Raw genomic sequence first — 57,124 nt, 5'->3', positions numbered from 1 at the left:
GACCGCATCCAGCACGCGGTGCGGTTCGGCGTGCCGCAGCTCCTCGTCGCCGTCGTGACGCTCGTGCTCACGGTCGTGGCGTCGGTCGTCGTCGCGCCGCTGGTCGCGATCGCGCTGTTCGTGGGGGTCCCGCTGCTCGTCGTCGTCTCGCGCTGGTACCTCAGGCGCGCGTCGGCGGGCTACCAGCGCGAGGCCGCCGCGTACGCGACGCTCAACGGCACCATCACGGAGAACGTGGAGGGCGCGCGCACGGTCGACGCGCTCTCCCTCACCGAGCGGCGCAAGGCCCGCGTCCGCGCCGACCTCACCGAGGCGTACGAGTCGGAGAAGTACACGCTCGGGCTGCGCACCGTGCTGTTCCCCGGCATCGACCTCGCGATCGCGATCGCGCCCGTCGCGGCGCTCGTGTGGGGCGCGTGGCTGCTGTCGCAGGGCCAGACGACGCTCGGCGCCGTCGCGACGGTGACGACGTACGCGTTCCAGCTCGCCGGCCCGGTGTGGAACCTCATCTTCTGGCTCGACGAGATCCAGGTCGCCGCGGCCTCCTACGCGCGCATCGTCGGCGTCACGCAGGTCCCCGGCGACCGCACCGCGACGGGCGACGTGCCCGACGGCGACCGGCTCGTCGCGCGCGACGTCGAGTACGCCTACCGCGAGGGCCACCCCGTGCTGCACGGCGTCTCGCTGGACCTGGAGCCGGGCGAGCGGCTCGCCGTCGTCGGTCCGTCCGGCGCGGGCAAGTCGACGCTCGGGCGCATGCTCGCGGGCATCCACCCGCCCACGGCCGGGTCGGTCCGCTCGGGCGGCGTCCGCCTCGTCGACCTGCCGCTGGAGGACCTGCGCCGCGAGGTCGCGCTCGTCACGCAGGAGCACCACGTGTTCGTCGGGACGCTCGCGGACAACCTGCGTCTCGCGAAGGTCGACGCGAGCGACGCCGAGCTGCGCGACGCGCTCGACGCCGTGGACGCGCGCGTCTGGGCGGAGACCCTGCCCGACGGCCTCGAGACGACCGTCGGCTCGGGCGGGCACGTTCTCACCCCCGCGCAGGCGCAGCAGGTCGCGCTCGCGCGGCTCGTGCTCCTCGACCCGCACACGCTCGTGCTGGACGAGGCGACGTCGCTCCTCGACCCCCGCGCGGCCCGCCACCTCGAGCGGTCGCTCGACGCCGTGCTCGCGGGCCGGACCGTCGTCGCGATCGCGCACCGCCTGCACACCGCGCACGACGCCGACCGCGTCGCCGTGGTCGACGGCGGCCGCATCAGCGAGATCGGCCCGCACGACGAGCTCGTCGCGGCGGGCGGCAACTACGCGCGCCTCTGGCACTCCTGGCAGCAGGAGTAGCCGCCCGCGAGATCGACCCCAGCGTCCCGAGATCGACCCCAGCGTCCCGAGATCGACCCTCTGAGGGTCGATCTCGGTCGCTGGGGTCGATCTCGCGGGTTCGGTTGTCCACAGACCACGGCGTGACGCCCCACGCCCCGCCCGCGTCGGCCACGCTCGGCACCATGCCGCACGACATCCCGCCGATCGACACCCTGCCCCGGGCCACCCCGGCGCGCGACGCCGCGCCCGTGGAGCCGTCCGCCCGCGACACTCCGGCGGGCCGCACGTCGTCGGACGGCCGTGCGGACGTCGCCTCCCCCGACGCCACGCCCCGGCGCCCCGGCGACGACCGACAGACCGAGCGTCCCGCCCCGCCGACGGCGACCCGCTTCTCCGAGGAGCGCCGCACGGAGCTCGCGCGCCGCACCCTGGCCGGGACCCTCGACCGCGTCCGGCGCGGCGTCTACCTCCCGCCGGTCCCGGACGACCTGAGCCCCGCGCAGCTCCGCCGCGAGCTGGTGCTGCGGCGCGTCAGCGCCGTCGCCGAGCGGCTGTCGAGCGCGTACTGGTTCAGCCACACGAGCGCCGCGCTGCTGCACGGCTGCTGGACCTGGCGGCTGGCCGACGTCGTCCACCTCACCCAGCTCCGCCCGCCCAAGGCGGCACAGACCCGCGAGCCGGCGCTCCGTCGGCACTGGACCCCGCTCCCCGTCCGGGACCGCACCCTCGTCTCCGGCCTCCCGGTCACGACGCTCGAGCGCACGGTCGTGGACTGCGCCCGCTCCCTGCCGGGAGCGCAGGCTCTGGTCGTCGCCGACTCGGCGCTGCGCGCGGGGGCCGACCCGGCGGTGCTGGCCGTCCTCCTCACGGAGGCCGCCGGGCGGCGCGGCGTCCGCAGGGCGCGCGACGTCGTCGGGCTCGCGGACGCCCGGTCGGAGTCCCCGGGCGAGTCCGTCGTGCGATGGGTCGTGCACGACGCCGGACTGCCCGCTCCCGTGCCCGGGCTCGAGGTCCCGACGTGGCGCGGGAGCCTGTGGGTCGACCTCGGGTGGCCGGAGCACCGGGTCGCGGTCGAGTTCGACGGCGCGGTCAAGTACTCCGGCGGCGACTTCGGGGACCCGCGGACACGCCTGCAGCGGGAGAAGGAGCGGCACGACGCGCTCGTCGAGGCGGGGTGGGTCGTGCTGCGCGTGGTGTGGGCGGACCTGGGCGACCCGGCGACGATCGTGCGCCGCGTCGAGCGGGCTCTTCGTCGGTGACGACTTCCGCAGGGGCGGGGTCAGCGGGTCGAGGCACGGCGCGAGGTCGACCCGTACGTCCGAGATCGGCCCTCAGGAGGTCGACGTCGGGCCGGGCGGGTCGATCTCGGCGGGGGCCGGGAGGCCGGCGATGCCACCGCCGTCGCCGCGGGTGCGGCGCTTGCCGCCCGCGGCCTCGTCGCGCACGAGGCGGATCCACAGCAGCACGGCGAAGCCGCCGAACACCCACCACTGCAGCGCGTAGAAGAGGTTCTGGAGGTTGAGACCCGTGCCGCCCTCGATCGTCGGGCGCGGGAGCTGCGCCGGGCCGCCCTCGGCCGCCGACGGCTGCTCGGGGTCGGAGGTGAGCAGCACGAGGTACCCGGAGTACATCGGCCCGCCCCACTCGTTGACGAGCGCCCCGGTCGAGATGGCGTCGGTCAGCCCGGGGGCGGAGCCGCCCTGGCCCGCGGCCTCCGAGGCCTGCAGGTAGCCCGTGAGCCGCACGACGCCGTCCGGCGGCTCGAGCGCCGCGCCCTGCTCGGGCGTCTCGACCCAGCCGCGGACCACGGGCAGCACGGGAGCGCCCGAGAGGTCGGACCACGACGCGCCCTGCGTCCCGTCGTCGGTCACGTGCAGCGGGGTGAGGACGAGGTAGCCGACGCGGCCGTCGAGCGCGCGGTCCTCCACGAGGAGCTGGCCGGCAGGGTCGTACTCCCCCTCGACCCACGCCTGGCGACCGACGAGCTCGCCCGGGAAGGAGGACTGCGGCGGGAGCAGCTCCCCGACGCCCTCCGGCCCGGCCGCCTCGAGCTCCGCGGCCTCCTGCTGCGCCGCGAGCTCGGCGCGCTGCTGGGCGCGGTCGAGCTGCCAGACGCCCAGGCGCGCGCACACCGCGGCGGCGAGGAGGAACAGCACGAGCAGGCCGACCACGCGGGGCTGGCGGGCGACCGCCCAGAACGAACGGCGGGCGGTGGGCTCGGGCACGACCCCACGGTAGCCGGGCCGCCCGCGAGAACCCGCATCGCGGGCGTCGTACCGGTCGAACCTCACACCGGCGCGGTCCGACGCGGTGCCGGGAGCGACCGGGTCCCGGGACCTAGGACCTTTTCTGCGGTCCCGGACGGACGTCACACCTCCCGGGGCCGTCACGGACCGTGCAGGGCCCCGGTCGATGCGGTTGTATGAAGCCGTAGTCGTTCACGAACCCTTCCCCCCCGCAGGAGCGTGAGATGAGCACGACCACCGCCACCGAGTCCACCGCCTGGCGACCCGCCGAGGTCGCGCCCCTCGACGACGACACCCTGCGTCGCGTCGACGCGTGGTGGCGCGCGGCGAACTACCTGTCGGTCGGGCAGATCTACCTGCTCGACAACCCGCTGCTGCGCACGCCGCTGGAGCGCGAGGACGTCAAGCCGCGCCTGCTGGGCCACTGGGGCACGACCCCCGGGCTGAACTTCCTCTACGCGCACCTCAACCGCGCGATCGCGCAGCGCCGCCAGTCGACGATCTACGTCGCGGGCCCCGGTCACGGCGGTCCCGGCCTCGTCGCGAACGCGTACCTCGAGGGCACGTACTCCGAGACGTACACGGACATCACGCAGGACACCGAGGGCCTGCGCCGCCTGTTCCGCCAGTTCTCGTTCCCGGGCGGCATCCCGAGCCACGTCGCGCCGGAGACCCCCGGGTCGATCCACGAGGGCGGTGAGCTGGGCTACGCGCTCTCCCACGCGTACGGCGCGGCGTTCGACAACCCGGACCTGCTGGTCGCGGCGGTCGTGGGCGACGGCGAGGCGGAGACCGGCCCGCTCGCGACGAGCTGGCACTCCAACAAGTTCGTCAACGCGCGCAACGACGGCGTCGTGCTGCCGATCCTGCACCTCAACGGGTACAAGATCGCCAACCCGACGGTGCTCGCGCGGATCAGCGACGACGAGCTGCGCGACCTCATGGTCGGCTACGGCCACACCCCGTACTTCTTCACGGGCGGGTTCGACGGCGAGGACCACTTCGAGGTCCACCAGCGTTTCGCGCGGCTCCTCGACGAGGTGCTCAACCACATCGCGCAGATCAAGGCGGACGCCGCGGCCGGGAACGACGAACGTCCCGCGTGGCCCATGATCGTCTTCCGCACGCCCAAGGGCTGGACCTGCCCGCCCGTCATCGACGGCAAGAAGACCGAGGACTCGTGGCGCGCGCACCAGGTGCCGCTCGCGAGCGCGCGCGACACCCCGGAGCACCTCGACGTGCTGCGCGGCTGGCTCGAGTCGTACCGCGCGGACGAGCTGTTCGACGAGGACGGCCGTCTGCAGGACGACATCGCCGCGCTCGCCCCCGAGGGGACGCTGCGCATGAGTGACAACCCGCACGCGAACGGCGGGCTGCTGCTCAAGGACCTGCGTCTCCCGGACTTCCGGGACTACGCCGTGGACGTGGCGGGACCGGGGAGCGCCGTCGCCGAGGCCACGCGCGTCCTCGGGCAGTGGCTCACGGACGTCGTGCGGCTGAACCCGGACAACTTCCGCATCTTCGGTCCGGACGAGACCGCGTCGAACCGCCTGCAGGCGGTCTACGAGGTCACGGACAAGCAGTGGAACGCCGACTTCTACGGGCCCGACGTCGACGAGCACCTCGCGCGCGCCGGCCGCGTCATGGAGATGCTCTCGGAGCACCAGTGCCAGGGCTGGCTCGAGGGCTACCTGCTCACCGGGCGCCACGGCCTGTTCACGAGCTACGAGGCCTTCATCCACATCGTCGACTCGATGTTCAACCAGCACGCGAAGTGGCTCAAGGTCACCAACCACATCCCGTGGCGGCGGCCGGTCGCGAGCCTCAACTACCTGCTGTCGAGCCACGTGTGGCGCCAGGACCACAACGGCTTCAGCCACCAGGACCCGGGCTTCATCGACCACGTCGTCAACAAGAAGGCCGAGATCGTCCGGGTGTACCTGCCGCCGGACGCCAACACCCTCCTGTCCACCTACGACCACTGCCTGCGCTCGCGCCAGTACGTGAACGTCGTGGTGGCGGGCAAGCAGCCGGCGCCGCAGTTCCTGTCCATGGAGCAGGCGGTCGCGCACTGCACGCGCGGGCTCGGCATCTGGGAGTGGGCCGGGACCGAGGTCGAGGGCGAGGACCCGGACGTCGTGCTCGGCGCCGCCGGCGACGTCCCGACGCTCGAGGTGCTCGCCGCGGCGGACATCCTGCGCCGCCGCATCCCGGACCTCAAGGTCCGGGTCGTCAACGTCGTGGACCTCATGCGGCTCCAGGACGAGAAGGAGCACCCGCACGGTCTGTCGGACAAGGACTTCGACACGCTCTTCACCGCGGACAGGCCCGTGATCTTCAACTACCACGGCTACCCGTGGCTGATCCACCGCCTCACCTACCGCCGCACCAACCACGCGAACATCCACGTGCGCGGCTACAAGGAGGAGGGCACCACCACCACCCCGTTCGACATGGCCATGCTCAACGACATCGACCGCTACCACCTGGTGATCGACGTCATCGACCGCGTGCCGTCCCTGCGCTCGACCTACGCGGGTCTGCGCCAGGAGATGGTCGACGCGCGGCTGACGGCCCGGCAGTACACCCGCGAGCACGGGGAGGACATCCCCGAGGTGCGCGACTGGGTGTGGCCGGACGTCGGCGAGACGGCGACCGAGGAGGGTGGCCCGCAGTACAACGGCGCGAGCGCCGCCGTGCAGGACACCGGAGGAGACAACGAGTGAGCGACACCGCTCGCAGCATCTACATCACCTCGCCCGAGGGCGAGACGGGCAAGTCCACGATCGCGCTGGGGGTCCTCGACCTGCTGGTCCGCAAGGTCCAGCGGGTCGGGGTCTTCCGGCCGGTCACCCGGGCCGCGGGCCCGGACGTGCAGGACTACGTGCTCGAGCTCCTGCTCGCGCACGACGGCGTGGACGTCACCGCCGAGCAGGCGATCGGCGTCACGTACGAGGACGTCCACGCCGACCCGGAGGCCGCGCTCTCGCAGATCGTGGCCCGGTACCACGAGGTCGCGAGCCAGTGCGACTTCGTAGTCGTCGTGGGCACGGACTACACCGACGTCGCCGGGCCGACCGAGCTGTCGTTCAACGCGCGCGTCGCGGCGAACCTCGGCGCGCCGGTCCTCCTCGTGGTGTCCGGCAAGGGCCGCACGCCCGACGCCGTGGGCAACCTCATCGAGGTGAGCGTCGCCGAGCTGCGCTCGCAGCACGCGCAGCCCATCGGCGTCGTCGCGAACCGCGTGCAGCCCGACGACCTCGACGCGGTGCGCGCGCTCCTCGGGTCGCTCGGACCGGACGGCGAGCCGCTCGCGGGCGGGACGTCGTCGGGCCCGACGGCGGAGCCCGCCCCGGGCGCGCGGCTGCCGGGCTGGGCGGTGCCCGAGGACCCGTTCCTCGACGCCCCGACCGTGCGGATCCTCATGGAGGCGGTGGGCGGGACGCTCGCGTTCGGCGAGGAGGAGCTCCTCGCGCGCGAGGCGACCGACCTGCTCGTCGGCGCGATGTCGTTCGAGCACCTGCTCGACCGGCTCACCGACGGCGCCGTCGTCATCACGCCCGGCGACCGGGTGGACATCCTCATCGGGCTGCTCGCCGCCCACTCGGCGTCGGGCTTCCCGTCGCTCGCGGGCGTCATCCTCAACGGCGGGTTCTTCCCGCCCGAGTCGACGGCGCGCCTCGTCGCCGACCTCGACCCGAGCCTGCCGGTCATCCGCACCGACCTCGGGACGTTCCGCACGGCGAGCGCCACCGCGAGCGCCCGCGGCCGCGTCACCAAGGAGTCGCAGCGCAAGGTCGACACGGCGCTCGCGCTGTTCGAGCAGAGCGTCGACGGCGCGGCGCTCCTCGCCGGCCTCGACGTGCCCCGCCCCGAGGTCGTCACGCCGCTGATGTTCGAGTACGAGCTGCTCTCGCGCGCCCGCGCGGACCGCAAGCACGTCGTGCTCCCCGAGGGCGACGACGACCGCATCCTGCGCGCCGCGTCGACCCTGCTGGGCCGGCAGGTCGCCGAGCTGACGATCCTCGGCGAGGAGCACAAGGTCCGCGCCCGCGCGGCCGAGCTCGGCCTCGACATCGACGCCGCCCACGTCGTCAGCCCGCACGACCCGGAGCTCGTCGACCGGTTCGCGGCGGAGTACGCCCGCCTGCGCGCCCACAAGGGCATCCGGCTCGAGGAGGCGCGCGAGCGCGTCCAGGACGTGTCGTACTTCGGCACGATGATGGTCCACCTCGGCCTCGCGGACGGCATGGTCTCGGGCGCCAAGCACACGACGGCGCACACCATCAAGCCGTCGTTCGAGATCATCAAGACCCAGCCGGGCGTGTCCGTCGTGTCCTCGGTGTTCCTCATGTGCCTGCAGGACCGCGTGCTCGTCTACGGGGACTGCGCGGTCATCCCGGACCCGACGGCGGAGCAGCTCGCGGACATCGCGATCTCCTCCGCGGCGACGGCGCAGCAGTTCGGCGTCGACCAGCGCGTCGCGATGCTGTCGTACTCCACCGGCGAGTCGGGGTCGGGCGCCGACGTCGACAAGGTCCGTCGGGGCACGGCCCTCGTCCGCGAGCGCCGCCCCGACCTGTTCGTCGAGGGCCCGATCCAGTACGACGCCGCCGTGGACGCGTCCGTCGCGGCGTCGAAGATGCCGGGCTCGGACGTCGCGGGGCGCGCGACGGTGTTCATCTTCCCGGACCTCAACACGGGCAACAACACCTACAAGGCGGTGCAGCGCTCGGCGGGCGCCGTCGCGGTGGGCCCGGTCCTCCAGGGCCTCAACAAGCCGGTGAACGACCTGTCGCGCGGCGCGCTCGTGCAGGACATCGTCAACACCGTCGCGATCACCGCGATCCAGGCGCAGGCCCCGGCCGACGCCGCCGATCCCACCTCTGACTCCCAGGGAGCCATGTCATGACGATCCTGCCCGAGGGCGAGCGCCCCAACCCCTACAGCGCGTACGGCGCGCACGGGTCCGTGCTCGTCATGAACTCGGGGTCGTCCTCGCTCAAGTACCAGCTCGTCAACCCCGTCGGCGGCGAGGCGATCGCCGCGGGCACGATCGAGCGCATCGGCGAGGAGTCCGGGATCATCAAGCACCGGTTCGCCGGGAACACGACGACGCGCGAGGAGCCCGTCGCGGACCACGGGCACGCGCTGCGCATCGCGCTGAGCATGTTCGACGAGGTCGGCCCGACGCTCTCGGACGCCGACGTGTACGCGGTGGGGCACCGCGTGGTGCAGGGCGGCTCGCTGTTCGCCGACCCGGTCCTCGTCGACGACGGCGTGCTCGAGCGGATCCGCTCGCTGTCCCCGCTCGCGCCGCTGCACAACCCGGCGAACGTCAAGGGCATCGAGGTCGCGCGGTCGCTGCTCGGCGACGTGCCGCACGTCGCGGTGTTCGACACCGCGTTCTTCCAGCGGCTGCCGCAGCACGTCGCGACGTACGCCCTGGACGCCGAGGTCGCCGAGAAGTACGCGATCCGCCGCTACGGCGCCCACGGCACGAGCCACCAGTACGTGTCCGGGAAGGTCGCGCGCGTCCTCGGGCGCCGGATCGAGGGTCTCAACACGATCGTCCTGCACCTCGGCAACGGCGCCTCGGCGTCGGCCGTCAAGGGCGGCGTGCCGGTCGAGACGTCGATGGGCCTCACCCCGCTCGAGGGCCTCGTCATGGGCACGCGCACGGGCGACATCGACCCCGCGGTCGTGTTCCACCTCGCGCGCAACGCGGGCATGAGCATCGACGAGATCGACGACCTGTTCAACAAGCGCTCGGGCGTCAAGGGGCTGTCCGGCGTGAACGACTTCCGCGAGCTGCACCGGCTCATGGAGGCCGGCCACGAGGGTGCCCGCCTCGCGTTCGACGTGTACATCCACCGGCTGCGCAAGTACGTCGGCGCGTACGCCGCCGTGCTGGGCCGCGTGGACGTCGTCGCCTTCACCGCGGGCGTCGGCGAGCACGACGCCGAGGTGCGCGCCGCCGTCGTCGAGGGGCTCGAGCCGCTCGGCCTCGCAGTCGACCCGGACCGCAACGCCGTCGACTCCGGCGAGCCGCGAGTCATCTCGCCGGACTGGACGAGCACGCTCGTCATGGTGGTCCCGACGATGGAGGAGCTCGCCATCGCGCGCCAGTCGGTCGAGGTCGTCGAGGCGGCCTCGCGCGCCGGCTGATCCCCGCACGCCCGGGCTCCTCCGGGTGACACCTACGCGGCTCAGGCCGCTCCCCGGCCGGTGAGCCGACGCCCGCGCGTCGGCTCACCGGCCGGTGGCATGCTCGGGTGGTGACCGTTCTCATCGACCCGCCCGCGTGGCCCGCGCACGGGACGCTGTTCAGCCATCTCGTGTCGGACGCCTCGCTGGCGGAGCTGCACGCGTTCGCGGCCTCGATCGGCGTGAGCCGCCGCGCGTTCGACCTCGACCACTACGACGTCGCCGCCGAGCGGTACGACGTCGCCGTGGCGGCGGGTGCCGTCCCCGTCGGCGGGCGCGAGCTCGCCAGGAGGCTCGGGTCGTCCGGGCTACGCGTGCCGGGCCGGGCGCGGCGCGCGGCGAAGGCCGACGCGCTGCTCGCCCGGTGGGACGCGCTCCTGCCCGGGTCCCGGGACGTCGGCGTCGATCTCGTCAAGCGCTGGCACGAGCCGCACCGCGTCTACCACGGGCCGGAGCACCTGGTGCACGCGCTCGACTCGCTCGCGCTCCTGGAGGGGCGGCCCCCCGGCGTGCCCGACGGCGTGAGCCCGCCCGGTCACGAGCCCGTCGGCACGACGTCGGTCGGCCGGGCGTCGTACGGCGCGGCGACGAGCGGCGCGGCGACGAGCGGACTGCCGGGCGGCGCGGCGAGCGACGCCGCGGTGACCCAGCTCGCGCTGTGGTTCCACGACGCCGTGCACGACGGCGAGGCGGGACGCGACGAGGAACGCTCCGCCGACCTGGCGCGTGCCCGGCTCGCGGGCCACCTCGGCCCTGCGGCCGTCGACGAGGTCGTGCGGCTCGTGCTCGTGACGACGGACCACTCCCCCGCGGCGGGCGACCGGTCGGGCGCGCTCGTGTCCGACGCCGACCTCGCGATCCTCGGCTCCGCGACGGACCGCTACGCGCGGTACGTCCGGCAGGTCCGCGCCGAGTACGCCCACGTGCCCGACGACGCCTTCCGCACGGGTCGCGCCGCCGTGCTGCGCGGGCTGCTCGGAGGCGGAGCGCTGTTCCGCACCCCGCAGGGTGCCGCGCGGTGGGAGGCCCGCGCCCAGAGCAACCTGCGCGACGAGCTCACCACCCTCGACACCCCCGCCTGACCCACCCCACCCCGGCCCCCACGACCCGCCGAGCAGGTGGTCCCGGTCCGTCCGGGACGACAGACGGGCCACGATCGCCTGCTCGACGCGCCACGATCGCCCGCTCGGCGCTCCGGCGGCGCTAGGGTCGGGGCGTGACCGACGAGCTGGCCTCGACCACCCCCGCCGCGCAGGCCCCGTCATCGTCACCGACGTCGTCCGGGTCGGTGTCCTCCCGCCGGTCCCCGCGGGACCGCTCCCGCCGGTCGCGGCGTCGGCGGGCGACGATCTGGGTCGCCGCCGGTCTGGCGGCGCTCGTGCTGGCGCCGTTCGTCGTCGTGCAGGGTGTCGGGCGCGCGCACGTCGCCGACCCGGCGGACGTGCCGCCGAGCGACGCGATCGTCGTGCCGGGCGCCGGGCTGCGTCCCGACGGGTCGCCGTCCACGTACCTGCGCCGCCGGCTCGACGCCGCGGCGGAGCTCTACGCCCGCGGAGTCGCACCCGTCGTGCTCGTGAGCGGCGACGCGCACGACGACTACGACGAGCCTGGGTCGATGCGCGCGTGGCTGCTCGACCGGGGCGTACCGGACGACGCGATCCTGCTGGACCGCGCGGGCTTCGACACGCACGCCACGTGCACGCGCGCCGTGTCGGAGTTCGGCGTCGGCACGGCGGTCGTGGTCACGCAGGGCTATCACCTGCCGCGCACGCTGTTCTCGTGCCGCGTCGCGGGCCTCGACGCCGTCGGGATCGGGGTCAGCGCGGCGAGCGTGGAGCCGTGGAAGGCCGTGCTCTACCGCGTCCGCGAGGTCCCGGCGGCGACGAAGGCCGTGCTCGACGCCGTGCGCCGCTGAGGACTCCCCGGCGCCCGCCCGGCTCCGTGGGCCGGCCGCCCGGTCAGGGCAGGCGCAGGCGACGCATGACGTCGAGCGCGGACGTGAGCACCTTGCTGGGGAGCTCGCCCCCGATCTCGTAGAGCGTGTCGAGCGTGAGGCCCTGGTTCGCGCCGCGCTGCACGGAGATCGTCTGCGCCTCCGTGAGCGCCTCGATCCCCTCGCGGCCGTGCCGACGCCCGAGGCCGGACGCCTTGAACCCGCCCATCGGGGCGCCGACCGAACCCCAGGCGGCGGAGTACCCGTCGTTGACGTTGACCGTGCCCGCCTCCACGCGCGCCGCGATCCGGCGGCCGCGCGCGACGTCGCGCGTCCACACGCTCGCGTTGAGCCCGAACTCGGAGTCGTTCATGACCCGCACGGCCTCGTCGTCGCTCGCGACCCGGCGCACGGACACGACCGGGCCGAACGTCTCCTCCCGGGCGCACGCGGCGTCGTCGGGCACGTCGTCCAGGACGGTGGGCGCGTAGAACCACGGGCCGATGTCCGCGCGGTGCACGCCGCCCGCGAGGACGCGCGCGCCGCGCGCGATGGCGTCCTCGACGTGCGCGACGACGCGGTCCAGCTGCGCCTGCGACGTGAGGGACCCCATGTCGGCGGAGTAGTCGAGGCCGGCCCCGAGGCGCATCTCCCGCACGAGCGGCACGAACTCGTCGAGGAACGCGTCGGCGACGTCCTCGTGCAGCACGATCCGCTCGATCGAGACGCAGAGCTGCCCCGAGTTGGAGAAGCACGCGCGGACGGCGCCGCGCGCGGCGGCGCGCACGTCGGCGTCGGCCGCGACATACAGCGGGTTCTTGCCGCCGAGCTCGAGGGTCGCGCCGATGAGCCGCTCCCCCGCACGCGCGGCGACCTTGCGGCCCGTCGCCGTCGAGCCGGTGAACGCGATGTGGTCCACGTGGTCCGTGACCGCCGCGCCGACGTCCCCGCCGCCCGCGACGACGAGGAACAGGTCGGCGGGCAGCCCCGCCTCCTCGAGCAGCTCGGCGCCCCACAGGGCGCTGAGCGTCGTCTGCGGGTCCGGCTTGAGCACGACGGCGTTGCCCGCCACGAGCGCGGGCACGGCCTCCGCGAACGCGAGCGTCAGCGGGTAGTTCCACGGCGCGATGACGCCGACGACGCCCACGGGACGGCGGTGCACGCGCGTGCCCGTCAGCACGGGCAGCATGCCCGGCGCCCGGCGGTCGGCGAGGTAGCGCGGCCCGCGCTGGGCGTAGTGGCGCGTGAGGATCGCGACGTCCGCGACCTCCTCGAACGCGCTGCGGCGCGACTTGCCGGACTCCATCTGGATGAGGTCGAGCCCGTCGGACTGCCGCGCGAGCACGAGCTCGCCGAACCGGCGCAGCACGGCCGCGCGCTCCCGGACGGGGAGCGCCGCCCACGCCGGCTGCGCGGCCCGCGCCCGCTCGACCACCCGCGCGACGTCCTCGACGGAGGACACCGGGAACGCGGCGAGCGGCGCGCCCGTGAAGGGCAGGACGGAGCGGTGCATGCCCGCCTCGTTGCTGGTGACGACGCGCTGCGCGAGCGGTGCGACGACGTCGGGCTCGAGCACGTACGTCGCCGCGGGGTTCTCGGGGTCGATCAGGCCGTCCAGCGCGGCGCCCTCGCCGGGTCCGCTGCCGGGGGTGCCGGATGAGCTCGTCATGGGGACAGGCTACGTCGTCGGACCGACAGGACCGGTGACGGGCAGCTCCCACGTCGTGAGCACGGGGCGGAAGCCCTGGCGCGCCCAGAACGGCGCCGAGAGCGGGTTGAGGACACCGTGGTGCAGGAGCACGACCGCGTCCTCCCCGGCGCGTTCCCGCACGCGCGCGAGCGCCGCGTCGACGAGAGCACTGCCGACCCCGGCCCCGCGCGCCGCGCCGGTCACGTGCAGGAGCACCAGGTAGGAGACCGGTCCGGCCGTGACCGTCCCGGCGACCGCCCCGGACCGCTCCGGCGGCTCGACCGCGACCACGCCCAGGACGTCCTCGCCGAGCTCCCCGGACGCGCCCCCGCGAGCCTCGGCCCGGGCCGCCGTTGCGACGAGGAACGTCGTCGCCGGGTTCGCCACCGCGCCCACGACCTGGGTCGCGAGGTGCTCCCGGGCTCCGGGGCGCACCCGGGCCGCGCCCACGAGCTCGTCGTACGCGAGCTCGTCGAGCTGGTGCGCCACGAGCGCCGGGACGTCGTCGGGCGTCGCGTCGCGCACCACCGCTCCGGCACGACCTCGCGGCGCGGCGGGCGCCGTCCCGCGCCGCGCCGCCAGGTGGACGGTCGGGCGCATCCCGTGCGCGGCGAGCGCCGCGACGGCCTCGACGTCCCGGCTCGGCCACAGCAGGACCATGCCGTGGTCGCGCGGGGCCGGTCCCACCTGGCGCACGCCGTCGCCGTCGGGCGGAGTGCCCGGGTCCCCGGCGACGCGCGCCGCCCAGGCGGCGAGGAGCGCCGCGACCGCGCCCGGGACGTCCGGGCCGGCCGCCCGCGCGCGCAGCCGGTGCTCGCGCAGCGGGCGGAACAGCGCTGCCGGGGAGGCCGCGCCGACGTCGCCGGCCGCGAGGAGACCTGCAGCCCGGGACCCGTCGGGCAGCCGGATCGCGAGCAGCCGCCCGTCGTCCGGAGCGGCGCCCAGGTCCGGGACCGCGACGAGCGGGTCGAGCGCGCGGACCCGCGCGCGGTGCTCGGCCTCGAGCGCGGCCAGATCGTCGGCGTCCGGCGCCCAGGCCGTCGTCATCGTCCGGCGTCGCGCGCGTCCGGCGCGCCGAGCGGTCGGCCGAGGACGACGCACTCCTGGTCGGTGTAGCCGAGGCGCTCGTAGAAGCCGCGGACCGCCTCGTTGGTCGAGCGCACCATGAGGCGCACGGCCCGCGCGCCCTGCGCGGCGAGCCACGCCTCCGCCGCGACGACCGTGGCGCGACCCGTGCCGGTGCCCTGCAGGCGCGGGTCCACGGCGACGTAGTAGAGCCAGCCGCGGTGGCCGTCGACGCCGGCCATCGCCGACGCGACGACCTCGCCCGCGCGGACGACGCCACCGGGATCGCTGTCGGGAGCGCCGTCGTCGGTCGTCGGTCCCGGGAGGTCGCGCGTCGCCCGGCCCACGAGCACCGTGGACGTCTCCCCCAGGCGCGCGTCCGCGAGGTCGCGGTACGGGTCGTTCCACGGCCGGGTGAGGTCGCACGCGCGCCACAGGGCGACGACGGCCTCGACGTCGTCGTCCGCGACCTCGGCGAAGGTGACGTCCGCGCCCGGACCGCGGAGGTCGTCGTCGGGCGCTGCGTCACGCACGGGACCGGGCACGGCGGCACTCACGCGGGTCAGCCGCGGTCCGTCCGCGACGCGCCCCGTCACGGCGCGGTTCAGCGGGGCTGGTACGGCGAGACGACGACCTCGACGCGCTGGAACTCCTTGAGGTCGGAGTACCCGGTCGTCGCCATCGCCCGCCGCAGCGCGCCGACGAGGTTGAGCGTGCCGTCCGCCTGGCGACCCGGGCCGAAGAGGATCTCCTCCAGCGTCCCGGCCGTGCCGACGCGCACGCGCTCGCCGCGCGGGAGCTGCGCGTGGTGCGCCTCCGAGCCCCAGTGCCAGCCCCGGCCCGGCGCCTCCTCGGCGCGCGCGAGCGCCGCGCCGATCATCACGGCGTCCGCGCCGCACGCGACGGCCTTGACGAGGTCGCCCGAGCGGCCGACGCCGCCGTCGGCGATGACGTGGACGTAGCGGCCACCCGACTCGTCGAGGTAGTCGCGGCGCGCGGCCGCGACGTCCGCGACCGCCGTCGCCATGGGCGCGTGGATGCCCAGCGAGACGCGCGTGGTGTGCGCCGCGCCGCCCCCGAAGCCGACGAGGACTCCTGCGGCCCCCGTGCGCATGAGGTGCAGCGCAGCGGTGTACGTGGACGCGCCGCCGACGACGACCGGGACGTCGAGCTCGTAGATGAACCGCTTGAGGTTGAGCGGCTCCGCGACGCCCGAGACGTGCTCGGCCGAGACGGTCGTGCCGCGGATGACGAAGAGGTCGACGCCCGCGTCGACGACGGTCTGGTAGTGCTCCTGGGTGCGCTGCGGCGACAGGGCGCCGGCGACCGTGACGCCCGCGGCGCGGATCTCCTTGAGGCGCTGCGTGATGAGGTCCGGCTTGATGGGCTCGGCGTAGATCTCCTGCATGCGCCGCGTCGCCTCGAGCGGCTCGAGCGTCGCGATCTCCTCCAGGAGCGCGGTGGGGTCGTCGTAGCGCGTCCACAGGCCCTCGAGGTCGAGCACGCCGAGGCCGCCGTGGTTGCCGAGCGCGACGGCCGTGGCCGGGCTCATCACCGAGTCCATGGGCGCCGCGAGGATCGGCAGCTCGAAGTGGTACGCGTCGATCTGCCAGCCGACCGACACCTCCTTGGGGTCGCGCGTGCGCCGGGAGGGCACGACCGCGACGTCGTCGAAGGAGAACGCGCGCCGACCGCGCTTGCCACGTCCGATCTCGATCTCGTTGCTCACCGGGCCAGCCTACCGGCGGGCCGAACCCGCCACCTGCACGACCGCCGTGTGGGTGGGCGCTGGCAGGGTGACGCTCGTCGCCGGGACGTCCGGCGGCACCGGCCGCGGCGCGCCGGGACCCGAGCGAGACACCCGAGGTGGACCATGACGACGACGCCCTGGACGGCGGGACCGCTCCTCGGTCTCGACACCGAGACCACGGGCGTCGACGTGGACGTCGACCGGATCGTCACCGCGGCGCTCGTCCTGCGCGAGCCCGGGTCGACGCACGTGCGGACGTGGCTCCTCGACCCCGGCGTCGAGATCCCCGCCGAGGCGACGGCGATCCACGGCGTCACGACGGCGCACGCGGCCGCACGCGGCGCCGCGCCGGCCGAGGCGCTGGAGGAGATCGCGACGCTCGTCGTCGACGCCCAGCGCGACGGCGTCCCGCTCGTCGCGTACAACGCCGCGTTCGACCTGTCCCTCCTCGACGCGGAGCTCGTCCGCCACGGCCTGCCGACGCTCGCCGCCCGGCTCGGGCGGCCCGTGCGCCCGGTGCTCGACCCGCTCGTGCTCGACCGGGCGTGGGACCCGGAGCGCGAGGGCAAGCGCCGCCTCGTCGACCTCTGCGCGCGCTACGAGGTGCTCGACGTCGGCCCGCTGCACACCGCGGACGCGGACGTCCTCGCCACGCTCGACCTCCTCGACGCCCTCGTCCGCGCCTTCCCCGACCTCGGCGCCCTGGGCCCCGGCGCCCTCCACGACCTGCAGGTCGCGGCGCACCGCCGCTGGGTCGACGCGCTCGACCCCGAGCGCGAGCCGCCCTACGTCGGAGCCGGCGCAGACGGCCGCTGGCCCTCGTAGCGGACGTCGCCCATCTCACGACGCGGATGGAGATCCTGTGACGAACCGGTGATCCCGCCAGGGCTGGGCCACGTCGGCGCGTGAATATCTCATCCATGAGTTATCGTCGCTCGCATGACAGCGATCGACGACGCCCCACTCACGCAGGTCGGCACGCTCATCCGCGGCGCCCGCCAGAACCGGGGCCTCACGCAGACCCAGCTCGCCGAGCGGCTCGGCACGAGCCAGAGCGCCGTGCACCGCATCGAGCAGGGCGCCCAGAACCTCAGCCTGGAGATGCTCAACCGCATCAGCCTCGCGCTCGACTCCGAGATCATCAGCCTCGGCGGACCCAAGCACGCGCACCTGCGCGTCCAGGGCGGCCACACCCTGTCCGGGCGCATCGAGGTCAACTCCTCGAAGAACGGCGCGGTCGCGCTCCTGTGCGCGTCGCTCCTCAACCGGGGCCGCACCACCCTGCGCGGCGTCGCCCGCATCGTCGAGGTCGACCGGATCGTCGACGTGCTCCGCTCGATCGGCGTCCGCGCGACCTGGACGACCGGCGGCCGCGACCTCGAGATCGTCGTGCCGGACCGGCTCGACCTCGCCGCCATCGACGTCGACGCCGCGCGTCGCACCCGCTCGATCATCATGTTCCTCGGCCCGCTGCTCGGGCTCCGGGACGCGTTCGAGCTCCCGTACGCCGGTGGCTGCGACCTCGGCACGCGCACCGTCGAGCCGCACATGATCGCGCTGCGGCCGTTCGGCCTCGCGGTCACCGCGACGGGCGGCAACTATCACGCGACGGTCGCCCCGGCGTCAGGCACCGACCTGTCGGTCGTGCTCACCGAGCGCGGTGACACCGTCACCGAGAACGCGCTCATGGCCGCGGCCCGGCGCGACGGCGTGACGACCATCCGCAACGCCAGCCCCAACTACATGGTCCAGGACCTGTGCTTCTACCTCGAGCTGCTCGGCGTCCGGGTGGAGGGCATCGGCACGACGACGCTGCGCGTCCACGGCCGCACGGACATCGACGTGGACGTGGAGTACGCCGTCTCGGAGGACCCGGTCGAGGCGATGAGCCTGCTCACCGCGGGCATCGTCACCGGCTCCGAGATCACGGTCGCGCGCGTCCCGATCGAGTTCATGGAGATCGAGCTCGCGACCCTGTCCGAGATGGGCTTGCGCTACACGCAGAGCACCGAGTACCTGTCCCGCAACGGCCGGACGCGCCTCGTCGACGTCACCGTGCACCCGAGCGAGCTGCACGCCCCGATCGACAAGATCCACCCCATGCCGTTCCCCGGCCTCAACATCGACAACCTGCCGTTCTTCGCGGTCATCGCCGCGAACGCGCAGGGCACGACGCTCATCCACGACTGGGTCTACGAGGGCCGCGCGATCCACCTCACCGACCTCACGCGCCTCGGGGCGGACGTGCGGCTCCTGGACGCCCACCGCCTCCAGGTCACCGGCCCGACGCGCTGGTCCGGCGCCGAGGTGAGCTGCCCGCCGGCGCTGCGCCCCGCCGTCGTGATCCTCCTCGCGATGCTCGCCGCGAAGGGCACGTCGGTCCTGCGCGGGGTGGACATCATCGCGCGCGGCTACGAGGGCCTCACGGAGCGCCTCCGCGAGCTCGGCGCCAACATCGAGACCTTCCGCGACTGACACCTACCTACCTGCCGAGTGCATGAAGAGTCGCGGTCGGGACGTCCGACCGCGACTCTTTCCTGCACTCAGCGTCCCCGGGGGGTGTCGTCAGAAGCCCGTGTAGTTGGGGGCCTCGACGGTCATCTGGACGTCGTGCGGGTGGCTCTCCTTGAGCGACGCCGACGTGATGCGGATGAAGCGGCCCTTCTCCTGGAGCTCCGGGACGGTCCGCGCGCCGACGTAGAACATCGTCTGGTGCAGGCCGCCGACGAGCTGGTGCGCGACCGTGCCGAGCGAGCCCTTGTAGGCGACCTGGCCCTCGATGCCCTCGGGGACGATCATGTCGTCGCTCGTGACCTCGGCCTGGAAGTAGCGGTCCTTCGAGTAGGACTTCTTGCCGCGCGAGGACATGGCGCCCATGGAGCCCATCCCCCGGTACGCCTTGTACTGCTTGCCGTTGACCAGGATCGTCTCGCCGGGCGACTCCTCGGTGCCCGCGAGCATCGAGCCGAGCATCACCGACTCCGCGCCCGCGACGATGGCCTTGCCGATCTCGCCCGAGTGGCGCATGCCGCCGTCGGCGATGACGGGCACGCCTGCCGGGCGCGCGGCGAGCGACGCCTCGTAGACCGCCGTGACCTGCGGGACGCCCACGCCGGTGACGATGCGCGTCGTGCAGATGGAGCCCGGGCCGACGCCGACCTTGACCGCGTCCGCGCCCGCATCGACGAACGCCTGGGCGCCCTCGCGCGTCGCGACGTTGCCGCCGATGACCTGGACGTCGCGCGTCGCCGGGTCGGACTTCAGGCGCGCGACCATCTCGATGAGCATGCGCACGTTGCCGTGCGCCGTGTCGGCGACGAGCACGTCGACGCCCGCGTCGATGAGGGTCGTGGCGCGCTGCCACGCGTCGCCGAAGTAGCCGATCGCGGCCCCCACGAGCAGGCGGCCCTGACCGTCCTTGGACGCTTGCGGGAACTGCTCGGACTTCACGAAGTCCTTGACCGTGATGAGCCCCGAGAGACGGCCGTCGGCGTCGACGAGCGGGAGGCGCTCGAGCTTGTGCTTGCGCAGGAGGGCAGTCGCCTCCTCGCGCGAGATCCCGGCCGGGCCGGTGATGAGCGGCAGCGGCGTCATGACCTCGTCGACCTTGGTCGTCGCCCACTCCGCGACGGGCGTGAAGCGCAGGTCGCGGTTGGTGACCATGCCGATGAGGCGGCGCTCCGCGTCGAGCACGGGGAAGCCGGAGATGCGGTACTCGCCGGCCGTCTTGTCGAGCTCCTCGAGCGTCGCGTCCGGGCCGATGGTCACCGGGTTGTCGATGATGCCCGTCTGCGTGCGCTTCACCAGGTCCACCTGGAGCGCCTGGTCCTCGATGGAGAGGTTGCGGTGCAGGACGCCGATGCCGCCCTGGCGCGCCATCGCGATCGCCATGCGCGACTCGGTGACGGTGTCCATGGCCGCCGAGACGAGCGGGACGCGGATCGAGATCTCGCGCGTCAGGCGCGTCGTGGTGTCGATGTCCGACGGCGCCAGGTCCGAGTAGCCGGGCTGCAGCAGGACGTCGTCGTAGGTGAGACCCAGGAAACCGAAGGGGTCGCGGTCGGGAGCGGCGGCGGGGACGGGCGAGGCGGTCACACCAGGATTCTACGCCGCGGGGCCCTCCGGTATTCCCGCGCCGTCCGCGCACGAGGGCCCGCGCGACACCCCGCCCGACACCTCAGCGGACGACCGCGAGGAGCTCGTGCAGGAGCCCCGGGAAGCTGCGCACGCGGTGCACCGTCGCGGCGAGCGGGAGGTCGCCGGCCGCCTCGTCGCTCGGCAGGCCGACGAAGAACGGCAGGCTCGGGTTCGCCTCGTGCGCCGCGTGGACGATCCCCAGGTCGGGGCGCGCCTGGGTCGTCACCATGGCGACCGCGGACGGCCGCACCATCGTGACGATCTCGAGCGTGCGGTGGACGTTGGCCGGGCCGGTGACGATACGGGCCATCGCGCCGTGCGACGCGAGCGACGCGGCGAGGGCGTGCGCGGCCAGGGGCAGCGGCTCGTCGGGCGCCGCGAACACGAGGACGATCCGGCGCATGCGGCTCGGGTGGTTGCGGGGCGGGCCGCCGGCCGCGACGATCGCGTCCTCGCTCGCCTGCGTGTACTCGCGCAGCGCGCCGAGCGTCGCGTTCGCGAGGACCACCTCGGGAACCTCGCCCGGGCCCGCGAGCACGGTGCGCTCGGCGAGCCGCTCCAGCGCCGGCTCGACGAGGTCGGACCACCAGGCCGCCGGGTCGCCGCCCGCGGGGATCCGCAGGAGCCGGTCGCACGTGCGCTGGTCGTAGGCGATCGCGGCGTCGACGACGTCGGACACGCGCGTGGGGCGCGGGGCCTCCCGCACGCCGAGGGCACGCGGCGCGGTCCCCCGCGACGGCTCTCCGCCGGGCACCGCGCGCAGGAACGGGCGCGACGGCGGAGCGGGCTCGGGGGCCGTGTCGTCCGCGTCGAGGTCGTCGTCGACGTCGGGGCCGCCCTCGGCGCCGTGCTCGTCGAACGAGACCGCACCGCGGTGCGCGTCGAGCTCGTCCTCGTCGGCGGCGAGGGCCGCGCGGGCCGCGTCGGCGGGCGCGACGCCGTCGAGCGTGAGGCGCCGCATGACGACCAGACGGGCGACGTCGTCGTCCGTGTAGCGCCGGTGGGAGCCCGCGCGGTGCTGCGAGGGCCCGAGGCCGTAGCGGCGGTCCCAGGTCCGCAGGGTCGCGGGCGCGACACCGAGCCGGCGCGCGACGGCGGCGACGGCGAGGCCGGGGTTCGTGGACATGCTCGGTCGGGCTCCCTCGGGGTCGGGGGCGGACCGGACGGAGGTCATGGATCGATTCTGCCGACCGCACCACCGTCCCGCCACCTCGTCCAGGTCACAGTCGTGCAGCCTTCGAGTCAGGCTTGTGCAGGGTTTGTTCACCATACGCGCAAACGCGCCAGCACTTCCGCATCGCGTCAGCGTAGACCCGGACGCTGCATCGTTCTCGCCGTCCCCATGACCTCCTCTCCCCCTGCCGAACGGCCGTGACCTGGCCCTTCACCTTTCTCGCACAGGGGGCTTGAACAACTTCTGAAACGCTTGTAGGTTGTTCGCCATGGCTGAGATCTCAAGGCTTCCCGGGCCCGTCATGGAGCTGTGGGAATGGCAGTACCAGGGTTCGTGCCGCGACGCGGACGACACGTTGTTCTTCCACCCCGAGGGGGAGCGCGGCTCGACGCGACGACGTCGTGCGGAGGCCGCGAAGGCGATCTGCCACTCGTGCCCCGTCATGATGCAGTGCCGCGAGCAGTCGCTCCGCGTGCGCGAGCCGTACGGGGTGTGGGGCGGCCTGAGCGAGGACGAGCGGGCGGCGATCCTCGCCGGCGGCGCGCGCCGCACCGGCTGAGCACCGGCGGCACGACCAGCAGCAGCAGCACCACCAGCAGACCTGCACGGCACCGGTCCGACGTCGTACCGGGAGCACGTGCGCACGACCCGTGGGAACGGTGGGGCGACCGGCCACGGAACGCAGCAGGGCCCGCGACCGGACGGTCGCGGGCCCTGCTGCTGGAACGGGTCGGCGTCAGCCGACCACCACGGCGAGGATGTCGCGCGCGGACAGGACCAGGTAGTCCACGCCGCCGTACTTGACCTCGGTGCCGCCGTACTTGCTGTAGATGACCTTGTCGCCGACGCTCACGTCGAGCGGGACGCGGTTGCCGTTGTCGTCGACACGGCCCGGACCGACGGCCAGGACCTCGCCCTCCTGGGGCTTCTCCTTGGCGGTGTCCGGGATGACCAGGCCGGATGCGGTCGTGGTCTCGGCCTCGAGGGCCTTCACGACGATCCGGTCCTCGAGCGGCTTGATGGGGACCGACACGTCGGACCTCCCCTTTCGCGGTGAGAACTGCAACGGATGGGTCGAGCGCACCGGCTGGCCGTCGTCGCGGGTGCCGGACAGCCTGGTCGCACGTGGTGCCGCCTCCGCGGACGGTGGCGGCACGTCCTCAAATCTAGGTCGCCGTTAGCACTCGGTCAAGGCGAGTGCCAACGTCCGCCCCTCGGACGATCGCGGTCCCGGCTGCGCGTGGTCCCCGTCCCCCGTGGAAGGATCGACGCCATGGACGCCGCCACGCTGACCAAGCTGCTCAGCCCCGAGGGCTGGGCGCTGCTCGGCGCGCTCCCCCCATACGACGAGCAGCAGGCGCTCGTGCTCTCGGCGGGGCTGCGCGCGAAGGGCGTCGACCCCGACCTCGCCGCTGCGGCGCTCACGCAGTCGCGCCTGCGGGCCGCGGCCCGCGGCAAGCTCGGCGCGTTCGCCGACGGCATGCTCTTCACGCAGGCGGGGCTGGAGCAGGCGAGCCGGCTCGTCGTCGCCGGCCTGCACGCGCGCCGGTACCAGGACGCGGGGATCCGGCGCGTCGCCGACCTCACGAGCGGGATCGGCGTCGACGCGCTCGCCTTCGCGGCGGCGGAGCTGGAGGTGCTCGCGACCGACGTCGACGAGCTCACCGCGGCCATCGCGACCGTGAACCTGCGCCACTTCCCCGAGGCCGAGGTACGCCACGGCGACGGGCTCGCGCTGGACCTCGAGGGCGAGCGGGTCGAGGGCGTGTACGCCGACCCCGCCCGACGGACACGGGGCGGCAAGCGCGTGTTCGACCCGAAGGCCTACGCCCCGCCGCTCGACGCCGTGTGGGCGCTGCGCGAGCGGGTCCCCGCGGTCGGCATCAAGGTCGGCCCCGGGATCCCGCACGACGGCCTGCCCGCGGACGCCGAGACCGAGTGGGTCTCGGTCGACGGCGACGTCGTGGAGGCCGGCCTCTGGTTCGGGCCGCTCGCGCCCGAGGGGCCGGGCCGCTCGGCGCTCGTCCTCACCACGTGGACCGGGCCGGACGGGACCGAGCGCACCACGACGCGCCGGGTCGCCCACCGCCCGGGCGACGACGACGTCGTCCCCGACGTGGGCGGCGTCGGGCAGTACCTCTACGAGCCCGACGGCGCGGTCATCCGCGCGGGCCTCGTCGCCCACGCGGCGCGCGGGCTGGGCGGTCGGCTGCTCGACCGGACGATCGCGTACGTGACGACCGACTCCCCCGCGCCGCTCGACGCGACCGGCCTCGCCGACGGGCTCGCGCGCGGCTACCGCGTGCTCGACACGATGCCGTTCGGCCTCAAGCGCCTGCGTTCCTACCTGCGCGAGCGGGGCGTCGGGCGCCTGACGATCAAGAAGCGCGGCACGGCCGTCACGCCCGAGCAGCTCCGACGCCAGCTCGCCCTCACGGGCGACGCGACCGCCACGATCGTCCTGACGCGTGTGGGCGGGTCCCAGCAGGTCCTCGTCGTCGAGCCGCTCGCCGCCCCCTCGACGGGCGCCCCGCAGAGCGGTGTCCGGGAGGGTCCGCGGTGAGCGTCCTGCCGCGGCGCACCGCGATCCCGTTCGCGCGGTCGGAGCGCTCGACCGTCGGGCTCGAGTGGGAGCTCGCGCTGGTCGACGCGGACTCCGGCGACCTGCGCCAGGTCGCGCAGACGGTCCTCGACGCCGTGCGCCCGGAGGACGGGGGCACGCACCCCTCGATCAAGCAGGAGCTGCTGCTCAACACGGTCGAGGTCGTGAGCGGCGTGTGCCGCACCGTCGGGGAGGCCGGCCGGGACCTCGAGCGCTCGATCGAGGAGCTGCGGGCGGTGACCGACCCGCTGCGCGTCGAGCTCATGAGCGCGGGCACGCACCCGTTCGCGCGCTGGGCGCAGCAGAAGGTCACCGACAAGCAGCGCTACACCACGCTCATCGACCGCACCCAGTGGTGGGGGCGGCAGATGCTCATCTACGGGGTGCACGTGCACGTGGGCATCGAGGACCGCGCCAAGGTGCTGCCGGTCCAGCGCGCGATGCTCACGACGTTCGCCCACCTGCAGTCGCTCTCGGCCAGCTCGCCGTTCTGGGGCGGCAAGGACACGGGGTACGCGTCGAACCGCGCGCTGATGTTCCAGCAGCTCCCCACCGCGGGGCTCCCGTTCCAGTTCGCCACGTGGGAGGAGCTCGAGGGATACGTCGCGGACATGCTGCACACGGGCGTCATCGACGCGTTCGACGAGATCCGCTGGGACCTGCGCCCCGCCCCGCAGTTCGGCACGCTCGAGACGCGCATCTGCGACGGCGTCACCAACATCTCCGAGCTGCTCGCGCTCGCCGCGCTCACGCACTGCCTGGTCGAGCACTTCTCGACGATGCTCGACGAGGGCCGCGAGCTCCCGAGCATCCCGCCCTGGTTCGCGCAGGAGAACAAGTGGCGCTCGGCGCGCTACGGCATGGACGCGATCATCATCCTCGACCGCGCGGGCAACGAGGAGCTGGTGACCGACGCCGTCGGCCGGCTGCTCGTCGAGCTCGAGCCCGTCGCCGCCCGCCTCGGGTGCCTCGACGAGCTCGACGGCGTGCGCACGATCGTGCGCCGCGGGGCCTCCTACCAGCGCCAGCGCGCCGTCGCGCGCCGCAACGGGGGCGAGCTCGACGCCGTCGTGCGCTCGCTCGTCGCGGAGATGCGGGCGGGCCGCCCGCTCTGACGTCGCCCGCGGTGGTCAGTAGTCGCGCAGGACCACGCCGAGGTCGGCGGCCCGGTCGGCGAGCCACGTCGGCGACCAGTCGTCGGTGTCGCACGGCGACGACGTCCGGTCGGCCGCCGCCTCCGAGTACCCGCCCCACGACAAGACGCGGCACGTCGCGTCGGTCTCGAGCGCGTGCGTCCACTCCTCGTCCTCCGCGAACCCCGAGTCGACGGCCGACTGGAGCAGGTCGAACTCGTGCCACCACTGGAGCATGTGCGACAGCTCGTGCGCGAGGAGCACCTGCTTGGTCGCCGGGTCGGAGTCCTCGCCCCACCACACGAACAGCACGGTCGGGTGGGCGGGCTGGAAGCAGCCCGCCGAGCCCGTCGCGTACGCGTCGTGCTCGGCGACGTGCGCCATGCCGCAGTTGAGCGCCGGGTCGTCGGTGAACACGACCTGCACGCCCTCGTTGGCGGGGTTGAGCGCGAGCAGCCACGCCGTGGGGTCGGGGTGGTCGGGCAGGAAGGGCGTCGTCTGCGTCGCGCCCGGCACGGGGTCGGGCAGCGGCTCGGCGTACTCGCCCGCCTTCCAGGCGGCCTCCACGCCGGTGGCCGACGCGGTCGCGTCGGGGCTCGCGTCCTCCCAGACCGTCGGGGGCGGCACGGCGCCTTCCTGCTCGGTGGGCAGGACCGCGCCGTCGTCCCGCGCCCCGCCGAGGGAGTTGACGAGGTACGCGACGACGGACACCACCAGGACGAGGACGAACATCACGACCCGGCCGGCACGACCCCGGCGCCGGCGCGGCACCTCCCACGAGACGGTGGACGCCCCGTACGCGGGGACGGTCGCCGCCGGTGCCCCGTAGGCCGGCGGGGCCGCGGGGCCGCCCGAGAGCGCGGGGGCGCCGTGGGCCTGGCCGTACGGCGGAGCGGTCGTCGGACCCGCCGTCCCGTAGGGCGGCGCTCCGACGGGCGCCGCGACGGACCCGTACGCGGGCACGGCCGCCAGGAGCGCCCGGTGCTGCGCCGTCCAGTACGCCGCCGCCTGCTCGGCCCGCGCGCGCTCCGGCCCGGGCGGCGCCGACGCGGCCGCGTGCGCCCAGGCGTGGGCGCGTCTCGACGCCTCGTCGGGCGTGAGACCGGGCTCGGGGATCACACGTGGGTCACGGTCAGCGGCATCGACGAGTCCACGCCGATGTCGAGGCTCGACGGCGCCACGCCGGCCCGCACGACGGCGGACCCGAGCGCGGCGATCATCGCCCCGTTGTCGGTGCAGTAGCGGATCGGCGGGATGCGCAGCTCGATCCCGGCCTCCGCGCACCGCTTCGCGGCCATGTCGCGCAGCTGCGAGTTGGCGCTGAACCCGCCGCCGACGACGAGCGTCGACACGCCGTGCCGCTCGCACGCCGCGATGGTCTTGGCGGTGAGCACGTCAGCGACGGACTCCGCGAAGGAGGCCGCGACGTCGTGCACGGGGATCTCCTCCCCCGCGTCCTGCCGCGCCTCGACCCAGCGCGCGACGGCGGTCTTGAGGCCGGAGAACGAGAAGTCGTACGCGTGCTTCTCCTGGTCCTTGCGGGCCGTGAGGCCGCGCGGGAAGCGGATCGCCGTCGGGTCGCCCTCGCGCGCGAGGCGGTCGATGTGCGGCCCGCCCGGGTACGGCAGGCCCAGCAGGCGCCCGACCTTGTCGAATGCCTCGCCCGCCGCGTCGTCGAGCGTCGAGCCGAGCTCGGTGACGGACGTCGCGACGTCGTCGACCAGGAGGAGCGAGCTGTGCCCGCCGGACACGACGAGCGCCATGACGCGCTCCGGGAACGCGCCGTGCACGAGCTCGTCGACCGCCGCGTGACCGATGACGTGGTTGACGCCGTAGAGCGGCTTGCCGAGCGCGAGCGCGAGCGCCTTGGCGGCGGACGCGCCGATCGTCAGCGGGCCGACCAGCCCGGGCCCGGCGGTGACGGCGATCGCGTCGACCTCGGACAGGTCGACGTCCGCCGTGCCGAGCGTGCGCTCGATCGTCGGGATCATCGCCTCGAGGTGGGCGCGCGACGCGACCTCGGGGATGATGCCGCCGTACCGCGCGTGCTCGTCCATCGAGCTCGCGACCGTGTCGACGAGCAGCTCGCGACCGCGGACCAGCGCGACGCCGGTCTCGTCGCAGGACGTCTCGATGCCGAGCACCAGGGGCTCGCCGGCGCTCACTGACGGCTCACTGACAGAGGGAAAGGCATGGCGTCCAGGGTAGTCGCGTGCGGGGCCGGGCCGTGCCGTGTCGCCCACGTCACACCGTCTGTCGGGAAGATGATTCAACGCTCAACCGTTGCCCCGGTCATGAGCACCGACACCCTCATCGAGTCCCCTGCCGCGCCGAACGAGCTCGCCGACCAGCTCGCGATCGACGCGCAGGCTGCGGACCGCCTGTTCCGCGACGCGCACACGACCCACGCCTTCTCCGACGAGCCCGTCACCGACGCGCAGATCCAGGCGGCCTGGGACCTCGTCCGCTGGGCACCCACCGCGATGAACACGCTCCCGCTGCGCCTGCTCGTCGTCCGCACGCCCGAGGCGAAGCAGCGCCTCGGCGCGCACATGGCGGACTTCAACCGCGACAAGACGCTCGCCGCGCCCGTGACCGTCGTCGCCGCCGCCGACCCGTCGTTCCACCAGCACCTCGGCACCCTCGCGCCGTTCCGCGAGGGCATGACCGAGCAGCTCGACCCGCAGACCGAGCTGCGCGAGGGCATGGCCCGCACCAACGCGCTCATCCAGATCGGCTACCTCATCGTCGGGCTGCGCGCCGCCGGCCTGTCCGTCGGCCCGATGACCGGCTTCGACGCCGCGGGGATCGACGCCGAGTTCTTCGGCGAGTCCGGCTGGCGCACGCTCGTCGCGATCAACGTGGGCTACCCCGCGGACGAGGGCGCGCACTTCCCGCGCCAGGCCCGCCTCGACTTCCACCAGGTGGCCGAGATCCTCTGAGCACCCCACCCGTCGTCACGCGCGCGAGGCGGCACCCCTCCACGGGGTGCCGCCTCGCGCGCGTCCGGGTCCTCGCGTCAGGGCGCGACGGGTCGCGCGGGGTCGTTCGACCACTGCGACCACGAGCCCGCGTACAGGGCCGCGTCGACGCCCAGGGTCGCGAGCGCGGCGACCTCGTGCGCGGCGGTCACGCCCGACCCGCAGTACACGCCCACGGCGGGCCGCGCCGCGCCCGGCTCCCGCTCCACGACGCCCAGCCCCGCGAACCGCGCGCGCAGCGCCGCGGCGTCCAGAAACGTCCCGTCCGCGGCGAGGTTGCCCGTCGTCGGCGCGCTCACCGCGCCCGGGACGTGGCCCGCCCGCGGGTCGACCGGCTCGACCTCGCCGCGGTAGCGCTCGCCCGCGCGCGCGTCGAGCAGGACGCCCGACGTCGCGAGGTCGGCCGCGCCGTCGGCGTCGAGCACGGGCAGCCCGCCCGGTATGACGGCGACGTCACCCGCCTCGGGCCGCACGTCGCCCTCGTCGAGCGCGTGCCCGGCCGCCTGCCAGGCGGCGAGCCCGCCGTCGAGGATCCGCACGTCGTCGTGCCCCGCCCAGCGCAGCAGCCACCAGGCGCGCGCGGCGGACGTGCCGCCCACGGCGTCGTAGACGACGACCGGTCGGTCCGCGCGCACGCCCCAGCGTCGCGCCGCGGCCTGGAGGTCGGCGGGGTCGGGCAGCGGGTGCCGGCCCGCTGCGGCCGAGGGCGGCGCGGCGAGCTCGGTCTCGAGGTCGACGTAGACCGCGCCCGGGACGTGCCCCGCGCGGTGCTGCTCGCGCCCGTCGGTGACGCCGAGCGCCCACCGCACGTCGAGCACGACGGGCGGGCGGTCGCCCGCGAGCGCCGCAGCCAGGGAGGGCGCGGTGACGAGGACACGGTCACGGCGCGCGGCGTCGGACCCGCGGTCGTCCGTGCCGAGGCCCGGGCCGCGCGGCGCGGACGCGGTCACGCGACGGCGCCCGTCTCGGACGCCGTCCCGTAGTCCGGCGCGTCCGGTCCGTCGGGCGTCGTGGTCGCGCCGAGCTCGAGCCGCATCGTGTAGGCGTCCACGTCCTCCGGCTGGTAGTAGCGCTTGCGGATGCCGAGCTGCTCGAACCCGTACTTCGCGTAGAGCGCGAGCGCCGGGTCGTTGTCGACCCGCACCTCGAGCAGCACCGCGCTCGCGCCCAGGTCGCGCGAGCGGTCGATCAGCGCCTCCAGGAGCGTCGAGCCGACGCCCTGGTGCTGGAACGCGGGGTCGACGCCGAGGGTCATGACCTGCGTGACGTCGCCGTCGAACCAGAGGCCCGCGTAGCCGACCACGGGCTGCGGGCCGGCGGCGTAGAGCCGCACGGGCTCCGCGGCGACGTACCAGCGTCCGAGGCCCGCGAGCTCGTCGGCGAGCATCCCGTACGTCCAGGCGCCGCGCCCGAACAGCTCGCGCTCGAGCTCGACGACACGGTCCAGGTCGGCCGCCCGGAGCGGTCGCAGGCGGATCTCGTAGCGGCGCGCGCTCATCGGGCCACCTCCGGCGCGGGGCTCGTCGCGGGCGCGCTGTCGCTCACGCGCTTGCGCGCCGCGGCCTCGTGGACGTCCGGGCGGCGCAGGTACAACGGCTCGGTCGGCTGGTCCGTCCCCGCGGCCCGGCGCGCGATCGCGAGCCGGGCAAGGACGGCGGCGTCGGGGACCTGCGGCGCGTCCTCGGCGGCGTCGAGAGCGTCCGGGTAGAGCTCGCCGCCCTCCCCCACGACGACGGCGCCCGCGGCGTGCTCGGCGACCGCGGTCGCCGGACCGACGTCGGGCCCCGCAACCGTCTCCAGCACCGGCACGGCGTGCGGGCCCTCGTGCGCGACGACGCGGTAGCGCGCCCAGTACACCTCGCGGCGGCGCGCGTCGGTCGCGACGAGCAGCTCGTCGTCGGGCTCGAGGCCGAGGTCGCTCACCGCCTGGGCGGCGATCGCGTCGAGGCTCGGGACGCCGAGCACGGGGACGCCGAGCGCGAAGCCCAGCGTCCGGGCCGTGACGAGCCCGACCCGCAGGCCCGTGAACGGCGCGGGGCCCGTGCCGACGGCGACGGCCGTGAGGTCGCCGCGATCGACCCCGGCCTCGGCGAGCACCTCCTCCACGAGCGGGGCGAGCGCCTCGGCGTGCCGGCGCCGCTCGGGCGCGTCGCGGCGGGCGAGACGAGCCCCGTCGTCGGAGACGACGGCGACGGTGACGGAGGCGGAGGTGTCGAGCGCGAGAACAGCCACGGCCCCAGCCTACGGCCGAGACCGCGACGTCCTCCTCGCGAGCGGGCTAGCGGGTCAGCGCCGCGACGTCGAGGTCCGCCCAGCGCGCGCCGACGCCGCGCACCGTCACCCGGCGCGCGCCCGCCTCGGGCGCGTCCTCGTCGTCGGCCGCACCGCCGGGCACGACCTCGGTCGCGTCGCCGCGCGGGCGCTCGAGCACGAGCTCGAGCCGGTCGCCCGCGAGCGCCTCGACGAGCCCGCTGCCCCACTCCACGACGGTCACCGACTCCTCCAGGCTCGAGTCGAGGTCGAGCGCGTCGACCTCGTCGAGCGAGCCGAGGCGGTACGCGTCCACGTGCACGAGCGCGGGGCCGCCCACGAGCGACGGGTGCTCGCGCGCGACGATGAACGTCGGCGACGCGACCTGCCCGCGCACGCCGAGCCCGGCGCCGATGCCCTGCGTGAGCGTCGTCTTCCCCGCGCCGAGGTCGCCCGTGAGGATCACGAGGTCGCCCGCGCGCAGCACGCCCGCGAGGGCACGGCCGAACGCGCGCGTGGCGTCGGCGTCGGGCAGGACGACGACGCCGTGCGCGTCGGCCACGTCGGCGGGGGGCCCGGCAGGCTCCGTGGGGGTCGGGTCGTCGCTCATGCGCGGACCGTCCTTTCCGTGCTGGGGTGCTGTTCGTGCGCGAGCAGCGCCCGCGCGCCGTCGTCGAGCACGTGGGTCCCCACGTGCTCGCGCGGCACGCGCACGCCGAGGCGCGTCGTGATCTCGTAGCTGATGGTCCCGGCGGCCCGCGCCCAGTCCTCGGCGGTGGGGACGCCGTCGTGCTCGACGCCGTCGCCCGCGCCGAACAGCGTGACGACGTCGCCCGCGCGCTCGGTCGCGTCCGGGCCGAGGTCGAGCACGAGCTGGTCCATGCACACGCGGCCCGCGACGCGCAGGACCCGGCCGCCGTCGCCGGGACGCCCGCCGACCAGGACCGGTCCGCCGGGCGCCCCCGCGGGACCGCCGCCCGAGGCGTGCCGCGGGATCCCGTCCCCGTAGCCGAGGGGGACGACGCCGAGCGTCGTGTCCTGCGGGGTCGTGTAGTGGTGCGAGTAGGAGACGCCGTGCCCGCCCGGCACGCGCTTGACCGTCGCGAGCCGAGCCTCGAGCGTCATCGCGGGTCGGAGCCCGTACCGCGACGGCGGCCCGAGCTGCGGCACCGGCGTCATGCCCCACACCGCGAGGCCGGGGCGGACGAGGTCGTAGTGGGTGCGCGGCGCGGTCAGCGTCGCGGCGGAGTTCGCGAGGTGGCGCAGCTCGGGCGCGACGCCCGCGCGCTCCGCGAGCCGGACCGCCTCGTCGAGCACGTCGGCCTGCGCGACGACGCTCGGGTGCCCGGGCTCGTCGGCGAACGCGAGGTGCGACCAGAGCCCGACGACCCGCACCGCGCCCTCGGCCTGGGCGCGCGCGACGGCGTCGAGCACGTCGGGCAGGTCGGCGGGCATGATCCCGTTGCGCCCCAGGCCGGTGTCGACCGCGAGGTGCACGCGCGCGGTCCGGCCGGCGGCACGCGCCGCGGCGACGACCTCGTCGACAGCCCAGCGCGCGGCGAGCGACACGTCGACGTCCGCGTCCACGAGCGCGCGCAGCGGAGCTCCCGGCGGGTAGAGCCACGTGAGGACGCGCGCACGGTCCAGCCCGATCCCGGCGGCGCGCAGCGCGAGCGCCTCGCTCGGCTGCGCGGTCCCGAGCCACGTCGCGCCGCCCGCGAGCGCCCCGAGCGCGCTCGCCACGAGGCCGTGCCCGTACGCGTCGGCCTTCACGACGGCCATCACCTGGGCCGACGGCGCGAGCGCGGCGAGGGAGCGGACGTTGTCCCGGACCGCGGCCAGGTCGACGACGGCGCGGGCGGGGTAGGCGGGTGCTGCGGGGGCACCGGCGGGTGCGCCGGTCGGGGTCGTGCGCTGGGTGTCGCTCACGGTGGACGATTCTCTCACCGTCGTCGCCCGGCGAGCGGGCGCGCCGGGTCGCGGTCGTCCGGGCGGCCCGCCGGGGTGCCGCCGAACTCGACCCGGTACCGCGACGGGCTGGTCCCCAGCCGCGCCCGGAAGTGGTGGCGCAGCGACTCCGCCGAGCCGAGGCCCGCGGCGTCCGCGACCCGGTCCACGGCGAGGTCGGTCGTCTCGAGGAGCTCGCGCGCCCGGTCGACGCGCTGGTCCAGCAGCCACCGCACCGGGCTGAGGCCCGTGCGCGCGGCGAACCGGCGGGTGAACGTGCGCCGCGACGTCCCCGCCGCGCGCGCCCACGCGTCCAGCGAGATCGGCTCGTCGAGGTGCGCCCGCGCCCAGACCATCGCGAGCTCGACGGGGTCGGCCGTGTCCTGCGGCGGCACGGGCGCGGGGACGAACTGCGCCTGCCCGCCCGTGCGGTGTGGCGCGAGCACGAGCGCCCGGGCGACGTGCGCCGCGACCCGCGCGCCGTGGTCCTGCCGGACGAGGTGCAGGCAGCAGTCGAGCGCCGCGGCGGTCCCGGCCGACGTGACGACGTCCCCGTGGTCGACCCACAGGACGTCGCTGCGGACCGTCACGGCGGGGTGGTCCCGGCCGAGCCGCTCGGCCGCGCGCCAGTGCGTCACGACCTCCCGCCCGTCCGCCACGCCGCTCGCCGCGACGAGGAACGCGCCCAGGCACAGCCCGACGACGCGGGCGCCGCGGGCGTGCGCGGCCCGCACCGCGGCCAGGAGCGCGGGCGGCGGTTCGACGTCGGGGTGCCAGCTCGGCAGCACGACGGTCGCCGCGCCCTCGATCGCCTCCAGCCCGTGGTCGACGTGGAGCGCGAAGCCGGCCGACGTCGCGAGCCGCCCGGGCGTCGGCGCGCAGACCACGACGTCGTACGCGGGCCCCGCGCCCCCGGCGAGCGCGTCCGAGCCCAGGACGAGGCTCGGGACGGCGAGGTGGAACGGGCTGATGCCGTCGAACGCCACGACGGCGACGCGCTCGGGGTGCCGGGCGGGCTCGCGCGCGCGCTCGTGGGCCGGCACCCGGGCGGACTCCCGCGCGCGCTCGTGGGCCGGCACCCGGGCGGACTCCGCGACGTCGGCGGCGGCCAGGAGGGTCATGGCCTGATCCTACCGATCATCGACCTGCGGGCCACTGTCGGGTCGACGTCCCGCACGGGAGGCTCGACCCATGACCACCGCACCGCACCCCGTCCCCCGGCCCGACGAGACCGCGCGCGCGATGCCTGACGACGGCGGGCTCACCCTGCTCCACGTCGGCGGGCCGGCGCTCCTGCTCCGCCTCGGCGGGCTGACGATCGTCTCCGACCCCGGGTTCGACGCGCCCCGCGACTACCCGCGCCCCGGCGGCGGCACGAGCACGCGCCTGCACGGCCCGGCCGCGTCGCCCGACGCGCTCGGCCCGCTCGACGTCGCGCTCGTCTCCCACGACCAGCACGTCGACAACCTCGACCTCAGCGGCCGGGCGCTCCTGCCGGACGTCCCGCACGTCCTCACGACCCCCGCGGGCGCCGCGCGGCTCGCGCCCGAGGTCCCGGGCGTCGTCGGGCTCGCCCCGTGGGAGTCGGCCGTGCTGCCCCGGCCCGACGGCGGCGCGCTGCGCGTGACCGGCGTCCCCGCGCGCCACGGGCCGGAGGGCGCCGAGCGCGTGCTCGGCGACGTCACCGGGTTCGTGCTCGACGGCGACGGGCTCCCGCGCGTCTACCTGTCCGGCGACAACGCCGCCCCGGGGCTCGTCGCGGAGGTCCCCGACCGGGTCGGGCCCGTCGACGTCGCGATCGTCCACGCGGGCGCGGCGCGCGTCCCCGCGATCCTCGACGGCGCGGCGCTCACGCTCGACGGCGCGGGCGTGGCCGAGGTCGCGCGGCTCCTGCGGGCGCGCGTCGTCGTCCCGGTGCACGCCGAGGGGTGGGCGCACTTCAGCGAGTCGGTCGCCGACGTCGAGCGGGCGTTCGCGGCCGCCGGGCTGACCGACGTCCTGCGCGTCCCCCCGCCGGGCGTCGCGCTCCGGCCGTGACGACCTCTCACCAGGCGTCGAGCGCCCGGTCGGTCTCGAAGCGCCGCGGCTGCCCGGTGAGCGGGTCGGCGAAGGCGAGCGAGCGCGACACGAGCTGGAGCGGGCGCGCGTAGTCGTCCGGCGCGACGTCGTACGGCTCGGGGTAGAAGTTGTCGTGCACGATCGGCACCCCGAGCCGGGCCATGTGCAGCCGGAGCTGGTGCGTCTTGCCGCTGTGCGGCTCCAGCCGGTAGCGCGCGAGACCGCGGGCCGGGTCGGTCTCGATCACGTCGACGCGGCTCTCCGCGTTGGGCTCGCCGGCGACCTCCTCGGCGCGCATGACGCCGCGGCGCTTGACGATGCGGCTGCGCACGGTCGCGGGCAGGTCCAGCGCCGGGTCCCACGGGGCGACCGCCTCGTACGTCTTGCGCACCTCGCGTCGCGCGAAGAGCTCCTGGTACGCGCCGCGCACCTGCGGGCGCAGCGTGAGCAGCAGGACTCCCGCCGTCACGCGGTCGAGCCGGTGCGCGGGGCTGAGGTCGGGGAGGTCGAGGTCGCGCCGCAGCCGCACGAGCACCGACCGCGCCACGTACGCCCCGCGCGGGATCGTCGCGAGGAAGTGCGGCTTGTCCACGACCAGCAGGTCCCGGTCGCGGTGCAGCACCCGGACCTCGAACGGCACCTCGGGCTCGACCGGCGGGTCCCGGTAGAGGAACACGAAGCCGCGCGGCTCGTACGGCGTGGTCGCGTCGACCGGCCGGCCGCGCCCGTCGACGACCTCGCCCGCCGCGACCTTCTCGGCCAGGCGTGCGGCGTCGTCCGGGAACCGGTGGCGCACGTAGTCGAGCGTGCGCGTGTACCGCGCGACGCTCTCGGCGTCGTGCGGCAGCACGAGGCGCGTCGGGTTGAGGCCGTCGCGCACGGGGAGGGGGACCACGCCCTCCACGGTACCGGCGCGTCCTGCCCGGGCCTGTCAGCACCCCACGGGTCCCAGGGCCCGCGGGGCGCTGACGGGTCGAGGCCTCGCGAGCACCGCGCCGCTCAGCGCGCGGCGAGCAGCCCCGCGACGACGGCGGGGACCGCGTCGGCGACGTCGAGCGCCGCGACCGGGCCGCCCGGGTTCGCGCGCTCCGCCGCGAGGCCGTGCACGACGGCGGACGCGGCCGCGAGCTCCGCCGCCAGCCCCGGCACCCGGACGACCCGCGCGGCGTGCGCCGCGAGCACCGTGCCGAGGATCCCGGCGAGGACGTCCCCTGCGCCGGCGGTCGCGAGCCACGCGGGCGCGTCCGCCTGCGACCACGCACCCTCCGGCCCGACGACGACGGTTGCCGAGCCCTTGAGCAGCACCGTCGCCCCCGTGGCTGCGTGCGCGCGCCGTGCCCACCGCAGCGGCTCGGCCTCGACGTCGGCGCGCGTCACGTCGTCACCGCGCGACCGCAGCAGCGTCGCGAGCTCCCCCGCGTGGGGGGTGAGGACGACCGACGGCGGGCAGCGGTCGGGCAGCAGCGACAGCGCCCCGGCGTCGACGACCACGGGCACGCGCTCCCCCGCGGCGTCGGCGGCGTCGGCGTCCGCGGCGGCGGTGCTCGTCGCGGCGGCGAGCGCGTCCCGCACCCGCTCGTGCTGCCCGCCGTCGTCCACCGGGTCGTCGTCCGGGCCGGGGGCCGCCGGGACGCCCGGGCCCAGCACCCAGGACTGGACGCGGCCCGGGGCGGGCACCACCTCGGGGCGGGCCGCGAGGACGGCGCGCGTGGCGTCGTCGGGCCCGCGGTAGCGCACCATGCCCGGACCGGTGCGGACGGCCGCGCTCGTGACGAGCACCGCGGCGCCCGGGAACGTCGGCGTGCCGGCGACGACGCCGACGACGCCGCGCGTGTACTTGTGGTCGGTCGCGTCGGGCACGGCCCAGAGGGCGGCGACGTCCGCCGGTTCCAGCCGGCGCACGACCGGCGTCGCGGTCCCGCGGTCCGGGGCGTGGGCCCCCTCCCGAGCAGACGAGCCGTCCGGAGCGGGCGAGGCGTCCGGAGCGGACGCGTCCGGGGTCCGCGTGCCCAGGCGCAGCCCGATGTCGACGACCGCGCCGTGACCCGCGAGGTGCGTCGCGGGCGGCAGGAGCAGCCCCGGCTTGGCGGCGCCGAACGTCACCGTGCGGTCGGCGCGCAGCACGGGACCCGGCACCGTCCCGTCGTCGACGCCGATGCCGCTCGGCGCGTCCACCGCGACGACCCAGGGACGGCCTCCCGACCCGTCGCGGGCGCCACCACCCGCCCCGGGCGCGTCGTCCCCGTCGAGCACCCCACCGGGTACCCCGCCGGGCGCCCGTCCGTCGAGCACCGCGGAGACGTGCCGCACGAGGTCCGCCGCGACGCCGCGCAACGGTCCCCGGGCGCCGATGCCGACGAGGCCGTCCAGCACGACGTCGGCCCGCAGGACCTGCGCGGCGACGCGGTCGGCGACGTGCGGGTCCAGGTGGTCGTGCGGGCGGTCCGCGCGCGTCGGGTCGTCGGGGCTGCCGACGAGCACCTCGACGGACCCGCCCGCGTCCCGCAGCGCCGCGAGCCCGCCCGCGTGCGCGTGCTCGCCGGTGAGGACCGCGAGCACCTCGACGCCCCGGCGCGCGAGGTACGCACCCGCGTGGAGGGTGTCCCCGCCGTTGTTGCCCGACCCCACGAGCAGGACCGCCCGGGCGCCGGTGACGCGCCCGTCCCGACGGCCGCCGTCGGGCAGCGCGACCGACCGCCGTCGGGCGAGGTCGCGCGCGACGATCGTCGCGAGCGCGAAGGAGGCGCGCTCCATGAGCGGGACGCCCGCGGCGAGCAGCGGCTCCTCGGCGGCGCGCACGGCGGCGGCGGACCAGGCTTCGATCATGACCTCATCCTGCCCACCGTGCGCCCTCGTCGCCTGCGCGGCGGCGCCTGCGGAGCGGCGCGACCGAGCGGTGGGACGACGCTCGGGGGCGCGCTGCGGGCCGCACGGACCCGCATAGGGTGACGACCATGCGATTCGGACTCTTCATCCCCCAGGGCTGGCGCTACGACCTCGTCGACGTCGCACCCGAGGACCACTGGAAGACGATGCTCTCCCTCCTGCACTACGCCGACAACGCCGCCGCGGGCGAGCCCCTGCCGGGCGGCGAGTTCGCGTGGGACGGCGTGTGGGTCTACGACCACTTCCACACCACGCCGACCCCGAGCACCGAGGCGACGCACGAGGCGTGGACGCTCATGGCCGCGTTCGCGGCGGCGTCGCAGCGCGTGCGCCTCGGCCAGATGTGCACGTGCATGGCCTACCGCAACCCGACGTACCTGGCCAAGGTCGCCGCGACCGTCGACCACGTCTCCGGCGGGCGGCTCGAGATGGGCATCGGCGCGGGCTGGTACGAGCACGAGTGGCGTGCGTATGGGTACGGGTTCCCGAGCGCGGGCGAGCGTCTGCGCGCGCTCGACGAGGGCGTCCAGATCATGGCGAGCATGTGGCGCACGGGATCGTCGGGCACGTTCGAGGGCCAGCGCTACCAGGTGGACGGCGCGCTCTGCTACCCGCAGCCCCTGCAGCGGGTCGTCGTGGACGGCGAGGGCGCGAAGCCGAGCATCCCGCTGTGGATCGCGGGCGGCGGCGAGAAGAAGACGCTGCGGATCGCCGCGCAGCACGCTCAGTACACCAACTTCGACGGCTCGCCCGAGGGGTTCGCGCACAAGTCGGCGGTGCTCGAGCAGCACTGCCGCGACCTCGGCCGTGACTTCGGCGAGATCACCCGGTCGGCCAACTACAACGTGGTCATCGGCGAGACCGAGCAGGACGTCGCCGACCGGCTGGACCGGATCGAGGAGCACGCGCGCCGGTACTTCCCCGAGAAGGCGGACGACAACGTCGCGTCGTGGCGGAACGGCCCCCTGGTCGGCACGCCGGAGCAGATCGTCGAGACCCTCACAGGCCTGCGCGGCCAGGGTCTCGGCTACGCGATCGGCTACTTCCCGTTCGCCGCGACCGACCGCGACCAGCTCGAGCTCTTCCAGCGCCAGGTCGTCCCGGCCCTCCAGTCCTGACCGCCATACCTTGTGGGCATGAAAAGGGCCTGGTTCTCGGCCGAGAACCAGGCCCTTTTCATGCCCACAACACGTGGCGGTCGGTCAGCCCTCCGCGACGACCATGGCCGAGGCGATGCCGGCGTCGTGGGAGATGCTCAGGTGCCACGACGTGATGCCGAGCGCGGCCGCGCGCGCCGCGACCGTGCCGGTGATCTCGACCTGTGGCGGACCTCCGACGACGCGGTGCACCGTCGCGTCGTGCCAGCGCATGCCCGCCGGGGCGCCCAGCGCCTTGGCGATGGCCTCCTTCGCGGCGAACCGCGCGGCGAGCGACGCGGGCGGCAGGTCGCGCTCGGCGGCCGTGAAGAGCTTCTCCCGGAGCCGGGGCGTGCGCTCCAGGGTCTCCATGAACCGCGCGACATCCACGACGTCGATCCCCACGCCCTTGATCATGCGCCCACCCTACGGCGGAGGCCGTCCCGCCCAGGTCCCGACCAGGCGATCCCGCCACCACGAGCAGGTGGTCCTGGCTCGTCCGGGAGACCGGACGAACCAGGACCACCTGCTCGGCGCGGGGGCGGGCTACTCCACCGTGACCGACTTCGCCAGGTTGCGCGGCTGGTCGACGTCGAGGCCCTTGGCCGTCGCGAGCGCCATCGCGAAGATCTGCAGCGGCACGACGGCCAGCAGCGGCGAGAGCAGCGTGGGCGACTCGGGGACCCAGAAGATCTCGTCCGCGTAGGGGCGCACGGCGTCGTCCCCGTCCTCGGCGATGACGAGCGTGCGGGCACCGCGCGCCCGGATCTCCTGGATGTTCGAGATGACCTTGGAGTGCAGGCCCTCGCGGCCCTTCGGCGACGGCACGACGACGAACACCGGCTGCCCCTCGTCGATGAGCGCGATCGGGCCGTGCTTGAGCTCGCCCGCGGCGAAGCCCTCCGCGTGGATGTACGCGAGCTCCTTGAGCTTCAGCGCGCCCTCGAGCGCGACCGGGAACCCGACGTGGCGACCGAGGAAGAGGACGGACGTCGCGTCCTTCATGGACCGCGCGGTCGCGCGCACGTACTCGCCGCGCTCGATGACGGTCTGGATCTTGCGCGGCATGTCGCGCAGGTCCTCGAGGATCGCCGAGATCTCGTCCGGGAACTTGTTCCCGCGCAGCTGCGCGAGGTAGAGGCCCAGGAGGTACGCGGCGGTGATCTGCGACAGGAACGCCTTGGTCGAGGCGACCGCGATCTCCGGCCCGGCGTGCGTGTAGAGCACGGCGTCGGACTCGCGCGGGATGGTCGACCCGTGCGTGTTGACGATCGAGATGACCTTGGCGCCCTGCTCGCGCGCGTGGCGCACGGCCATGAGCGTGTCCATCGTCTCGCCGGACTGCGTCACCGCCACGACGAGCGTCTTCTCGTCGACGATCGGGTCGCGGTAGCGGAACTCGTGCGCGAGCTCGACCTCCACCGGGATGCGGCACCAGTGCTCGATCGCGTACTTCGCGACGTGGCCCGAGTAGGCCGCCGTGCCGCACGCGACGACGATGATCTTGTCGACCGAGCGCAGCACGGCCTCGTCGATGCGCAGGTCGTCGAGCACGAGCTTGCCCGACGGGTCCGTGCGGCCGAGGAGCGTGTCGGCGACGGCGTGCGGCTGGTCGTGGATCTCCTTGTCCATGAAGGACGAGAACCCGCCCTTCTCCGCGGCGGCCGCGTCCCAGTCGACCGTGTACCGCTTGGCCTCGGCCGGGTTCCCGTCGAAGTCGGTCACCTCGACCGACGTCGGCGTGATCGTGACGATCTGGTCCTGCCCGAGCTCGAGCGCCTCCTTGGTGTGGGAGATGAACGCCGCGACGTCGGAGCCGAGGAAGTTCTCGCCCTCGCCGATCCCGACGACGAGCGGGGAGTCGTGCCGCGCGCCCACCACCGTGTCGGGCGAGTCGGCGTGCACGGCCAGGAGGGTGAACGTGCCCTCGAGGCGCCGAGCCACCTGCCCCATCGCGAGCGTGAGGTCCTGGGTCTCGCGGTAGGCGCGCGCGAGCAGCTGCGCCGCGACCTCGGTGTCCGTCTCGGACCGGAACTGCACGCCCTCGGCGAGCAGCTCGGACTTGAGGGTGGCGAAGTTCTCGACGATCCCGTTGTGGATGACCGCGAGGCGGTCGTCGTCCGCGAGGTGCGGGTGGGCGTTGGTGTCCGTCGGGCCGCCGTGCGTCGCCCAGCGCGTGTGGCCGATCGACGCGGTCGCCGCCGGGAGCGGGTGCAGGTCGATCTCCTCGACGAGGTTCGCGAGCTTGCCCGACTTCTTGGCGAACGCGACGGCGTCGATCCCGGGCGCGACGAGCGCGACCCCGGCCGAGTCGTAGCCGCGGTACTCGAGCCTGCCGAGTCCTTCGAGAGCGACGTCGAGGGGTCGCCCCGAGGCCTCTCCGACCATGGTTCCAGGGCCTACGTAGCCCACGATTCCGCACATGGTGATCGAGTCTATCCACGGACGCGGACCCCTCCGCGGGCGCACGATCCCGCGGTTTTTCGTCAGGCCCGCTGCCAAAAGCGCCCCGGCGCGCGTGCGGCGCGACGTCCGGCGAGGCTGGGTCTCGTGCCCACCGTGCGGATCGGTCTCTCGGGATGGCGCTACGCCGACTGGCGCGGCCCGTTCTACCCGCCCGGCCTCCCCCAGCGCCGCGAGCTCGAGCACGTCGCGTCCGTGTTCCCGGCGGTCGAGCTCAACGGGTCCTTCTACTCGCTGCAGCGTCCGTCGTCGTTCGTCGCGTGGCGCGAGCAGACGCCGGAGGGGTTCACCTTCGCGGTCAAGGGGCCGCGGTTCGTCACCCACATGAAGCGGCTGCGGGACGTGCGCACGCCCCTCGCCAACTTCTTCGCGAGCGGCGTGCTCGCGCTCGGCGACCGGCTCGGGCCCGTGCTGTGGCAGCTCCCGGCACGCGCGACCTTCGACGCCGGGCTGCTCGACGAGTTCCTCGCCCTCCTGCCCCGGACGACGGCCGAGGCCGCCCGGCTCGCCGGCGACCACGACGACCGCCTGCGCGCACCCGCCTGGACCGAGGTCGACGCCGACCGTCCGCTGGTCCACGCGCTCGAGCCACGGCACGCGTCGTTCGCGAGCGCCGCGGCGCTCGACGTGCTCCGACGGCACGAGGTGGCCTTCGCGATCTCGGACGGCGCGGGCCACTGGCCGCTCGTGGAGGCGGTCACGAGCCGCCTCGTGTACGTGCGGCTGCACGGCGACACCGCGCTGTACACGAGCGGCTACCGCCCGCGCGTCCTGGACGCGTGGGCCGCCCGCGTCCGGGCCTGGTGCGAGGCCGGTCACGACGTCGAGGTCTACCTCGACAACGACGTCCACGCGCACGCCCCGGCCGACGCGCTCTCGCTGATGTCCCGGCTGCCGGACCTCGCCCTCCCCGGGCCGGGTCCGACGCCGGAGCCCGCGCGCGGCAGGCGGCCCGCACGACCCCGCGACGCCGCGCCCTGATCCCGGGCCCGCGGCGGGGTGCGCGGCCGGTGCGGGCGGGGAGCGACCCGGTCGGAACGTGACCGGACCGGGGCGCACGACGGCCCCGGCCGCGGGGCGGTGCACCGGCACCCGCACGCATCCGGCAGAATCAGTCGGGTGCCCTCCCCCGTCGACGACCCGTCCGACCTCCTGCCGGCCCACCTCGCGGCACCGTCGTCCTCCCCGTACGTCGACCTCGACCGGGCGGTGTGGAGCCGCCTGTCGGAGTCGACGCCGCTCCCCCTCACCGACGACGACGTCACCCGGCTGCGCGGGCTCGGCGACCCCATCGACCTCGCGGAGGTCGACGCCGTCTACCGCCCGCTGTCGCGCCTGCTCAACCTCTACGTGACCGCGACGTCGGGGCTGCACGAGGCGACGTCGACGTTCCTCCGCGAGGAGACCGGGAACACGCCGTACGTCATCGGCGTCGCCGGGTCGGTGGCGGTGGGCAAGTCCACGACCGCGCGCGTCCTGCGCGAGATGCTGGCCCGCTGGCCCGAGACGCCGCGCGTGGAGCTGATCACGACCGACGGCTTCCTGTACCCCAACGCGGAGCTGGCCCGCCGCGGCCTCATGGAGCGCAAGGGGTTCCCCGAGTCGTACGACCGGCGCGCGCTCATCCGCTTCCTGTCCAAGGTCAAGGCGGGCCACGCCGAGGTCAAGGCGCCCGTCTACGACCACCTCACGTACGACATCGTCCCCGGCGCGGAGGCGGTCGTGCGCAAGCCCGACGTGCTGGTCGTCGAGGGGCTGAACGTGCTCCAGCCGGCCCGGCCGAGCGCGCACGACGAGTCCACGGTCGCGGTCTCGGACTTCTTCGACTTCTCGATCTACGTCGACGCGCGCACGCGCAACATCCGGCAGTGGTACGTGGACCGGTTCCTCGCCCTGCGTCGCACCGCCTTCGCCCGGCCCGAGTCGTACTTCCGCCGCTACGCCGACCTCACGGACGAGCAGGCGGTCGAGAAGGCGAAGTCCATCTGGGACGCGATCAACGCCCCGAACCTCGAGCAGAACATCCTGCCGACGCGCGGCCGCGCGACGCTCGTGCTCACCAAGGGCTCCGACCACTCGGTCCAGCGGGTCCGGCTGCGCAAGCTCTGACGCGTCGGGGCGGGAGGAGCCCTGCGCCCCGCGTCCTCAGGAGGCGCGCGGTGCCGCGTCGGGCCGGTTCTCCGGGGTGCTCGGCTCGTCCGCGGTCTCCTGCTCCGGGGACGTCGTGCTCTCGGTCTGCGGCAGCTCGCCCTTGTGGCGCGCGCGCATCATGAGCACGCGGTCGATGACGAAGCCCGTCGCGATCCCCAGGACGACGCCCACGACCATCGCGAGCAGCGGCTCGTGGCCCAGCCACTGCGCCGCGACGAGCCCGATGAGGACCGAGTACACCGCCCAGGTGACGGCCGCGATCCCGGAGAACGCCATGAAGCGGCGGCGCGGGTAGCCCACGGCGCCGGCCGTCATGTTCACCGCGACGCGGCCGACGGGGATGTAGCGCGCGGCGAGGATGAACGACGCCCCACGGTGCGCGAGGGCCCGCTCCGCCCAGGCCACGGCCTTGCGGCCCCGGGGCGAGCGCAGGAACCGGACGCGGTCGGTGCCGATGGCGCGGCCGATCGAGAACGCGATCTGGTCGCCCGTCCACGCGCCGGCCGCGGCGACCAGGAGCACGAGGAGCAGGTTCGGCTCGCCGGTCGCGTGCGCGGACACGGCGAGGGTGATGACGACGGACTCGCTCGGGATGGGCGGGAAGAACCCGTCGATCGTCGCGAAGCCGAACAGCGCGGGATAGATCCACGCGGACGCCGCGAGGGCGAGAATCCAGGTCTCCAGATTCTCCAGGAAGGTCGACACGGCGTCGGGCAACGGCGTCCTCGTTCGTCGGCTGGCGGGGAGGCCAGGCGGGCGGCGGCGGCAGGTCGGGCGTCCTGCGCCACGACAAGCCTACGGAGCGCGACGACGTCGACCATCAGGGAAACCCCCGGTTCGCCCCTGAGGATTCCCGCCCGGCAGCGCCGCGCCCGGTGACGAGTCTTCCGCCCCGCGGCGCGCGGCGTCGTCATCCCGACGAACGACTTCCCGCGGCGAGAGCGTACGTCGTGAGGACCAGGGCCCTCCACCTGGTCAGGCGTCGCGTCGACGCGGGCGCGGCGTGCCCCGCAGCGGCCGGGCGGACCCCGGGTCCTCCGGCCACGCGTGCTTGGGGTAGCGGCCCCGCAGCTCGGCGCGCACCTGCGGGTAGCCCTGCACCCAGAACGAGGCCAGGTCCGCCGTGACCGCGGCCGGACGACCCGCCGGGGACAGCAGGTGCAGCAGGACGGGCACGCGCCCGTCCGCGACGCGCGGCGTGCTCGCCCAGCCGAACGTCTCCTGCAGCCGGACCGCGAGCACGGGCTGGTCCTGGCCGTAGCCCACCGCCACGCGCGACCCGCTCGGGACCTCGAGCCGCTCGGGCGCGAGCGCGTCGAGGCGGGCCGCCTCCGGCCACGGCAGGAGGCGGCGCAGCGCACCCGCGAGGTCTGCGCCCTGCCCCGTGCCCCGCCCGCGGGCGACCGCCGGAAGGTCGGGACCCAACCAGGCTTCGAGGGTGTCCAGGAGCGCGTCGTCACCGACGTCGGGCCACGGGTCGCCCAGGACCCGGTGCAGGAACCGCAGACGGTCCCGGAGCCGGAGCGCGCCGTCGGACCACGGGAGGCCGTCCAGACCGTCGCGGCGCAGCCCGTCGCGCACGGTCGCCGCGAGCAGGTCCGCCGGCGGGTCCCGCCACGGCTCGCGCGCGAGCTCGATCGCGCCGAGCGAGGTGACCCGGGCGGCGCGTACGCGCCCGCCCGCCCATTCGGCGACGCCGGTCGTCCGCAGCGCGGGCGCCGCCGCCGCCCGCGCCGTCGCCTCGTCGACGGGCGCGGCGGACCGCACGACGGCGTCCGCCCGGCCCGGCGCGCGCTCCACGTCGGCGACCGCGAGCCACGGCACACCCTGCAGCGGCGAGCCCGCGGGCAGGCGCGCGCCCGCCCCGGACACCAGGAGGTAGGTCTCGCCGCCGGGTCGCAGGCGGGCGAGCCGGTCCGGGTGGGCGAGCGCGACGACGTGCCCGACGTCGGCGTCGTCGGTCCGCCCGCGCCGTGCGGCCGGACCCGCTCCCCGGGGCGAGCCGTCCTCGGTCGCGGCGGCGCGCGCGACCCGCGCGAGCCGGTCGCGCTGCGCGGCCCAGGCTCCGGTGCCCGGACCTCCGCGGCGCAGCGCGCGCAGCGCCGCCGGGAGGTCGGCCCCGGGCACGCGCACGTCCTCGGAGAGCAGCGCCACGACCTCCGCGGCGAGCTCCGCCCCCACCTCGGGGGCGGCGTCGAGCAGCGCCCGGGCGCGGCGCGGGTCCGCGGGGACGGCGGCGATGCGGCGTCCGAGCGGCGTCACCCCGTCCGGCCCGACGGCACCCAGGCCGTGCAGCACGTCGCGCGCGGCGGCCCAGGCGGCTGGGGGCGGCGGGTCCAGCAGCGCGAGCCCTGCACCGTCGGGGCTGCCCCAGCACGCGAGCTCGAGCGCGAACCCGGTGAGGTCCGCCGTGCGGATCTCCGGCTCCGGGTGCCGCGCGAGGCGCGCGTGGTCGCCCTCCGACCAGCAGCGGTACACCGCTCCCGGACCCTCGCGCCCGGCCCGTCCCGCGCGCTGCTCGGCACCCGCCCGGCTGACCGCGACCGTCACGAGGCCGGGCAGCCCCCGGCGGACGTCCGTCCGGGGCTCGCGCGCGAGCCCGGCGTCCACGACGACCCGGACGCCCGGGACCGTGAGCGACGACTCGGCGACCGCCGTCGAGACCACGACCCGGCGCCGCGGCCCGGGCTCGAGCGCCCGGTCCTGCTCGCGCGCGGGCAGGCGGCCGTGCAGCGGACGCACGTCGACGTCCGGCAGCCCGCGCGCCAGGGCTCCCGACACGGTGTCCACCTCGCGCGCGCCGGGGACGAACACGAGCACGTCGCCCGTGCGCTCGCGCAGCGCGCGGTGCGTGGTGGCGACCACGTGGTCGAGCAGCGCGGGCGACGTGCCGCGGGCGTCGGTGCGCGGACCGCGCGCGGGGCACCAGACGACGTCGACGGGGTGGAGGCCGCCCTGGACCTGCACCACGGGGACGGGTCGCGCTCCCCCGCCGAGCGCCTCTGCCGTCCGCCCGGCCTCGACGGTCGCGGACATCGCGACGAGCGCGAGGTCGTCGCGCAGGTTCTCGCGCACGTCCGCCAGCAGGGCGAGCGCGAGGTCGTCGTCCAGGTGCCGCTCGTGCACCTCGTCGAGCACGACCCCCGCCACGCCCGGCAGCTCCGGGTCGCGCTGGAGCCGGCGGACGAGCGTGCCCGTGGTGACGACCTCGACCCGGGTGCGTCGCGACGTCCGCGACTCGCCCCGCACGGTGTAGCCCACGGTGCCACCGAGCTCCTCGCCGAGCAGGGTCGCGAGCCGCCGCGCCGCCGCCCGGGCCGCGAGCCGCCGGGGCTGCGTCACGACGACGCGGCCGCCGGGGGCGTCCTCCAGGGCGACGGCCAGGGCCGGCGGCACGAGGGTCGTCTTGCCCGTGCCGGGAGGCGCCTGCACGACGACGGCACCCGCGGCGTGCACCGCGGCGACCACCTCGCTCAGGTGTCGGCCCACCGGCAGGTCGGGCGGAGCGGCGAGGAGTCGGGCGAGCGGGTCCACCCCGGTAGTCTCGCGCGCCGACCCGCCCGCATCGAACCGCGGACGGTGGTCCGGGCCCCGCCTCAGCCCGGGCTGCCCGGGAGCCGCGCGACCGCGAGCGTGGACGCCAGGGTGCGCAGGTCCGCGGCGTCGACGTAGAGCTCGCCGCGCAGGTGGTCGGTCTCGTGCTGGACGATCCGTGCCGCCCACCCGGTGAGGACGTCGTCGAACGGCTCGCCCGCCTCGTCCTGCCCGGTGAGGCGCACCGAGCGGGCGCGCGTGCGCTCGGCCTGCCAGCCGTGCACCGAGAGGCAGCCCTCGAAGAACGTCCTCGTCTCGTCGCCGACTGCCTCGTACCGCGGGTTGACCAGCACCCGGAAGGCGAGCGGGGGACGCTCACGCTCGTCATCCGCGTCGGGGGTGCCGGGGTCCTCCACGACGGCGATCGCGAGGCCGATCCCGACCTGCGGCGCCGCGAGCCCCACCCCGGGCGCCGCGTGCATCGTCGCGCGCATCGCGTCGAGGAACCGCGGCAGCACGTCGCCGAGCTGCCCGGCGTACGGCACGGCCGGCGTGCGCAGCACGGGCTGGCCCGCCTGGACGATCGGCAGCACGCCGTCGTCGTACGCGTCGAGGAGCGCGACCACGTGCTCGCGCAGCGCCTCGTCGACCCCCTGCCGCACGCCCGTCGTCCGTCCCGTGGCGCTCACAGCGCGAGCCGGTCCCGCACGACGCCTCCGAGCCGCGCGGCGACCGCGTCGGCCTGCTGCTGCGTCGCCGCCTCGACCATGACGCGCACGAGCGGCTCGGTGCCCGACGGACGCAGCAGCACGCGGCCGGTCTCGCCGAGGGTCCGCTCCGCGTCCGCGACGGCGGCCTGGAGCTCCTCGTCGCTCGACGCCCGCGCCTTGTCCACGCCGGGGACGTTGAGGAGGGTCTGCGGGAGGCGCTGCACGACGCTCGCCAGGTCGGCGAGCTTCTGCCCCGTGGCCCGCACGCGCGCGGCGAGCTGCAGGGCCGTGAGCACGCCGTCGCCCGTGGTGGCGTAGCGCGACAGCACGATGTGGCCCGACTGCTCGCCCCCGAGGCCGTACCCGTGCGCCCGCATCTCCTCGAGGACGTACCGGTCGCCGACCGCGGTCTGGACCGTGGTGATCCCCGCGTCGCGCATCGCGAGCAGGAGGCCCAGGTTGCTCATCACCGTCACGACGAGCGTGTCGTGCGGGAGCGCGCCCTCGTCCTTGAGCGCGAGCGCGAGCACGCCCATGATCTGGTCGCCGTCGACGACGGTGCCCCCGTGGTCGACGGCGATGCAGCGGTCCGCGTCGCCGTCGAACGCGACGCCGAAGTCCGCCTCGGACGCCACGACGACGGCCTGGAGCTGCTCCGGGTGGTTCGAGCCGCACGCGGCGTTGATGTTGCGGCCGTCCGGGCTCGCGTTGATGACCACGACGTCGGCGCCCGCCGCGCGCAACGCCGCGGGGCCGACGTCGCTCGCCGCGCCGTTCGCGCAGTCGACCGCGATGCGCAGGCCCGCGAGCGGCTTGTGGTCCTCGTCCGCCCCGATGCTCGCCATGAGGTGCTCGACGTACGCGCCGCCGGCGCGCCCCGAGTCCGGGGAGATCCGGCCGACCGCGCCGTGCGTCGGGCGCTGCCACTCCTGCCCGAGCAGGCTCTCGATCCGGTCCTCGACCGCGTCGTCGAGCTTGACGCCGCCGCGCGCGAGGAACTTGATCCCGTTGTCCTGCATCGGGTTGTGGGAGGCCGAGATCACGACGCCGAAGTCGACGTCCATGGTGCTCGTCAGGTACGCGACGGCCGGCGTCGGCAGCACGCCCACGTCCTTCACGTCGACGCCCGCGCTCGCCAGCCCCGCGATGAGCGCCGCGCCCAGGAACTCGCCGGAGACCCGCGTGTCGCGCCCCACGACCGCGCGCGGCCGGTGGCCCTCCTCCTGCCCGCTGCCGAGCACGCGCGCCGCGGCGACGCCGAGGTCGAGGGCGAGCTCGCCCGTCACGTTGCCGTTCGCCAGCCCGCGCACCCCGTCGGTGCCGAAAAGCCGTCCCATGGAAAGTCCTTCCTCGACCGGCCGTACGTCGACCGTACGACCGCCTGCCCTGCCCCGCGCTCGGCGGGCTTGGTCACCGTCCCTCACAAACGACGTCGGCCCCGGTGGACGAGGTCCACCGGGGCCGACGAGCGCACAGCGCGGATCAGCGCTTGGAGTACTGCGGTGCCTTACGGGCCTTCTTGAGACCGGCCTTCTTGCGCTCGACGACGCGGGCGTCGCGAGTGAGGAAGCCGGCCTTCTTCAGCGCGGGGCGGTTGTGCTCGGCGTCGATCGCGTTGAGCGCACGCGCGATGCCGAGGCGCAGCGCACCGGCCTGGCCGGAGGTGCCGCCGCCGCTGATGCGGGCGACGACGTCGAAGCGACCCTCGACGTCGACCAGCTTCAGCGGGGAGTTCACGAGCTGCTGGTGAACCTTGTTCGGGAAGTAGTCCTCGAGCGTGCGCCCGTTGATCTTCCACTGCCCGGTGCCGGGGACGAGGCGCACGCGCGCCACGGCCTCCTTGCGGCGGCCCAGGGCCTGGCCGGGGGCGGTGATGCTCTGGCCGCGGCCCGTGGGGGCGGCGGACTCAGAGGTGTAGGTGCTGGGCGTCTCGTCGCCCAGGGTGTCGGTGTCGACGGTGGTCTCGGCCACGGGTGGTGTCCTCGCGTCTCTCTGTGCGCTACGCCTGGGCGGCGATTACTGCGCGACCTGGGTGATCTCGAACGGCTTCGGCTGCTGCGCGGCGTGCGGGTGCTCGGCACCCGCGTAGACCTTGAGCTTGCCGAACTGGGCGCGACCGAGGGTGGTCTTGGGGAGCATGCCGCGCACGGCCTTCTCCACCGCACGCTCGGGGTGCTTGTCGAGCAGGTCGCCATAGGCGACGGCACGCAGACCACCCGGGTAGCCGGAGTGGTTGTAGGCCATCTTCTGCTCGCGCTTGTTGCCGCTCAGGGCGACCTTGCCGGCGTTGATGACGATGACGAAGTCACCGCCGTCGACGTGCGGAGCGAAGGTCGGCTTGTGCTTGCCGCGCAGCAGGGTGGCCACGTGGGTGGCCAGGCGGCCCAGGACGACGTCGGTCGCGTCGATGACGTACCAGTCGCGCTGGACGTCGCCGGGCTTCGGGGTGTACGTACGCACGGTCGTAGCCTTCGTTTCTGTCTCAGAATGTCTTCTTCGGCCGCTGAAGCGTGCGACCGAGAGGGCAGGTCGTTGCGCGGCGGGCTCGGTCGACACCCGCTCCTTGGCCGGCAGCGAGTGGGCGCGCTAGCGACACGGGTGTCGTGAGATGAGCACAACGACTCACCAGACTACCCGCGGGGCAGGCCGCCGGTCAAAGCGGCCGGACGGGACTCGGGGCTGGATGCCGGGCGCTCCGCCACGCACGTCGCGCAGCGGGTCGAGCGGGCCACGTGCACGCAGTCCGGGCAGTACAGGCGCAGCGTCCGGCAGCTCGCGTCGGCGCAGTTCTCGTACTTCGCCGTCGCCGCGCCGCACCCCGTGCACGCGCCCAGCGGGGTCGACCCCGGGCCGAGCTCGACGTGCATGCGCTCGTCGAACACGTACAGCGAGCCCTCCCACAGCCCCTGGGCGCCGTACGCCTCGCCGTACCGCACGACGCCGCCGTCGAGCTGGTACACCTCCTCGAAGCCGCGGGCGGTCAGGAGCGCGGAGAGCACCTCGCACCGCACGCCCCCGGTGCAGTACGTGACGACCGGCCGCTGCTTGAGGTCGTCGTAGCGGCCCGAGTCGATCTCGGCGACAAAGTCGCGCGTCGTGGCGACGTCCGGCACGACCGCCCCACGGAACCGCCCGATCTCCGCCTCGAACGCGTTCCGGCCGTCGAACATCACGACGTCGTCGCCCCGCTCGGCCACGAGGTCGTGCAGGGCCTGCGGGCTCAGCCGGGCCCCGCCCCCCACGACGCCGCGCTCGTCGACCACGATCTCGTCGGGGACGCCGAACGCCACGAGCTCGGGACGCACCTTCACGGACAGGCGCGGGAAGTCCCGGCCCGTGCCGTCGGACCACTTGACGTCGACGTCCGCGAAGCCGGGGTACTGGCGGGTCGACTTCAGGTACTGCTTGAGGTCCTCGACCGTCCCGCCCAGCGTCGCGTTGATCCCGTGCTCGGCGACGATCACGCGTCCCGTGAGGTTCCAGCGCTCCCCCAGCGCCCGCTGCCAGAGCTGCACCGCGCGGGGGTCGGCCAGCGGCGTGAAGGCGTAGAAGAGCACGATCTTGTGGACGGCCATGCCCACCAGGATAGGGAGGCGGACGCCGCCCCCCGCACGCGGCTACCGCGCCCGCTGCACGCGCTCGACGTCCCAGACAGGCTCCGGCGCCTCGACGACCTCCCCGTCCCCGCGGAACACGAGGAAGCGGTCGAACCCGCGCGCGAACCAGCGGTCGTGCGTCACCGCGAGCACGGTGCCCTGGAAGGCCGCGAGGCCGGCCTCGAGCGCCTCCGCCGAGTGCAGGTCGAGGTTGTCGGTCGGCTCGTCGAGGAGCAGGAGCGTCGCGCCGTCGAGCTCGAGCAGGAGGATCTGGAACCGCGCCTGCTGCCCCCCGGACAGGGTCTCGAAGCGCTGCTCCGCCTGGCCGACCAGCTCGTAGCGGTCGAGCGCGCGGCTCGCGCCCTCGCGGCCCATCCCGGCGCGGTGACCGTCGCCCCGGTGCAGGATCTCGAGGAGCGTGCGCCCGCGCAGCTCGGGGTGGTCGTGGTTCTGCGCGAACCAGCCGGGCCGCACGCGCGAGCCGAGCACCGCGCGACCCGTGTGGGCCACGGGGTCGGGCCGGACGCCGTCGGACGTCGCGGGGTCGGGGACCACCCCGGGCTCGGGGTCGGTCCCGCCGGCGGCGAGGAGCCGCAGGAAGTGCGACTTGCCCGACCCGTTCGAGCCCAGCACCGCGACGCGCTCCCCGAAGAACACATCGAGGTCGAACGGCCGCATGAGCCCCGTGAGCTCGAGCGCGTGGCACGTCACGGCACGCTTCGCCGTGCGCCCGCCCGCGAGCCGCACGGTGACGCGCTGCTCGCGCGCGAGCACCTCCGGGGGGCCCGCCTCCTCGAACTTGCGCAGGCGCGTCTTCGCCGCCTGGTACCGGCTCGCGAGCCCGTCGTTGTAGGCGGCCTTGGTCTTGAGCGTCTGCACGAGCTCGCGCAGCTTGGCGTGCTCCTCGTCCCACCGCCGCGCGAGCTCCGCCAGGCGCTCGCGCCGGTCGGCGCGCGCCTGCGCGTAGGTCGCGAACCCGCCGCCGTGCACCCAGATCGTCCCGCCGCCCGGCGTCGGCTCGAGGGTCGCGACCTGCGTCGCCGTGCGGGACAGCAGCTCGCGGTCGTGCGAGACGTAGAGGACCGTCTTGGGCGACGCGACGAGCCGCTCCTCGAGCCACCGCTTGGTCGGGACGTCGAGGTGGTTGTCCGGCTCGTCGAGCAGCAGGACCTCCTCCGGGCCGCGCAGCAGCGCCGTGAGCGCGAGGCGCTTCTGCTCGCCCCCGGACAGCGTGCGCACGTCGCGCCACTGCGCCTTCTCGAACGGGACGGACAGGACCTCGTCGGTGACCTCGTCCCACGCCGCCTCGGCGTCGTAGCCCCCGACGTCGGCCCAGTCGACGAGGGCCTGCGCGTACCGGAGCTGGGCGGGCTCGTCGTCGACGGTCATGATGCCGTGCTCCGCCGCGGCGAGCTCGAGCGCCGCCTCCTTGACCGCGGCCGGTGCGAGCTCGACGAGCAGGTCGCGGACCGTGCGGTCGTCGTCGATGCGCCCCACGTCCTGCCGCATCACGCCGAGGCCGCCGCTGCGCACGACCGCCCCGCCGTGCGGCGCGACGTCACCCGTGACGATGCGCAGCAGCGTCGACTTGCCGACGCCGTTCGGCCCCACGAGGGCGACCCGCGCGCCGTCCGCGACGCGCAGGCTCACGCCGTCGAGGAGCGTGCGCCCGTCGGGCAGGTGATACGTGACGTCGCTGAGGTCGAGGTGTCCCACCGGCCCATGGTCTCCCGGCCGGGCCTGCCGGGTCACGTGGATTCCACGCTCCCCGGCCGCGCCCGCGCCGCCGCGCCCCGGGCCGGACGACCGCGGATGCCGCCGGGCTCAGCGCCGGCCGCCCCCGAGGAGCCCGCCCAGACCGCCCAGGAGGTCGCCGAGGCCGCCCCCGGACCCGCCGGAGCCGCCGCCCAGCAGACCGCCGAGCAGGTCGCCCAGACCGCCGCCCGCGCCCTCCTGCGCCGTCGGGGCGGACGTCGCGCCGGAGTCCTTGCCGCCGAGCTGCTTCGCGAGGAACGCCAGCGCGATCGGCGCGAGCGCGGGCAGGACCTTCGACAGCAGCCCCTGCTGCGTGCCCGTCGAGTCGGCGAGCTGCGCGACGACGGCCTCCTCGTTCGACCCGAAGACGTGGCGGACGATCTTCTCGCCGTCGGCCGTGTCCACGTCGTCGAGGTCCACGCCGCCCTCGACGAGCGACGGGTCGTGCTGCGTGAGCGCCTGGCCGAGCGACGCCGCGCCGGCGGGGTCCTGCGCGTTCGCCCGGAGCCCGCCCAGCAGGGCGGGGAGCGCCGCGCCCACGGCCTGCTGCGCCGTCGCCTCGTCGACGCCGAGCCGACCGGCGAGCTGGTCGAGCGGGATGGTGGACAGGATGTCGTCGATGCCGGCCATGGTGGTCCTCGGTTCTCGGGGTCGTTCGGGGAGGCCACGACGCGCGCGACCCGTGCCACGGTATCGCCCGCAGCACGTCGGTGCAGGTCCGGGCGCAGATGCTGCGTCGGACCGCGCGAGGTGCCACTGTGGACGCATGAGCGAAGACACCACCGGCACCAGCCCGGACCCGGAGACCGGCGCCGAGGGCGACAACGACCAGCTCCAGGCCGAGGACACGCTGCTCGACCGTGGCGTGGACGACGTGCTCGACGAGGGCTACTCCCCGCCCGACCGCCCGCGCAAGAACCACCACGGCGAGACGCCGTGGGAGGAGGTGCACGGCGAGACCCTCGACCAGCGCCTCGCCGAGGAGGAGCCCGAGGACTGGGACCGCGACCCGCTCGAGCGCCCCGACGACACCCGGTCGGGCCGCCTCGTCGCGGACCCCGACGCGCTCGACGGGCGCCAGAACGACACCTACGCCGACGACGAGGGCATCTCCGGGGGTGCCGCGGGCGCCGAGGAGGCCGCGGTGCACGTCGTCGAGGAGCCGTGACCGCGTAGCCCCGTGGCGGTCAGACCGGGTCGCGGGACGGGCCCTCGTCCCAGACGTCCTCCTCGTTCCGGACGGCGCGGACGCGGTCGGCGCGGGCGGCCAGCTCGTCGTCGGGCGGGTACGTGACCTCCTCGAGCACGAGCCCGTGGGCGGGGACGACGCCGGCCCCCGCGTCGCGGCGTCGGCTCGCGAGGAGCTCCGCGGGCCAGGCGACGTCGCGTCGCCCCTCCCCCACCGCGAGCGACGCGCCGACGAGCGCGCGGACCATGTTGTGGCAGAACGCGTCCGCGCGGACGTGCGCGACGACGAGGCCCGCGTCGGGCCCGTCGACCGGCCGTGACCACGACAGGTGCTGGAGCTCCCGGATCGTCGTCGCCCCGGGTCGCGGCTTGCAGAACGCCGCGAAGTCGCGCACCCCGAGGAGCGGCCGCGCGGCCGCGTCCATCGCGGCGACGTCGAGCGGGCGCCGGTTCCACAGGACCCACGCGCGCCGCAGCGGGTCGCGCTGCGCCGGGTCGTCCGCGACCCGGTAGGTGTACGCGCGGTGCAGGGCCGAGAAGCGGGCGTCGAACCCGACCGGGGCCGGCGCCGCACGGTGCACGACGACGTCCCCCGGGAGCACGCCGCCGAGCCGCGCGACGAGCGCGTCGCCGGGCGTGCGGTCGGAGCGCCCGGGCAGCGCGTCCCACTGGTCCCGCGTGAGCTCGACGTGCGCGACCTGACCCCGCGCGTGCACCCCCGCGTCGGTGCGCCCCGCGACGGTCAGGCGGGGCGCCGGGCCGCGCAGGAGCGTCGCCAGACCGTCCTCGATCGCGCCCTGGACCGTCCGCAGCCCCGGCTGACGGGCCCACCCGGCGAAGTCCGTCCCCTGGTAGGCGAGATCGAGGCGGACGCGCACGACGCCGTCGGGCGGCTCGTGCCGGTCCGTCGCCGCGGCGTCCGGTGCGGTGCCTGGCGAGGTGCCTGGCGAGGTGCCCGGCGAGGTGCCCGGCGAGGTGCCCGGTGCTCCGCCGGGGGTGGCCGCCGGGGCGTCGAGGCGTGCGTCGTGGGGTGGGGCGTCGCTCACGGGAGTTCACCGTAGTCGCCCGGCCGTGCGGCGCGCGCGTCGTCGTGCCTACGCTGCCGCCCATGACCGGCGACCGCCCAGACGTCCGCACCCTCGCCGTCGACTGCGGCGGCGGCGGGATCAAGGCGAACGTGCTCGACGCGTCGGGCACCGCGCACGCCGCCGCCGTCCGCGTGCCCACGCCCTACCCGCTGCCACCCGAGCTGCTCGTCGAGACGATCGCGGAGATCGCGGCCGCGCTGCCGCCCGCCGACCGGGCGACCGTCGGGATGCCCGGCATGATCCGGCGCGGGGTCGTCGTGCACACCCCGCACTACGTCACCCGCAGCGGACCCCGCTCGCGCGTGGACCCGGCGCTCGTCGAGGCGTGGACGAACTTCGACGTCCAGGCGGCCGTCGCCCGGCGGCTCGGCGTGCCCGCGCTCGTGCTCAACGACGCCGAGGTGCACGGCGCGGGCGTCGTGGCCGCGTCGGGGCTCGAGCTCGTGCTGACCCTCGGGACGGGCCTCGGCTCGGCGCTGTTCCACGGCGGGCGGCTCGCGCCCCACCTCGAGTGGTCGCGCGCGCCCGTGCGCCGCGGCACCACCTACGACGAGTACGTCGGCGAGCCGGAGCGGCGCCGGCTCGGCAACGGGCTGTGGTCGCGGCGCGTCCTCGCGGTCGTCGAGGGCCTGCGGCCCGTCTTCTGGTGGGACCGGCTGTACCTGGGCGGCGGGAACTCGCGGCAGATCACCCCGAGCGTCCTCGACCGCCTCGGCGACGACGTCGTGGTCGTCCCCAACTCCGCGGCGCTGGTGGGCGGGGCGCGTGCCTGGGACCTGCCGCCGGCCTGACCGGCTCAGCGCACGACGGCGCCGCGCCGCGCGGCGCCCGCGGGCGCCGCCCCGCCCTTCCCAAGCGCCGGACCACCCGTCGCGACCGCGCGGTGGGCGTCGAGCAGGGCCCGGTTGAACGCGACCGGCGCGTCGAGGCTCACGAGGTGCCGGGCGCCCGGGACCACCACGAGCCGCGCGGGCGCTCCCCCGCGACGGGCCGCCTCGAGGAACCCCCGCTCCCCGAACCGGAAGTGGTCCCACCGGCCGTTGACCAGCCACACGGGCGAGTCCGTGGCGGCGAGGGCGGACACCGGGTCGACCGCCCCGACCTCGCGCAGGATCGCGCTCATCACGTCGAGCGCGAAGCCGCCGGCCGCGAGGTCGGCCGCGGCCTGCGGCGTCAGCGCCCGGTCGACGAGCGCCTGGTTGAGCCCCGCTCCGCCGTCGGGCAGCCGCTCGATGCCGCGGGCGACGAGGAGCCAGCCCCCGCGCAGGCGGGTGGCGGGCGTCGTCGAGCACGCGGCGGCGACGAGGCCGAGGACGCGCTCGGGGTGCCGAGCCCGCACCTCGATCGCGACGTAGCCGCCCAGCGAGAGCCCGACGACGAGCGCACGGCCGCCGAGCCCGTCGATCCCGGCCGCGACGGCCTCCACGGCACCGTCCAGGGTGAACGCCTCGCCCCGCCGCGCCCCGTGCCCCGGCAGGTCCACGGCCACCGCGTCGACGCCCGCGCGGCGCAGGGCCCCGAGCTGGCCGCGCCACATCGACCGCGACGTGCGCGAGCCGTGCACCAGCACGACGGGCGGCCACGCCGCCACAGAGGAGTCGACACCCGTCACGTCTCGACGGTAGGCCCTCCCCGACGCGAGATCGACCCGTACGTCGCGAAGTCGACCTTCCGAAGGTCGATCTCGGCCGTACGGGTCGATCTCGTACCCACCCTCGTGGCCGGACGCACACCGACGCCGGCAGCCGGCAGAACGCCGCAGGGCCCGGGACCGTACGGTCCCGGGCCCTGCGGCGTGGGGTCGCGGAAGACCCCGAGAGTCGATCGAGGAGGCTCAGGCCTCCTTCTTCTCCTCGGCGGCGTCCTCGACGGGTGCGTCCTGGACGTCCTCGGCGGGAGCGTCCTCGACGGCGACGGGCGCGTCCTCGACAGGCGCGTCCTCGACCGCGTCGGCCTTCTTGGCCGGCTTGTCAGCCTTCTTCTTGCTCGCCTTCTCCGCGGCCTTCTCCGCCTCGCGGACGACGGCCTGCTTGGGGCTGACGGGCTCGGTCACGAGCTCGATCACGGCGAGGGGCGCGTTGTCGCCCTTGCGCGTGCCGACCTTCGTGATGCGCGTGTAGC

Annotated in this window: 51 protein-coding genes (2 of these 51 cut by a window edge); 19 read left to right on the top strand and 32 right to left on the bottom strand. The window is 75.3% G+C overall.

Going from position 1 to position 57,124, the window contains the following annotated elements; all coding sequences use genetic code 11:
- Both ACZ402_RS03600 and ACZ402_RS03595 read left to right on the top strand, forming a co-directional pair.
- A protein-coding gene (locus tag ACZ402_RS03600) for an ABC transporter ATP-binding protein (RefSeq protein WP_375825748.1) crosses the window boundary here: on the top strand, nucleotides 1-1,341 show its 3' portion. Its footprint begins 393 nt before the window's first position; 1,341 of the gene's 1,734 nt are visible here — the last part of the coding sequence; its start codon lies beyond the left edge, outside the window; it ends in the stop codon at nucleotides 1,339-1,341.
- A 122-nt stretch (nucleotides 1,342-1,463) separates the two neighbouring features.
- A complete protein-coding gene (locus ACZ402_RS03595; protein ID WP_375825746.1) occupies nucleotides 1,464-2,582 on the top strand; it encodes a hypothetical protein in 1,119 nt (372 codons plus the stop codon).
- Between the two features lie 72 nt (nucleotides 2,583-2,654).
- On the opposite strand, the gene ACZ402_RS03590 is transcribed toward ACZ402_RS03595, so the two are convergent.
- Complete coding sequence (locus tag ACZ402_RS03590; RefSeq protein WP_375825745.1) at nucleotides 2,655-3,548, bottom strand: SURF1 family protein; 894 nt, start codon at nucleotides 3,546-3,548, stop codon at nucleotides 2,655-2,657.
- Nucleotides 3,549-3,793: 245 nt separating this feature from the next.
- On the opposite strand from ACZ402_RS03590, the gene ACZ402_RS03585 reads away from it, so the two are divergent.
- The 5 genes from ACZ402_RS03585 (at nucleotide 3,794) to ACZ402_RS03565 (ending at nucleotide 11,691) form a co-directional block, all read left to right on the top strand.
- Entirely contained in the window at nucleotides 3,794-6,295 is a 2,502-nt protein-coding gene (locus ACZ402_RS03585) for a phosphoketolase family protein (RefSeq protein WP_375825744.1), read from the top strand.
- Nucleotides 6,292-8,481, top strand: a complete 2,190-nt coding sequence (gene pta, locus ACZ402_RS03580; RefSeq protein WP_375825743.1) for a phosphate acetyltransferase — start codon at nucleotides 6,292-6,294, stop codon at nucleotides 8,479-8,481. Before ACZ402_RS03585 ends, pta begins: the two co-directional genes overlap by 4 nt.
- Nucleotides 8,478-9,737, top strand: a complete 1,260-nt coding sequence (locus ACZ402_RS03575; RefSeq protein WP_043656335.1) for an acetate/propionate family kinase — start codon at nucleotides 8,478-8,480, stop codon at nucleotides 9,735-9,737. The genes pta and ACZ402_RS03575 overlap by 4 nt, the downstream gene beginning before the upstream one ends.
- Nucleotides 9,738-9,847: 110 nt before the next feature.
- Nucleotides 9,848-10,858 carry a DUF4031 domain-containing protein gene (locus ACZ402_RS03570; RefSeq protein ID WP_375825742.1) on the top strand — a complete coding sequence of 337 codons (1,011 nt, stop codon included), beginning with the start codon at nucleotides 9,848-9,850 and terminating at the stop codon, nucleotides 10,856-10,858.
- Between the two features lie 134 nt (nucleotides 10,859-10,992).
- Nucleotides 10,993-11,691, top strand: coding sequence for a SanA/YdcF family protein (locus ACZ402_RS03565; protein WP_375825741.1), 699 nt, complete (start codon nucleotides 10,993-10,995; stop codon nucleotides 11,689-11,691).
- A gap of 43 nt (nucleotides 11,692-11,734) precedes the next feature.
- On the opposite strand, the gene ACZ402_RS03560 is transcribed toward ACZ402_RS03565, so the two are convergent.
- The 4 genes from ACZ402_RS03560 to ACZ402_RS03545 are packed head-to-tail and all read right to left on the bottom strand — an operon-like array spanning nucleotide 11,735 to nucleotide 16,193.
- Entirely contained in the window at nucleotides 11,735-13,378 is a 1,644-nt protein-coding gene (locus ACZ402_RS03560) for a succinic semialdehyde dehydrogenase (RefSeq protein ID WP_375825740.1), read from the bottom strand.
- 9 nt (nucleotides 13,379-13,387) lie between these two features.
- Nucleotides 13,388-14,446 (bottom strand): GNAT family N-acetyltransferase, encoded by a 1,059-nt coding sequence (locus tag ACZ402_RS03555; protein WP_375825739.1) that lies wholly within the window; start codon nucleotides 14,444-14,446, stop codon nucleotides 13,388-13,390.
- Nucleotides 14,443-15,021, bottom strand: a complete 579-nt coding sequence (locus ACZ402_RS03550) for a GNAT family N-acetyltransferase (RefSeq protein WP_375825738.1) — start codon at nucleotides 15,019-15,021, stop codon at nucleotides 14,443-14,445. Before ACZ402_RS03550 ends, ACZ402_RS03555 begins: the two co-directional genes overlap by 4 nt.
- 47 nt (nucleotides 15,022-15,068) lie before the next feature.
- Nucleotides 15,069-16,193 carry a GuaB3 family IMP dehydrogenase-related protein gene (locus ACZ402_RS03545; protein ID WP_053369640.1) on the bottom strand — a complete coding sequence of 375 codons (1,125 nt, stop codon included), beginning with the start codon at nucleotides 16,191-16,193 and terminating at the stop codon, nucleotides 15,069-15,071.
- A gap of 144 nt (nucleotides 16,194-16,337) precedes the next feature.
- Here ACZ402_RS03545 and ACZ402_RS03540 point away from each other — a divergent pair, with 144 nt between their 5' ends.
- A complete protein-coding gene (locus tag ACZ402_RS03540; protein WP_375825737.1) occupies nucleotides 16,338-17,039 on the top strand; it encodes an exonuclease domain-containing protein in 702 nt (233 codons plus the stop codon).
- Between the two features lie 114 nt (nucleotides 17,040-17,153).
- Nucleotides 17,154-18,689, top strand: coding sequence for a helix-turn-helix domain-containing protein (locus ACZ402_RS03535; RefSeq protein WP_375825736.1), 1,536 nt, complete (start codon nucleotides 17,154-17,156; stop codon nucleotides 18,687-18,689).
- A gap of 90 nt (nucleotides 18,690-18,779) precedes the next feature.
- Here ACZ402_RS03535 and guaB read toward each other — a convergent pair whose 3' ends face one another.
- Both guaB and ACZ402_RS03525 read right to left on the bottom strand, forming a co-directional pair.
- Nucleotides 18,780-20,309 carry an IMP dehydrogenase gene (gene guaB, locus ACZ402_RS03530; protein WP_375825735.1) on the bottom strand — a complete coding sequence of 510 codons (1,530 nt, stop codon included), beginning with the start codon at nucleotides 20,307-20,309 and terminating at the stop codon, nucleotides 18,780-18,782.
- Nucleotides 20,310-20,391: 82 nt separating this feature from the next.
- On the bottom strand, nucleotides 20,392-21,525 hold the full coding sequence (locus ACZ402_RS03525) for a MerR family transcriptional regulator (protein WP_375825734.1): 1,134 nt from the start codon (nucleotides 21,523-21,525) through the stop codon (nucleotides 20,392-20,394).
- Nucleotides 21,526-21,793: 268 nt separating this feature from the next.
- On the opposite strand from ACZ402_RS03525, the gene ACZ402_RS03520 reads away from it, so the two are divergent.
- Nucleotides 21,794-22,084: a WhiB family transcriptional regulator gene (locus tag ACZ402_RS03520; protein ID WP_031316449.1), complete on the top strand. Its 291-nt coding sequence runs from the start codon at nucleotides 21,794-21,796 to the stop codon at nucleotides 22,082-22,084.
- Between the two features lie 177 nt (nucleotides 22,085-22,261).
- Here ACZ402_RS03520 and groES read toward each other — a convergent pair whose 3' ends face one another.
- A complete protein-coding gene (groES, locus tag ACZ402_RS03515; protein WP_253050840.1) occupies nucleotides 22,262-22,558 on the bottom strand; it encodes a co-chaperone GroES in 297 nt (98 codons plus the stop codon).
- Nucleotides 22,559-22,798: 240 nt separating this feature from the next.
- Here groES and ACZ402_RS03510 point away from each other — a divergent pair, with 240 nt between their 5' ends.
- Entirely contained in the window at nucleotides 22,799-24,088 is a 1,290-nt protein-coding gene (locus ACZ402_RS03510; protein ID WP_375825733.1) for a class I SAM-dependent methyltransferase, read from the top strand.
- Nucleotides 24,089-24,093: 5 nt separating this feature from the next.
- Nucleotides 24,094-25,242 (top strand): glutamate--cysteine ligase, encoded by a 1,149-nt coding sequence (locus ACZ402_RS03505; RefSeq protein ID WP_465272281.1) that lies wholly within the window; start codon nucleotides 24,094-24,096, stop codon nucleotides 25,240-25,242.
- A gap of 15 nt (nucleotides 25,243-25,257) precedes the next feature.
- On the opposite strand, the gene ACZ402_RS03500 is transcribed toward ACZ402_RS03505, so the two are convergent.
- A complete protein-coding gene (locus ACZ402_RS03500; protein ID WP_375825731.1) occupies nucleotides 25,258-26,379 on the bottom strand; it encodes a hypothetical protein in 1,122 nt (373 codons plus the stop codon).
- Entirely contained in the window at nucleotides 26,376-27,425 is a 1,050-nt protein-coding gene (gene tsaD / locus ACZ402_RS03495; RefSeq protein WP_375825730.1) for a tRNA (adenosine(37)-N6)-threonylcarbamoyltransferase complex transferase subunit TsaD, read from the bottom strand. The genes ACZ402_RS03500 and tsaD overlap by 4 nt, the downstream gene beginning before the upstream one ends.
- Nucleotides 27,426-27,554: 129 nt before the next feature.
- Here tsaD and ACZ402_RS03490 point away from each other — a divergent pair, with 129 nt between their 5' ends.
- The gene (locus ACZ402_RS03490) at nucleotides 27,555-28,202 is read left to right on the top strand and encodes a malonic semialdehyde reductase (protein WP_375825729.1); all 648 of its coding nucleotides are present in this window, start codon (nucleotides 27,555-27,557) and stop codon (nucleotides 28,200-28,202) included.
- Between the two features lie 77 nt (nucleotides 28,203-28,279).
- Here ACZ402_RS03490 and ACZ402_RS03485 read toward each other — a convergent pair whose 3' ends face one another.
- The 6 genes from ACZ402_RS03485 to ACZ402_RS03460 all read right to left on the bottom strand — a co-directional run bounded on the left by ACZ402_RS03485 (nucleotide 28,280) and on the right by ACZ402_RS03460 (nucleotide 33,559).
- Nucleotides 28,280-29,095 carry a sulfurtransferase gene (locus ACZ402_RS03485; protein ID WP_375822734.1) on the bottom strand — a complete coding sequence of 272 codons (816 nt, stop codon included), beginning with the start codon at nucleotides 29,093-29,095 and terminating at the stop codon, nucleotides 28,280-28,282.
- 92 nt (nucleotides 29,096-29,187) lie between these two features.
- Nucleotides 29,188-29,739: a ribosomal protein S18-alanine N-acetyltransferase gene (rimI, locus tag ACZ402_RS03480; protein ID WP_375822236.1), complete on the bottom strand. Its 552-nt coding sequence runs from the start codon at nucleotides 29,737-29,739 to the stop codon at nucleotides 29,188-29,190.
- Nucleotides 29,736-30,473: a tRNA (adenosine(37)-N6)-threonylcarbamoyltransferase complex dimerization subunit type 1 TsaB gene (tsaB, locus tag ACZ402_RS03475; protein ID WP_375822237.1), complete on the bottom strand. Its 738-nt coding sequence runs from the start codon at nucleotides 30,471-30,473 to the stop codon at nucleotides 29,736-29,738. The genes rimI and tsaB overlap by 4 nt, the downstream gene beginning before the upstream one ends.
- Before the next feature lie 46 nt (nucleotides 30,474-30,519).
- Entirely contained in the window at nucleotides 30,520-31,101 is a 582-nt protein-coding gene (tsaE, locus tag ACZ402_RS03470; protein WP_375822238.1) for a tRNA (adenosine(37)-N6)-threonylcarbamoyltransferase complex ATPase subunit type 1 TsaE, read from the bottom strand.
- On the bottom strand, nucleotides 31,098-32,420 hold the full coding sequence (gene alr, locus ACZ402_RS03465) for an alanine racemase (RefSeq protein ID WP_375822239.1): 1,323 nt from the start codon (nucleotides 32,418-32,420) through the stop codon (nucleotides 31,098-31,100). The genes tsaE and alr overlap by 4 nt, the downstream gene beginning before the upstream one ends.
- A 14-nt stretch (nucleotides 32,421-32,434) precedes the next feature.
- Complete coding sequence (locus ACZ402_RS03460) at nucleotides 32,435-33,559, bottom strand: GlxA family transcriptional regulator (protein WP_375822240.1); 1,125 nt, start codon at nucleotides 33,557-33,559, stop codon at nucleotides 32,435-32,437.
- 70 nt (nucleotides 33,560-33,629) lie between these two features.
- Here ACZ402_RS03460 and ACZ402_RS03455 point away from each other — a divergent pair, with 70 nt between their 5' ends.
- Nucleotides 33,630-34,475: an MBL fold metallo-hydrolase gene (locus ACZ402_RS03455; protein ID WP_375822241.1), complete on the top strand. Its 846-nt coding sequence runs from the start codon at nucleotides 33,630-33,632 to the stop codon at nucleotides 34,473-34,475.
- 7 nt (nucleotides 34,476-34,482) lie between these two features.
- Here the strand turns inward: ACZ402_RS03455 and ACZ402_RS03450 are convergent, their stop codons facing one another.
- Nucleotides 34,483-35,391, bottom strand: a complete 909-nt coding sequence (locus tag ACZ402_RS03450; RefSeq protein ID WP_375822242.1) for a pseudouridine synthase — start codon at nucleotides 35,389-35,391, stop codon at nucleotides 34,483-34,485.
- Nucleotides 35,392-35,495: 104 nt separating this feature from the next.
- Nucleotides 35,496-37,322, bottom strand: coding sequence for a bifunctional ADP-dependent NAD(P)H-hydrate dehydratase/NAD(P)H-hydrate epimerase (locus tag ACZ402_RS03445; protein WP_375822243.1), 1,827 nt, complete (start codon nucleotides 37,320-37,322; stop codon nucleotides 35,496-35,498).
- A gap of 128 nt (nucleotides 37,323-37,450) precedes the next feature.
- Here ACZ402_RS03445 and ACZ402_RS03440 point away from each other — a divergent pair, with 128 nt between their 5' ends.
- Nucleotides 37,451-38,500 (top strand): TIGR03560 family F420-dependent LLM class oxidoreductase, encoded by a 1,050-nt coding sequence (locus ACZ402_RS03440; RefSeq protein WP_375822244.1) that lies wholly within the window; start codon nucleotides 37,451-37,453, stop codon nucleotides 38,498-38,500.
- Between the two features lie 84 nt (nucleotides 38,501-38,584).
- Here ACZ402_RS03440 and ACZ402_RS03435 read toward each other — a convergent pair whose 3' ends face one another.
- Nucleotides 38,585-38,935, bottom strand: coding sequence for a holo-ACP synthase (locus tag ACZ402_RS03435; RefSeq protein ID WP_375822245.1), 351 nt, complete (start codon nucleotides 38,933-38,935; stop codon nucleotides 38,585-38,587).
- Between the two features lie 129 nt (nucleotides 38,936-39,064).
- Nucleotides 39,065-40,942 carry a glutamine--fructose-6-phosphate transaminase (isomerizing) gene (gene glmS, locus ACZ402_RS03430; protein ID WP_375822246.1) on the bottom strand — a complete coding sequence of 626 codons (1,878 nt, stop codon included), beginning with the start codon at nucleotides 40,940-40,942 and terminating at the stop codon, nucleotides 39,065-39,067.
- 126 nt (nucleotides 40,943-41,068) lie between these two features.
- On the opposite strand from glmS, the gene ACZ402_RS03425 reads away from it, so the two are divergent.
- The gene (locus ACZ402_RS03425; RefSeq protein ID WP_375822247.1) at nucleotides 41,069-41,962 is read left to right on the top strand and encodes a DUF72 domain-containing protein; all 894 of its coding nucleotides are present in this window, start codon (nucleotides 41,069-41,071) and stop codon (nucleotides 41,960-41,962) included.
- Nucleotides 41,963-42,100: 138 nt separating this feature from the next.
- Nucleotides 42,101-43,090, top strand: coding sequence for a type I pantothenate kinase (gene coaA, locus ACZ402_RS03420; RefSeq protein WP_375822248.1), 990 nt, complete (start codon nucleotides 42,101-42,103; stop codon nucleotides 43,088-43,090).
- A 36-nt stretch (nucleotides 43,091-43,126) separates the two neighbouring features.
- Here coaA and ACZ402_RS03415 read toward each other — a convergent pair whose 3' ends face one another.
- The 9 genes from ACZ402_RS03415 to ACZ402_RS03375 all read right to left on the bottom strand — a co-directional run bounded on the left by ACZ402_RS03415 (nucleotide 43,127) and on the right by ACZ402_RS03375 (nucleotide 53,357).
- Entirely contained in the window at nucleotides 43,127-43,849 is a 723-nt protein-coding gene (locus ACZ402_RS03415) for a DedA family protein (RefSeq protein ID WP_375822249.1), read from the bottom strand.
- A gap of 258 nt (nucleotides 43,850-44,107) precedes the next feature.
- Entirely contained in the window at nucleotides 44,108-46,666 is a 2,559-nt protein-coding gene (gene hrpB / locus ACZ402_RS03410; RefSeq protein ID WP_375822250.1) for an ATP-dependent helicase HrpB, read from the bottom strand.
- Between the two features lie 62 nt (nucleotides 46,667-46,728).
- Nucleotides 46,729-47,355, bottom strand: a complete 627-nt coding sequence (locus ACZ402_RS03405; protein ID WP_375822251.1) for a peptide deformylase — start codon at nucleotides 47,353-47,355, stop codon at nucleotides 46,729-46,731.
- A complete protein-coding gene (gene glmM, locus ACZ402_RS03400; protein ID WP_375822252.1) occupies nucleotides 47,352-48,713 on the bottom strand; it encodes a phosphoglucosamine mutase in 1,362 nt (453 codons plus the stop codon). Before glmM ends, ACZ402_RS03405 begins: the two co-directional genes overlap by 4 nt.
- A 145-nt stretch (nucleotides 48,714-48,858) precedes the next feature.
- The gene (gene rpsI, locus ACZ402_RS03395) at nucleotides 48,859-49,347 is read right to left on the bottom strand and encodes a 30S ribosomal protein S9 (RefSeq protein WP_375822253.1); all 489 of its coding nucleotides are present in this window, start codon (nucleotides 49,345-49,347) and stop codon (nucleotides 48,859-48,861) included.
- Nucleotides 49,348-49,392: 45 nt separating this feature from the next.
- On the bottom strand, nucleotides 49,393-49,836 hold the full coding sequence (gene rplM, locus ACZ402_RS03390) for a 50S ribosomal protein L13 (RefSeq protein ID WP_021479847.1): 444 nt from the start codon (nucleotides 49,834-49,836) through the stop codon (nucleotides 49,393-49,395).
- Nucleotides 49,837-50,006: 170 nt separating this feature from the next.
- Entirely contained in the window at nucleotides 50,007-50,951 is a 945-nt protein-coding gene (trhO, locus tag ACZ402_RS03385; protein WP_375822254.1) for an oxygen-dependent tRNA uridine(34) hydroxylase TrhO, read from the bottom strand.
- Between the two features lie 42 nt (nucleotides 50,952-50,993).
- Nucleotides 50,994-52,688 carry an ABC-F family ATP-binding cassette domain-containing protein gene (locus tag ACZ402_RS03380; RefSeq protein WP_375822255.1) on the bottom strand — a complete coding sequence of 565 codons (1,695 nt, stop codon included), beginning with the start codon at nucleotides 52,686-52,688 and terminating at the stop codon, nucleotides 50,994-50,996.
- 108 nt (nucleotides 52,689-52,796) lie between these two features.
- A complete protein-coding gene (locus ACZ402_RS03375; RefSeq protein ID WP_375822256.1) occupies nucleotides 52,797-53,357 on the bottom strand; it encodes a DUF937 domain-containing protein in 561 nt (186 codons plus the stop codon).
- Nucleotides 53,358-53,493: 136 nt separating this feature from the next.
- On the opposite strand from ACZ402_RS03375, the gene ACZ402_RS03370 reads away from it, so the two are divergent.
- Nucleotides 53,494-53,895 (top strand): DUF5709 domain-containing protein, encoded by a 402-nt coding sequence (locus ACZ402_RS03370; RefSeq protein ID WP_375822257.1) that lies wholly within the window; start codon nucleotides 53,494-53,496, stop codon nucleotides 53,893-53,895.
- A gap of 19 nt (nucleotides 53,896-53,914) precedes the next feature.
- Here the strand turns inward: ACZ402_RS03370 and truA are convergent, their stop codons facing one another.
- Complete coding sequence (truA, locus tag ACZ402_RS03365) at nucleotides 53,915-54,793, bottom strand: tRNA pseudouridine(38-40) synthase TruA (RefSeq protein ID WP_375822736.1); 879 nt, start codon at nucleotides 54,791-54,793, stop codon at nucleotides 53,915-53,917.
- Nucleotides 54,794-55,023: 230 nt separating this feature from the next.
- Between truA and ACZ402_RS03360 the strand changes: the two genes are divergently transcribed.
- Nucleotides 55,024-55,794, top strand: a complete 771-nt coding sequence (locus ACZ402_RS03360; RefSeq protein WP_375822258.1) for an ROK family protein — start codon at nucleotides 55,024-55,026, stop codon at nucleotides 55,792-55,794.
- A 5-nt stretch (nucleotides 55,795-55,799) separates the two neighbouring features.
- Here the strand turns inward: ACZ402_RS03360 and ACZ402_RS03355 are convergent, their stop codons facing one another.
- Together ACZ402_RS03355 and rplQ are read right to left on the bottom strand one after the other, a co-directional pair.
- On the bottom strand, nucleotides 55,800-56,615 hold the full coding sequence (locus ACZ402_RS03355) for an alpha/beta fold hydrolase (protein ID WP_375822259.1): 816 nt from the start codon (nucleotides 56,613-56,615) through the stop codon (nucleotides 55,800-55,802).
- 222 nt (nucleotides 56,616-56,837) lie between these two features.
- Nucleotides 56,838-57,124 carry the 3' portion of a 50S ribosomal protein L17 gene (rplQ, locus tag ACZ402_RS03350; RefSeq protein WP_253050813.1) on the bottom strand. 277 nt of this gene lie beyond the right edge of the window, so the window shows 287 of its 564 coding nt (coding positions 278-564); its start codon lies beyond the right edge, outside the window — the gene reads right to left on this strand; the stop codon is at nucleotides 56,838-56,840.

The organism is Cellulosimicrobium sp. NPDC030954, assembly GCF_055571305.1.
Note: the sequence above shows the minus strand (reverse complement) of the source record. Positions and strands in the feature narration are given on the sequence as shown.

Excerpts from the sequence above, each read along its gene's own strand:
- ACZ402_RS03360 (WP_375822258.1), top strand. The coding sequence starts at position 55,024 with ATGACCGGCGACCGCCCAGACGTCCGCACCCTCGCCGTCGACTGCGGC.
- trhO (WP_375822254.1), bottom strand. The coding sequence starts at position 50,951 with ATGGCCGTCCACAAGATCGTGCTCTTCTACGCCTTCACGCCGCTGGCC.
- ACZ402_RS03455 (WP_375822241.1), top strand. The coding sequence starts at position 33,630 with ATGACCACCGCACCGCACCCCGTCCCCCGGCCCGACGAGACCGCGCGC.
- ACZ402_RS03555 (WP_375825739.1), bottom strand. The coding sequence starts at position 14,446 with ATGACGACGGCCTGGGCGCCGGACGCCGACGATCTGGCCGCGCTCGAG.
- ACZ402_RS03540 (WP_375825737.1), top strand. The coding sequence starts at position 16,338 with ATGACGACGACGCCCTGGACGGCGGGACCGCTCCTCGGTCTCGACACC.
- ACZ402_RS03445 (WP_375822243.1), bottom strand. The coding sequence starts at position 37,322 with ATGATCGAAGCCTGGTCCGCCGCCGCCGTGCGCGCCGCCGAGGAGCCG.
- glmM (WP_375822252.1), bottom strand. The coding sequence starts at position 48,713 with ATGGGACGGCTTTTCGGCACCGACGGGGTGCGCGGGCTGGCGAACGGC.
- ACZ402_RS03370 (WP_375822257.1), top strand. The coding sequence starts at position 53,494 with ATGAGCGAAGACACCACCGGCACCAGCCCGGACCCGGAGACCGGCGCC.
- ACZ402_RS03575 (WP_043656335.1), top strand. The coding sequence starts at position 8,478 with ATGACGATCCTGCCCGAGGGCGAGCGCCCCAACCCCTACAGCGCGTAC.
- ACZ402_RS03375 (WP_375822256.1), bottom strand. The coding sequence starts at position 53,357 with ATGGCCGGCATCGACGACATCCTGTCCACCATCCCGCTCGACCAGCTC.
- ACZ402_RS03440 (WP_375822244.1), top strand. The coding sequence starts at position 37,451 with ATGCGATTCGGACTCTTCATCCCCCAGGGCTGGCGCTACGACCTCGTC.
- ACZ402_RS03435 (WP_375822245.1), bottom strand. The coding sequence starts at position 38,935 with ATGATCAAGGGCGTGGGGATCGACGTCGTGGATGTCGCGCGGTTCATG.
- ACZ402_RS03525 (WP_375825734.1), bottom strand. The coding sequence starts at position 21,525 with ATGACCTCCGTCCGGTCCGCCCCCGACCCCGAGGGAGCCCGACCGAGC.
- ACZ402_RS03490 (WP_375825729.1), top strand. The coding sequence starts at position 27,555 with ATGAGCACCGACACCCTCATCGAGTCCCCTGCCGCGCCGAACGAGCTC.
- ACZ402_RS03585 (WP_375825744.1), top strand. The coding sequence starts at position 3,794 with ATGAGCACGACCACCGCCACCGAGTCCACCGCCTGGCGACCCGCCGAG.
- ACZ402_RS03510 (WP_375825733.1), top strand. The coding sequence starts at position 22,799 with ATGGACGCCGCCACGCTGACCAAGCTGCTCAGCCCCGAGGGCTGGGCG.
- ACZ402_RS03460 (WP_375822240.1), bottom strand. The coding sequence starts at position 33,559 with ATGACCCTCCTGGCCGCCGCCGACGTCGCGGAGTCCGCCCGGGTGCCG.
- ACZ402_RS03520 (WP_031316449.1), top strand. The coding sequence starts at position 21,794 with ATGGCTGAGATCTCAAGGCTTCCCGGGCCCGTCATGGAGCTGTGGGAA.
- ACZ402_RS03560 (WP_375825740.1), bottom strand. The coding sequence starts at position 13,378 with ATGACGAGCTCATCCGGCACCCCCGGCAGCGGACCCGGCGAGGGCGCC.
- glmS (WP_375822246.1), bottom strand. The coding sequence starts at position 40,942 with ATGTGCGGAATCGTGGGCTACGTAGGCCCTGGAACCATGGTCGGAGAG.
- ACZ402_RS03535 (WP_375825736.1), top strand. The coding sequence starts at position 17,154 with ATGACAGCGATCGACGACGCCCCACTCACGCAGGTCGGCACGCTCATC.
- rimI (WP_375822236.1), bottom strand. The coding sequence starts at position 29,739 with ATGAGCGCGCGCCGCTACGAGATCCGCCTGCGACCGCTCCGGGCGGCC.
- tsaE (WP_375822238.1), bottom strand. The coding sequence starts at position 31,101 with ATGAGCGACGACCCGACCCCCACGGAGCCTGCCGGGCCCCCCGCCGAC.